Consider the following 56,333-nt stretch of genomic DNA (forward strand, 5'->3'; position numbering starts at 1 on the left):
GAGATGTGTATAAGAGACAGCGACAAGGTCGTCCTCGGCTCTCACACCGACCGCGCGGCGGAGACGCTCCGCGCGGTGTTCGACCCTCTCGTCGAACAGGCCACCGACGCCGCCGTCGTCGAGACGGGCATCCGCGAGGCCGAGATGATAAAGTACGCGAACAACGCGTTCCTCGCGGCGAAGATATCGCTCGTGAACGACCTCGCGAACATCTGCAAGGAGTACGGCGTGGACTCCTCGGAGGTGCTGGAGGCCATCGGCCTCGACTCCCGCATCGGTTCGGAGTTCCTCGGCGCGGGCGTCGGGTGGGGTGGCAGTTGCTTCCCGAAGGACGTGGCCGCCATCGTCGCCGCCGCGCGCGACGTGGGCTACGAACCGGCGATGCTCGAGGCCGCCGTCGCGGTGAACGACCGCCAACCCGTCCGGATGCTCGACATCCTCCGCGACCACGTCGACCCCGACGGCGCGCGCGTCGCCGTCCTGGGCCTCGCGTTCAAACCCGGCACCGACGACGTGCGCAACTCCCGCGCGATTCCGCTCATCGACGCCCTCCTTGACGCCGGCGCGGACGTGGTCGGCTACGACCCCGTCGCCACCGAAAACTTCCGCGAGCACTTCCCGGACATCGACTACGCCGACTCCGCGGCCGCCGCTCTCGACGGCGCGGACGCCGCCCTCGTCGTCACCGACTGGGACGAGTTCGCCGCCATGTACGACGAGTTCGACGCGATGAACAAGCCAATAGTGGTCGACGGCCGCAACATCGTCACCCGCCGCGACGACATAGTCTACGAGTCACTCGTCTGAGGCCGAAACGCCGGAAGGCGCTCGCACTTCTCTCTCGCTCTCTCACCGTTTCGTCCTCGCATTTCCCCCATCCGTCGCCCGGTTCTCGTCGTCCCCGTCGCCGTCGCTACCCGGCGAGGCGACTCTCCGGCGAGACGTAGCAAAGATACGAGAGCGAATGCGAAAGACGAGAGACGGGAGAACCGAGCCGCCGGACTAACCTACGCCGACGGCTCCGCCGCGAACGTCAAGTCCGGAGTGACGAGCGGCGAGGCGTCCACCGAACCGGACGGCGTCGACGTGCCGGCGGCGTCAGACGACGTACCGCCCGACTCGGCCGACGTGCCGGAGGTGCCCGACGCCGACGCGTTGCTCGATGCGCCCGAGGAGTTGTTCGACGTCTGCGTCTGAAGCTGTTGTGCGTTCCGCTCCAGTTCGACCGTGAGCGTGTCGTTCTCGGCGCCGTTCACCTGTCCCTCCGGCACCGAGAGGTTCGCGCTCTGTCGCACGATGTAACCGCTCTCGTTGACGCTCGCGCCGGTCGACACCGTGTACGGGCCGGCCGCGCGGACGCTGACGTTCGTGTACCCCCGCTCGGGACCGTACTCGTCGTAGCCTGTCGTCGAGTACGGCAGCGTCATCGTGAACTCGCCGTTGTTGTTCGTCTGGGCCTTCTGCGTGTAGGTGAACGTGCTGTTCGACCCCGGCATCCGCATCCGCACGCTCGCGGTGACGGTGCTGTTGGCGGGCGCACCGCTTCCCTGCACCGTCGCGCCGGGAACGCGCTCGAACGTCTTCACCCACGAGTTGTCGCTCGGGAGGACCGCCTGCAGGTCGCTGATCTGCCGGACGGTGAACCCGGCGGCCCGCGCGTCGCCGACGGCCAACTGGATGTAGCTGTTCGAGGACAGCGCGGAGGTCTGACTCGCCTGCACGAGGCGGTAGTGCTGGAGCGCCGGCACGTCCTCCTCGGGGTAGCCGCCGATGCCGCCGACCTGAGCGGTCCCGTCCCGTTCGACGAACTGGCGGGCCGCGCTCATGTTGTTGAACTGGCGGATGACCGAGGCGTTGCCGCGCGGGTTCCTATCGATCGTCTGGTTGTTCTGCAGCGTCTGCGGTTCCCAGTCGACGACGACCGGTGCGGCCGACTGCGAACTCCCGTGGTAGTAGTACAGTCGGGTCATCAGGCTGTCGTAGTAGCGCTGGTCGCGGACCAGGAAGTTCTGTCCGGCGTACGATCCATCGCTGTTGAAGCGGTAGACGCGCGTCGTGAAGAAGTCGTCCTGCGAGACGTTCTTCTCGGCGTCGTAGAAGACGGTGGGGGCGCTGAACTTCGACCCGGGTGAGACCATCTTCCAGTCGACCATCACGTAGCGGGTCTGCTCGCCCTCGGTGCTCTGGGAGGCGAGGACGTCCTGCGCCTGACTCTCGTTGGGGGCGAGAAGGAAGTTCGCCGCCTCCGTCGCTCCCTGCTGGAACGGGTTGGCGTTCGGAATGCGCTCGCCCTCGACGGTGATCCAGTGACCGTAGTCCCACCACGACATCACGCCGTACGCGCCTTCGGGATACTTGAAGTCCTCGGTGTACTCGTACGTACCGTACTGGTCCAGTTGGTCGGCGTTACCCGCGCCGCCGAAGTCGCCCTCGGCGGGCGTCGACTGGTTCATCCACTCGAGAGACTCCTCCCAGATGAGCACTTCTCCGGGGGACGTGGAGGCGCCAACCTGCCATGCGGTGCTGGTCGTCGCGCTGCTTCCGGACGCCGTGCTCACCGATATCGGGACGACGAGGGCGGGCGTGAGGATGAGCAGAATCGCCGCGACGACGGCGATGACCTGGTAGCCCGAGACGTCGTTCACGCGCTTGACCGATTGGAGGCCGAGGTAGCTCGACCCGACGAGTTCGCCGATGAGGTAGGCGTTGGCGACGGCGACGGCGACGGCGAGATAGTAGTTGAAGCGCACCTGCGTGAACGCCGCCGCGGTGATGAACGCCAGCCAGACGAGGACGAACAGCCGCTCGGGTTCGTAGCGCGCCTGCAGGACGGCGCCGACGATGAGCGCCGAGACGATAACGAGACCGACGAGTGCCGGATCGACGCCGATAGCGTCGCCGACGAGACCGGTTATCGCCGGGACGAGGAGGATGACACCGATGGCCGCGAGCGCGCCGATTGCGTATCCGATCTTACGCGAACCGCCGTCGCGGATGAGCGGCTTGGCCGTCAGCCAGACGACCGCCGCGACCCCGGTGAAGAAGGTGAAGCCGTACTCGAGGATGATGGCGTTCGCGCCCGTCACCGACCCGGAGAGGAACGGTTGCGCCTCGCCGATGGTCCGCGTCGACGCACCGGCGCTGAATCCGACGGTTCGGAGCAGGTTGTGAGTGATGCTCCCAAATACGTCAGGTAGGATGACCGCGAATAGTCCGACGGCGACGAGGATGAGACCGCCGACGGCCGCCGGGTACAGCGACTCGTCGATATCCTTCGATTCCCAGACACGGGCGAGCGCCGCGAGGACGACGGCGCCGGCGCCGACACCGAGAGAGAGGAGGGGCTGAAGGAGCGTAAAGCCCGTCACGCCGAAGCCGGGTTCCTCGATGAGCGCGAACATCATCGCGCTCGTCACGAGCATCGAGACGGCGGCGACGTAGGCGACCGGTTCGGGAGAGTCTCCGCGTACGTGGTCGTGCACCATCTGCAGAACGAAGTAGACGCCGACGATGCCGACGAGGAGAATTCCCGGCGGCCACACCCACATGTAGACCCCGGTGGCGAATCCGGCGAGGGCCGCCCAGAGGGTCGGTCGGCGGAGCGCTTGCCCGTCTCGTTGTGCGACGAGTTCCCAGACGGGTTTCTCACGCGCCGCGACCGTGAGCGCGATCATGATCGCGAAGACGGCGAACGCCATGAACAGCGGTTCCGCGACGTTGTGATCGGCGAAGCCGACGAGGCCGCGACGGAGGAACGTCCCCGGGAGGAGCATGAGCACGACAGCGCCGAACAGGCCGCCGATGCGACCGCCGAGGCGTCTGCCGATGAGGTACGTCGGAATCACGGTGAGGGCGCCAAACACGGCGGGGGCGACCAACAGGGTCTTCCCGACGAGCATCTGAGAGGGGTCGCCGAGACCGAGTATCAGGGCGGCGGTGGCGATCAGTTGGTCGTACAGCGTACCAAACTGACCGGCGAGCGTTCCGTACGGGAACCCGGTCCACGGGTCGAACGGCATCGTGAACGGCCAGTTCCTGACCGTGTAGTTCACTTGGCGGAGGTGGTACCACGCGTCGTTTCCGGAGAAGAACACTTCGCCGTCGACGATAAACCGGTCGTAGCTGCGGAGTCGTATCCACAGCATGACGGCGAAGATGCCGGCGAGGACGGCTTTAGGGTAGTGAGTACGGAGGGAATCCGCTGCGGAGGGCGAACTCTCTCGTTGCGAATCGCTCATCGTCTCCACCGACTGGGAATATATTGATAAGCCTTGTGATGCACGTTCTGGGGGGTCTAACCCGCTAACGCGGGCATTGAAGGACAACGTTTATCAGATATCCGAAGATAGCCTCCCTAGATGAAGATTTCCGTAGTCGTCTGTACCTACTCGATGGAGCGATACCCCTCTTTCAGCGAGTGCGTCGAGAGCGTCCTCGCGCAGACGTACGACGACTTGGAGATCGTTCTCGTCGTCGACGGCAACGAGGAAGTCTTCTCGCGGGTCGAGGCGGACTTCGGAGGTCTCGACGACGTCATCCTCCACTGCAACGACGAGAACCGCGGCATCTCGTACAGTCGAACGAAGGGAGCGAAACTCGCGTCTGGCGATGTCGTCGCCATGATCGACGACGACGCCACCGCCGAACCCGATTGGATAGAGAAGATCGTCGCGACGTACGAGGCGAACCCCGAGGCCGTCGCAGTTGGCGGGAACGTCATCCCCGATTGGGTGGCCGAGAAGCCCGACTTCTTCCCCTCGGAGTTTTACTGGCTCGTCGGCTGCGACGAACGCGGGTTCGGCAACCACCTCGACGAGGTGCGCAACACCTACGGCTCGAACATCTCGTTCGATCGCGACGCGTTCTTGGAAGCCGGCGGCTACGACGAGAACACCGGTCGTAAAGGTGACCGGCACATCCAAGCACACGAGGCGCCGGTCTGCGTCCGCATCTACGAGAACACCGGTAAGCGAGTCATCTACAACAAGCGCGCCCGCGTCCACCACAAACTGTTCGAGTACCGGACCGACTTCCGATGGCTCGTCTTCCGGTCGTTCTGGCAGGGCTACTCCAAGCGCGTCATGGACCTCATCCTGCCGCAGGCCTCCGAAGGAAAGAACGAGTACCTGAAGGACCTTCTGACCGCCTACGTCCCCGACCGCCTGTACGAACTCGCAAAGCGGCCTTCAGCGGCGAAGGTCCAACAATTGATCGCGATATTCGTGTTTACCGCGGCTGTCGGGTTCGGATATCTGTACGGAGTGTTGACACCGAATCTCGTTGAACAGGCGAACTCCTGAGCGGACTCTCCCTATTGAATCACCGCGTGTGTCCGCGGATATATCGGACGTATTCGCGATAGTAACCGAGTGCGCGGACCCCCGTCATCGTCACTGAGAGGAGGCTGAACAGGAGTCGTTTCGCTGTCGAGAGCGACCGTCCATCAGCGTGGTCTGGGGATTTCACACCGCTCGGTCGGGGTGGGAGTCCCGGTCGACCGAACCGGGTCGGGTAGAACTCCTGTCGCTGACAGAGGCCGCGTCCGACTCGAAGCTCCTTTTTCAGAAGCGACGCAAACGAGTCTCGAACGGGGTGGTATAGCGTTGCGTCGGCCGCGAATGCCTGTCTGTATCCCGCTTCGGCGACGCGAACACCGAACTCTGAATCCCCTCCGGAGACCAACCGGGCGTCGAAATCGCCGACGTCCTCGAACACCGCTCGCTGGACGAGGAGACAACACGTCGGCGCATAGTGCTGCTGTCGGATGTATCGCTCTATCGGGAACGCTGTCTCGGAGTCGAATTCCGCGGCGAGCGTTCGTGGACCGTCGATGACGAGTTCGACGTCGCACCCGACATACGACGCGTCTTCGGTCACTTCGACCGCTCTCGATAGCCAGTCTTCGTCCATATACATATCGGCGTCGACGAACGCAAGGATATCTCCGGAGGATGCCGCGATTCCGGCGTTTCGGGCAGCATACGATCCCCGTACTTCGTCCTCGACAACGAGTTCGATAACGTCGCGTTCGGCCGTGAACCGACGAATGACGTCTCTGGTACCGTCGGTTGAACCGTTATCCACGGCGATGACCTCCGTTAGCTCTCGGGGGTACGTCTGCGCGGTGAGCGCCGATAGTGTGTCCCTGATTCCCTCGGGGTCGTTGTAGACTGGGATGACGACGGAAACGCGGGGACGGTCAGCAGTCTGCATCGACTCGCACATCGAACGGAGAAACTAAATGCGACCCGGATTCGCAGTCTACTCCTCCTCGGCTTCCGCCTGCAACCGCTCTTCGGCCTCGTCGCGGTCCTCCGGATAGCCGATGTCCATCCGCCAGCCGTCGATGCCGATGGCGTCGATGGTCCGACCCGACCGGATGAGCAGGTCGACCGCCTCGCTGATCTCGTACTCGCCGCGGTTCGAGGGTTGGACGAGGTGGCAGGCGTGGAAAATCTCGGGCGTGAACGTGTAGAAGCCGGTCATCACGAGGTTCGACTCGGGTTCGTCGGGCTTCTCGACGACTTCGATTATCTCCCCGTAGTCGTTCGTGACGCAGACGCCGTAGCGGGAGGCCTCCTCCCACGGCACCTCCTCGACGAGGAACGCCGCGTCCGCGCGGTCCTCGCGCTGTCGTTTGACGACGTCCTGCAGGTTCGCGTTGAAGATGTTGTCGCCGAGCATCAGCATGAAGTCCTCGTCCACGTGGTCCTCGACGGTCAGAAGGGCGTGCGCGAGCCCTTTCTGCTCTCGTTGGTGCGCGTAGGTGATGGGGACGCCCCGGTACTCGTCGTCGTAATGGCTGATGATGACCTCCTTCTTGTAGCCGACGACGACGACGAGTTTCTCGGCGCCGAGGTCGACGAGTTGGTCGAAGCAGTGGGTGAGGATGGGTTTGCCGTCGACTTCCACCATCCCCTTGGGCTTGTCTTCGGTGAGCGGTCGGAGTCTAGTTCCTTTGCCGGCGGCGAGGACGACTGCTTGCATGGATTAGGATTCAGGTGGACCTTGTAAATATGTTTGTGAGGTCCTCATCGCTAGCCTCTGTGGACCATGTACGTCAGTCCACCCAGTACTGGGCTGCCCGCGGCCTCTCGAATCGCCTATGTCCACAGTCAATCTAATAACGATGGCCGAGGAAGAACCAGATGCAGTACATGTTGTCTGATATTTACCACGCCTATCGCTCGGTCCGGTCGGAACTCGCACGCCGCTTTTACACCAAGTTCGTGAAGATACAAGTGCGGTCATACGGAAGCAGTTTACGAGTGAATGGGCCAACGAATCTGAACCGGTCTACTACTCTCGGCGACGACGTTCACTTCAACGGACTCGAAATCAACGGCGAAGGCGAAGTGGAAATCGGAGACCACTTTCACTCTGGACGCGACTGTATCATTCACACCCAACGGCACAACTACCACGGTGAAGAACTCCCCTACGACGACGAGATGATTCACGAACCGGTGGTCGTGGGGGACAACGTCTGGCTCGGTCATCGAGTTATCGTTCTCCCGGGAGTAACAATAGAGGAGGGCGCAATCGTCCAAGCAGGAAGTGTCGTCGTCGAAGATGTCCCGAAGTGCGCTATCGTCGGCGGCCATCCGGCGACACAGTTCGCGAGTCGGGACGAAGACCACTACGACCGTCTCCGAAGCGAACAACTAGACCGTAAACGTTAGAAGTACCCCAACTGCCGAAGATGTTCTCTCGTCTCCTGATCGGTCTCTGCGGCGAGTCCCGAGTCGTCTACGATCGGTTTCTTCGTTACGAACGATGCGGCTTTGTCCCGTAGGTGTCGTTTTCTGTCCTCGTCTATGCTCTCTGCGTGGTCTCCCGTATCTCCCTCCCTGACCGCTTCGAGTCGGTAAAACTCCTCGTACTCCGGGCCTCGGTCAATCGTCTCCTCGGTCGGTCGGTCGGGGAAGTTGTCTGAGTAAGTGAATATCCCCTTTATTCCCTCTTTTTCGACGGATACGTTGTACCAGTCGGGGTCTATCCGTTCGGTGATTCGAGTGCGGTCGGGGATGTCCTCTTGCCATGGGATGCCCGGACAGTACGGCGGCGGTGATTCACCGACTGCACGAGCGATTGTCGGTAATATATCCAGTTCGTCCGTCTCCGTCGGCACGCTCCAATCGGAACCCTCTGGAGGTTTCACCAACACGGCCGGCCGGATGTTCTCGTCGTACAGGGACGTATGGCTGTAAACTCCCCGCTCACCGAACTCTTCCCCATGGTCTCCAGTGATAATTATCAACGCGTCGTCGTACAGACCATGGGTTTCTAACCGGTCGAACAGACGCACCAACTGTGACCCGATGTAGTCAACTGACTGGCCGTAGTACCGCTTAATTTCATCGAGTACCTGCGGGTCCATTGGGTCGTCAAGGGACCGAACGAGTTTCAGGTAGTCCGAGTTATCCGGACGGAGGTCTGTAAACCGCTGGACCACGTCGTAATCTACTGAATCGCCATCGTACAAGCTTCGTGGTGGGTAGTACGGGTAATGTGCGTCGAAGAGGTGAGCGAAGTAGAATACGTTTGGATTCCCAACGTCAACGTCCAACCATTCGATCAGTTGGTCGACGGTTGCACGCGTGTCCGTCTCTCTGGTGTTCCAGCGGTCGTGAGCCATCTTGTGGAGTTTGAATCGGTCGAACCCACGACCGAAGCCGAACTCCGGAAGGATACGGGTGTGGCTCACGATGGCCGAAGATTTGTAGCCACGACGCGAGAGCAACTTCGGAATCGACTCCAGTTCCGGGTGGATCGGGTGACTCGGGTCACCCGGTTCGCGGGCACCGACGTATCTGTGGTCTCCCGGATGAACACCGGTGAACATCGATCCGTGAGACGGAGCGGTCCACCGTCCTTGAGTTCTCGGTTCTTTTGGACGGTAGAAGTCTCCACTATACGACTTGAAGACTGAGGTTAATTTCTCTGCGGCGTCCCACCGTAACGCATCGACAGAGAGTAGGACTATCGGTGGTTTCTCTGATTCGTCTCGGAGACGAGGTGCCTGAAGTCGGGGTTTCTGTTGCTTGTACTGGTCATTCTCGGTGACGAGGTTGAGGAGTCGCGTACCCAGTGAACTCTGCGTGCTTTTCTCTGTCTCTAACGTTAGCGTACCCTCAACCACCGCCTCGTCGAACGTGAACCTAACAGGAAGATGTTCACGCTCGGGTGGCCCGCTATCTTCTTTCGTTGCTGTCCGACGAACCACCGTTCCATCATTCGTGACGAATTCTCCCACAACCCTGAACTCTTCACCACTCCCTGCGCCAACTACGTAAAAATCGATTCGTTTGGTCGGTATTTCGCGGGAAAATTCTATTTCATCAGATTTCGAGACAGTAAAGTACCACTCCCCGCTTTGGATGATTGCGACTTCATTGGGAGCTTGAATGTACTCCGGGGACTCGAATGAGTCCACAAATTTGGTTATCTGAGGTGCCTTGCTTTTCTGGAGGAGAAAGTCGATGGGTTCAGAGAGATTTCCATGCCGAACGTGCTGGATACCCGTTTTTATACGTTCTCTGTCGATCATTATGAGTGAGTCACCTGTACGAAGCAGTGTCTATTAGCATTCGTGGATTCGAGACGACTTGTAAATACGACACTAATCTGCGAGAAGAATGTAACAGAAAATATCAATGACGACTTATCATCAGTGTAGTCGGACTAGTCGGCTTACTGTGTTGATGAAGACGACGCCAAGAGGTAGCGAAGCCTACTTAGTGAATATCAAGCTAACCGCTACTTCCTCTGATACCGTTTGAAACGCCCAAACCGACGGTAACCCAGTAGGACGTACGGTCTCTTTTAGCCTCGTCAATAAATATAGCGGGGTCTGTGAGACTCTGGGTGCGCGGTAGACAATCTATAGATGTAAGTGCCCTCACGATTGAGTCAGGACGACGAAAGATCAAAATCTTACCTTGTGACTATCTGCAATGTTAACAACTATCATATGCCGATTTTCGACTCTTCGTATCAATGTCTAATACAACGGATACATCCGATGTAAGCTTGAGCGGTGAGACGCTCTCCGGAACTACTGCGCAGGTAATCAAAACGATAGTCGGATTCTTCGGAACCATTGTCTTTGCACGGGTTCTGGGACCGACCGGATACGGCGCATTTTTTCTGTTGCTTTCGTTGGCAACTATCGCAAATCGCCCGCTAGCTGGATGGTCAGAAGCCGTAAAAAAGCGCTTCTCTGAGGAAATCACCGAACAGAACCGCGCCGATTTGTTCGGTTCAGTGTTCCTCGTCTCCCTCTCCGTTTCATTGGTTGTGGTTGGTCTGACGGCACTTCTTTCAGAACCTCTCATCGAGTATGCTGGTGTCGACGATGCTCCGCTGTTATTCGTTCTCCTCTTTGCAATTACTGGAACTTATTCGATGATCGTCCAGACCACTCAGGGGAGAGGGTTAGTTAGTGTTACAATCTGGACGAAGACCCTAAACGAGATTATTGCTGTGCCGATACAGATCCTTCTCGTCCTTTCCGGGTTCGGGATGGCAGGGATGGTGTACGGTTACGTTACTGCTCTCGTCGTAGTCTCTCCAATTCTGTTCTACTATATCGCAGTCGTCCCGTCGATGCCGTCCAGAGACACTCTTTCTAGTCTTTGGTCGTATGCCGCCTACAGCATCCCTAATGCGTTTCTCGGCAAAATATACTCACGCTTCGACATTCTTCTTCTCGGTGCGTTGCTTACGCCTGCGGCCGCAGGATACTACGAGGCGGCACTTCGGGTGTCGGCTCCGGCTGTTTTCGTAAGTACGGTCATCGGTTCGGCCTTGCATCCTAGAGTAAGTCACCTACTGAGTCAGGGAAGTGACCCCGGTGAAGATATCCAAAACACACTCGGATATACGAGCATTTTCGCATTTCCACTGTTCTTCGGCTCTCTCTCGGTTGCAGGTCCCCTAATTACGACCATTTACGGTGCGGACTTCGCCCCGGCAGCGAGTCTTCTCGTCGGCCTCGCAGTCTTCCAACTCTTCTACTCTCAGACGACAGTTCTGATTAACGTCGCTAGCGGATGGGATCGTCCGGATGTCGTCACTCGCCTATCGGTTGTCGCACTAACTACCAACATCATTCTTGGGGTACTCCTTACCAGGGAGTTTGGCCCGATCGGAGTCGTTGTTTCGACGATCCTCGCAGAGTCGTTTCGATATCTCGGTCTCATCAGATTCGTCTCTACCAAAATTCAACTATCGGCGTTGTTTCCTCGCCCGATGTTTGAGCAACTCGGTGCTTCGGTTGTCATGTTCGTTGTCGTTACCGGGCTCGTTCAGGCTATCTCTCTTAGTTCGACGATACAATTAGTTCTCGTAATCGCAGTTGGCGCTGTAATCTATTTTGCGCTCCTGTTTCTGATAAGCAAACAACATCGAATCACGGCTATCTCTAGCCTCGAAGCGACGTTCGATGACAGATTCCAATTGAAGTAAGTGACCTTCTATTGGTTGTCTTTCGAAGTATAATAAAGAGAGACTATCTAATCGAGGACACGACGCTCACATTCGAGTCGAGCGTCTTGGCTATCATCGAATAGCAGATTGTTGAAAACGGGACGTATTAATACTCACTGGTGTAATACCGGAAGCACATGAAATATCCAAGCAGAGATCGTGAGACTGGCGATTCATTGCTAGTTCTTGCACTTGACGGCACAGACTTACGTTTAGCCGAACAGTGGGAATGCGACAATCTTCTTTTGGACCGACATGGCCAGATAGACACGTTTGCTTATTCACGCGACCAACCGTGGACTCCGGAGGTTTGGACGGCGGTTGCGGCAGGAGAACATCCACGTGACACCCAGACAGTAGAACCGGAGTGGAATCATCCCGTTTTGCGGTTCGCATCGAACATAACGCGTAACCTACCACTTAGTGTTCGAAGTCGTCTCGGAGACCTTGTCGAGGCCGCCTCGGTAGAGTCACGTGAGGAAATGAATTTCCCAACCATATCTGGTGAACATGCATTCACTAATGCGGAGGTGAAGGGTTGGCCAGGTGTTACACCTGCGAACAATCTCCTACAAACTTGGGACCTATACCGAGAATTGACCAGTGGCACCTGCTCGAAATCAGAGCACCACGCACCGATAGTTGCTAATCACTACGAGGAAATCGGGTGGCTCCGTGGTCATGCGTGTACAGGAACGCCACTCGCAGCGTGTCATCTTCACCTCTTAGACACGATGGGCCACATCTACGCCGACCGGCCCGAGTCATTGAAACAGTACTACCTCCTTGCTGACGAACAAGTCGGATCACTCCGCGACGAAACTGACCGAATGATTATTCTCTCAGACCATGGAATGAAGACAGGACTGTTCGACGACGATCGTCTCGGATCGCATTCTTGGCGAGCGATGGTCTCTGCGACTGAAGACGTCGAAGGTACACTGCCAACAAGTGTCTTCGATGTTCGCGAGTGGATCGAATCTCAGGACACAACCGTCTCGGATCGGAATGAACTCTCGCCAGACACAGACCGAGAGCAGCTAGAGGCACTGGGATACATTTGAACGGACAACGGTTTCTCGAGTCTACCGTGTTCTCTGCCGGAGGAGGCTACTCTTCAACTATCAAACCCGACATGTCGACTACTGTCTGTTGTTCCTCTGAGAGACCACCGCTACAGAGAGCGACAGATCCTTCTAGGACGAATTAGTATATCTGCTTTCTACTTCGACAAGGGTTCTTCTCTAGACTACTATAAGTTGAAATGAAATGACACTGACCCTCGTTCGTCGATCTCGTTGAATCCCGTCTCTGTGAGTTTTCTTTCGTACGTGGTGTCTCTACCCACGGAACCCTGAAATCTACCCAGGAGAACGCGGCACTTCTCTTCGAGGAGTGGAGACTCTTTCTCAGATAAATTGAGATTCTCCCCTCGATATCCACGAACATGGAGATTGTCCTGCAAGCGGAAACGAACGAACGCGTTGATCAATGAACAGAGTCCTTCCGTGTCCTTCTGTCGACACCGTTCCGTGCATCTTCGATGAGTGGTATCTTCTGACCCCACAATCTCAATCCCGTAAATAGTTTGTGAAACCTGGAAAGTAAAATGCGACACCAGAAAGTTCATCGTCTGTATCGTGAGTTATTACGACGTGGTGATCGTATCAGTCATACCCGCTCGAGGGGGAAGTAAGGGAATCGAATACAAAAACATTATTCCGTTTCTCGGTAATCCCCTCCTTTCGTATACAGTAACTCAGTCCGTCACGTCTGACTCCATCGACCACACATTCGTCTCGACAGATGACGAGAATATTGCCTCTGTAGGACGGGAGTACGGAGCGGAAATAATTGAGCGTCCCGACGAGTTGGCGGGTGACGAGGCAACGACGGAGAGTGCCCTACTTCACGCTGTCGAGACAATGCAGGAACGAGATATCAACCCGGACATAGTCGTTCTCTTACAGTGCACCTCCCCGCTGCGTCGAAGTGGTGATATAACTCGGACCGTCGAACTCCTCACCGAAGAAGGGTATGATTCGGCTCTCAGCGTCTGCGAGGATCACAAGTTCTACTGGGAGACGGGGAACAACGGTGCAGAGCCTGTAAATTACGACCCGGCGAATCGAAAACGACGACAGGATCTCGAGCAGCGATATCAAGAAAACGGATCTATCTATGCCGTACGAACGGGCGTTTTCGAAACGCATGAATGTCGTCTCGGGGGGCAGATCGGACTCAACACTATGCCAAAATCGTTGAGCTTCGAGATTGATGATAAGGACGACTTGCGAATCGTCGAGTCAATCGGACGAAATGTTGAATTTCACACCGGAGAGTTAGATGTGGACTACGACTCAGAAACGACGACTGAGGTCGACGTATGAATCGGCTATAGGTACGCTCCGAGCCGTTCTGCTGCCTTCTTGAAGCCCTCTCCACGACGTTCGTGACCGCGCCAAATCTCCGTGATAACGGGACCATCATAGTCCTCGAATACGGGAGCCAATCGCTCGAAATCGATTTCGCCCTCGTCGATCTGCAGTCCCTCACCGTCAACACCTGCTGCATCTGCCACGTGGAGATACTCAATGTACGGACGGAGCTTTTTTGCGTGCTCTACGAGGTCAACGTCAGCATAGTTACACCAGAGTTTCGCATGCGAGGTGTCGTAGCAGATTTTCTGGCCCGTCTCTTCGCAGTACTCCGCAATCTCATCAGCTCGCATGAAATTGTTGTGGTACTGCTGACCTCCATATATCCACGGAAGTGGTGGCATGTTTTCCACAAGGCACTCGACGCCCTCGTCGTCAAGTTCGTTCATACTTTTTTTCAACGCTTCGTTCATTGCTGGGACAGATTCGAGTTCCATGTGGTTAGAGGTGATTCCGCCAGGATGGATCACTATCTGCGGTTCGTGGTCCGTCTCAAAGTGGGGGGATACAGTTTCTCGGACTAAGTCGATTACATCCTGAATTATCTCTACCCCCTCTCGGCGGACTGTCTCGTTGGTTGAACTGAGATCTACCAGATCGTGTCCTTTCTGTTCGGGCGCATGGACTCCGAGTCGCTTGTCGAAGGTGCGGCCGTTGAGTACCTCGTCGATATCCGCGCTAATATCCGCACCATTGACACGGAACTCGTATACGTCCGGATTACCCCAGTCGTGTTCGATAATATCCGAGAATCGAACGACTACTCCCCAGTTATACAAGTCCGTGTCAAACTCTCTAGATTCGGGTTCACGAATGTCCTCCCAAGTAAGCGTCGTATCATTCCGGATATCACGAGATGCGGTGTTCCCTATGACGTCGTAGAGAAACTGAGGTGAGATCCCCTTCGCTGGACTCTTTGCCGTGAGGTCGTCTCGGGCTATCTCTGTTCCAGCTTGGATATCCCGTTCGGCGACAAGGCTCTTGCCGAGTGCAACTCGGTTGTTGTACTCTCCGCGGGTCAGATACCGAGTCGGCGAGCCGTAGCTCTCTTCGATGTTCCTGATATCGCGGATTAATTTCTTCAGTCCAGTTGGTTCAAGGCTCGCTGCATGGTCTGGACCCTCCATCGTTCGATCCATAGTGAAGTGGCGTTCGATTATCGTCGCTCCCTTCGCGGCTGCCGCAGCCGAAACTGCGATTCCGCGTTCGTGCCCAGAGTATCCGACGGGGACGTCGTACTCTTCACTCAACCGCTCCATGAACGAGAGATTCAGATTATGGAACGGTGCTGGATACGTGCTTCGGCAATGCAGAAGACCGAATTCGGCACCGTTCTCTTCGAGGAACATCACTGTCCGTTCTATCTCCTCCTCGCTCGCCATACCGGTCGATACGACTATCGGTTTCCCGGTTTTGATCACCTTTTCGAGGAGAACGAAGTTGGTCATATCCGGCGAGCCGATTTTGTAGAACGGAATGTCGATAGATTCGAGGAAGTCGACGCTCTCTGCGTCCCACGGGGAACAGAGAAACTCAATATCCATGTCCTCACAGTACTCTGCGAGTGAGCGGAATTCTTCGTCACGTAGGGCGATGTCTTTGAGATTAGAGAGTGTGTATTCAACGCCCATCTCTGCGACTGACGGGTCGTTGTACACATCACCTACGTACGTCCGATCGAGTTTTCGCTTTTGGAACTTGACTGCGTCCACTTCTGCGTCTGCTGCGACGTCGATGAGTTTCTTTGCTAGTTGTACGCTCCCGTTGTGATTGATTCCAGCTTCTGCAATGATGTACGTCGGCTCGTCATCGCCGATGACTCGTCCCGGAATCGAAATTTTACTCATCACCGTTGGCTCCTCTATGAAACATTAAAAACCCATTGTACAAACAGAACTCTGAACGGCGTTATCCGTGGCTCTCGGTGTCACGATGGTCGCGGTCAAGGTTCGACTGAATCTCAGCTAGCGCTTGGCCTACGTTGTGAATCGCGTCGGAACGAAAGTATCGTTCGGTATCGAATGAGATCGGGGTGTCAGTCTCTTTCTCGATGTCGGACGGACGATCGAGTATCTGGATGTGAGGTTCCGAGAGAAGCCCGCGCATGTACTCTATTCCAGGAAGGTCGACGAGGAACGTCTGAAGACCGAACATCAGTCCTTCGTATACTGCTGTCGAGTAGACACCGACCTGCGTCGAAGCCTCCGCAAAGAGTTGATACAGCGATGGTTCTTCTTGATCTATCACAGTGATGTCCGAACCGACGAGCCACGGGTACTCGTCTTCCCAACGGTCGTACTCTCCAGGGTGGAGTTTGTACACCACCTCTCGTTTGGAACCGAGATATTCGCTCGTCTCGACTGCAAACTTCGAGAGTTGTTCCCCGATCGAGCCTTGTGAGACGAACACTACCGAGTCTGTCGAATCGATGCCGTCGTAGGTGTCTGCTTGCATCTCGAGGTACGGATACCCGACGTGGAAGATACGCTCCTCGTCAATCGGAAGTTCAACTTGTTCCGTCCAGAACGGCCCAAACGAGAGGAAGTAGTCTGGGAACGTTTGTCTCGCTCGCTTTCCTCTCGAAGAGTACCCCATATGGTATTTATTGATAGTTCCGTGTTGCAGTTCCACTGTCGGGATGTCGTACTCGTGACAGGCCTCAACGAACGATTCTTTTCCGTAGCTAACCACCAGGATAGCTATATCGGGATTTACATTCTGGAGAAGTCTTTTATACAGAGGGAGAGTGGCCTCCCGGTCTGCAAGAGCATCTTGAACCCCCCCTACTACGTCGACTGAGACCCCAAAGTGTCGTTCGATGTCTGACTCGACCGATCTGAGGGTCTCAACCTCGGACTGACCAAGGTCATAGGGATTGAGGGTTTTCCATATCGTCCCGGAGTAGTTGATGACGTCGACGAACCGGCGGTTCTGTGTCTTTGCCGGTGAAGCGTGGTCGAGTTGATAGTCGTACTCTATATATTCGTAGTCAAGATCGATCGAATCGAGTATCGGGTCGCAGTAGAGATCCCACCACAGTCCGTCGTTTCTCAGCTTTCGGCGTGGGTGTCCATAAAATAGAACATCTCGCTCATCAGCAAAAAATGGGCTTTTGTACACTACATTTCGACCCCAGAGATACAATCCTCGGAGACGTTCGGAAAGAGTCACTCCTTTTTCGGTGTGAGCACTGCCCAGCAGTTCGAGTGCTTCAAGTATTTCTCTGTGAATCCCAAAACGAACGTACTCCCAGAAGCAGACACCGTCGATACGACGATTCAGCAGATCCCACTTGCTTTCAATAGAGAGGAATGTCTCACTCACACTCTCGTAGGTCCATTCCATGGTTCTATCGACCGCCGGACGAGTCAAAAAGTGATTGTTTGAGGACGGATCCTACGACTGCCGCGGCTAGGGCAATCTCACACTTTCAACGTTGCGGAGTCTTATTCTCGTCACACGTAGAGGTGCATACTTTTAGGTAGCTTTTGTACAGTTGCCTCGGTAAAACTGATGGGATACCTGATACTGGCTCACGAGCGTTTCGATCTTTTGATCGCTGCTCGAACTCCGTTTCCCTTGGATAGTTGATGTGAGGAGGTTCAGAGGTGCGACAGAAACGAATCCTTCATTACGATGCTAAGACAGACGCGAACGATGCCCTCACTCGACTCCGTCTGCGTCCTCGTCCCCACCTACAACGAGGTCGAAACCATCGGCGACGTCGTAGCCGAATTCAGAGAAGAGGGCTTCGACAACGTCCTCGTCATCGACGGCGGCTCGGAGGACGGCACCCCCGACATCGCCGGAGAACACGGCGCGCGGGTCGTCATGCAGTCGGGGTCGGGGAAGGGACAGGCCATCCGCGAGGCCGTGGAGTACCACGTCGACGCCGAGTACGTCCTGATGCTCGACGGCGACGCGACGTACCGCGCCGCCGACGCCGAGAAGATGCTGGCGCCGTTGGACGAGGGGTACGAACACGTCATCGGCGACCGATTCGCCGACATGAAGAACGGTGCGATGACGCGGTTCAATCGGTTAGGAAACCGCGCCGTCAACGGCGGATTCGCCACCATCCACGGACACGACTTCCGGGACATCCTCTCCGGCTATCGGGCGTTCACGCGGTCCTCGTTCGGTCGAATGACGCTGACCGCCGACGGGTTCGGCGTCGAGACGGAGATGGCCGTCGAGTGCGTCAAGCGGAACATCCGGACGACGGTGGTGCCGGTCACCTACCTGCCGCGACCCAACGGGTCGGACACGAACCTCAGACCCGTCCGAGACGGGGGGATCATCTTCCTCGAACTGTACCGGCGGGCGAAGACGAACAACCCCCTGTTCTACTTCGGGAGCGTCGGCGGCGTCTCGACGGCCACGGGGTTTCTCATCGCCGCGTACGTCGCCGTCGAGTGGGTGACCGTCCGCATCTCCCACGAGGTGCTCGCCATCGTCGCCGCGTTCGCCGTCATCGTCGGCGTGCAACTGCTGATGTTCGGCGTCCTCTCCGACCTCATCCTGACGTTACACAGAGATACGCTCCGGAAGATAGACGAAGAGTCCGACTGATTCGCGTCGGTCCCGCCGCTCTGCGGGGGGCGCGACACGGCGGGGAGGACGGCTCAGAAGGGGAGGAGCGCGCGGAGTTGCCCGAGGATGTTGTTCGACGACGAGCGCCGGTACTCCTCGAAGACGGGGTGGAGTTGGTCGAGCAGTTCCGCCTTGCTGGCGAACCGGGATTGCGGCACCGACTCGAGCGCTTCGCTGAGACGAACCGTCCCGCCGGCGGCGTTGTAGGGGACGGCGACGTCGTCAAGTCGGCGGACGAGTTCGTCGTCCGTCACCGGGTACGACACGTCCGCCTTCGAGAGATCTTCGGCGAGTGCGGCGATGCCGAACTCCAGCGTGTCCGGTTCGTCCCCGCCCTGCGGTGGTGGTCGTGCGGCCATCACCCCTCGGTAGTACGTCGCACGTTGAAAAACCCCCGACTGCGGACGCCGCGGCGTCCGCACCTGTTATCCTTCCGGAGTCCCTCGGACGGGACGACGATGACGGAGTACACCACCGTGTCGATTCCGAAAGACCTCGCCGAACGCGTCGAAACCACCATCGAGGGCACGAGTTTCTCCAGCACGAGCGACCTCGTCCGGTTCCTCCTGCGGAGCATCGTCATCCAGCACCAACGCGAGGGCAAACTCACCGAGGCGCAGTTCGAGGACATCGCCGAGCAACTGGCCGACCTGGGGTATCTCGACCGCTGAGTCGGGTTTCGTTCAGTTCCTCGCCCTCGCTCGGTTCCGTCCGGTACCCGGTCGTTCTCGCCGCGTTCTACCTCGGAACGCTCTCTATCACTCGCTCGCCAGCGACTCGCTCGGCGGGTCGGCGTCGACGATTTCGAGGGAGAGTCGCTTGTGCGAGCGGTCGAACGCCGCCACCGACGACGGCTCCCACGGCGGGACGGCGACGATGACGGCCGCCGCGAAGTCGTCCTCGCGCGTCGGTTCGGCCGGCCCCTGGGGGTGCGAGACGAACCGGGCGCGCCCGCGGCCCGCGGGCGTCCCGAGGTCGACGCCGAACACCGCGCGGACCGACCCGCCGGTCTCCGGCAGGTAAAAGTGCGTCAGAACGGGCGTCTCCGGGTCGAGGTCGACCTCCGCCTCGAACTCCTCGGCGGGCGTCGACGCCAAGACGACGGTGACCCGTTCGGGTTCGGCCTCGGCCGCCATCTCGAGCAGCGCGTCGCGCAACCCGCGCGTGATGTGGACCACGGAGCGTCTACGGCGCCGGATTGTAAAAAGTGACCGAGAGTGGGTCCCGGAGGCGGTTCGGCGCTCGCGCCGGTCAGGACAACATCTCCCTGATCGCTTTGCCGTACACGTTCGGGATGTTCTTCCGCGCCCCGGACAGCGCCGCTCGGAGGGCGGTGCCGGCGTCGTTCAGCACGCCCTCGCCGTGGCCGACGAGGACGCGCTCGGGGTCGTAGCGGCGGAGGGGACGGCGCGGCGGCAGCGGTCGGAGCATCGGGTGGACGCCGAGGCGTTCGTCGGGCGCGCGGAAGTACGGCGCCGTCCCGACGGCCTCGGGGACGAGCAGGGTGCCCGACTCCTCGTGGTGGAACCCGACCTCCTGCCACGGCGGGAGCGAGGAGTCCTTCACCGTGAACGCGTCGAAGCCGGAGTCGCCCAGTCGGCGACCGAACCGTTCCACCGGCGCGTTTATCTCGTCCGCGACGCCGGTCATCCAGTCGGCGACGTATACGGGCGCGTCGTGGCGGTTCGCCACCCGCGCGGCGTCGCGCTTGTGGCGGTCCAGACCCACGACGACGCCCGACACTTCGCCGTACTCCGCGAACAGGTCGTCGAGGTCCGGGGCGTCGACCGGGTCGAACACCCAGACGCCGTCGTCGTCGCCGACGAGTGCGTGACTGGCGCGTTGCATCTGCTCGTTCGGGTACGCGAGCCAACCGACTCCCCCGTCCCACCGGTCTATCGTTCGGTACTCGGCCGTCCCGCGTCCCTTCATCGGCATGGTCGAAACGTCGAACGGCGCCCGGATAAATCCAGTCGCCGACGAGGCGCTCCGGGCCGGACGGTTTTGTCCCCTCCCTCCGTAGGAGGGCCATGCTCACTCGCCTCTGTCGCCTCGGGTTGGAGGTCAAGTACCTCGACGCGGCACGGGAGTTCTACGAGACGCGACTCGGTCTCGTCCCCGTCGAGGAGTCCGACGCGGCCGTCGCTTACGGCGTCGGAGAGACGACAGTCGTTCTCCGGCGGCCGGTGGAGGCCCCCCGCGGCGGCGTCCACACGCATTACGCCTTCTCCACCGCGCGGGACGACTACGAGGACTGGCTGTCGTCGCTGTCGGACCTCGACCCCGCCGAGTTCTCCTTCGGCGCGTCCCGGTCGCTGTACGTCTACGACCCCGACGGCAACTGCGTCGAGATAGGCGGTATCGACGGGGACGCTCCGACGGGCGGGATGGCGAACGAAGCGGACCCCGACCCCCAGTCGGCCGACCGTCCGCTGACCGGCGTCTTCGAGGTGGTACTGGAGGTGACGGACCTCGGCCGCGCCGAGGCGCAGTTCCGCGCCCTCGGGTTCGAGGTGGTCGACAGGGGGGAGAAACGACCGCGGGTGCGACTCGGGGGAGCGGTCGACCTGGAACTGTGGGAACCGCAGTTGGGTATCGCCGACGCCCGCGGCGGCCTGCACGTCGACCTCGCGTTCGAGACGGCCGACCCGGAGGCGGCCGTCGAGGCCGGGGGACCGTGGGCCGACGGCCCGGAAGCGGTCGAGGGAGGACTCCGCGTCCGCGACGCGGACGGACACGTCCTGACGTTCCTCGCGGACTGCTGACCCGGAACCATTCGCGTCGCCCGCGGCGCGCCCGCGTTCAGGCGGAGAGCCGGTTCGTGTCGATGTCGACGCCCGGGGGCGTCACGACGAGGAACTTCCGGAAGTGCATCATCTGTCCGTCCATATCCTTTATCTCGCGGGCGAACCCGGTCGCCAGTTCGTTCAGGTCGCCTTCGACGGCGAGGAACAGGGCGTTTCCGTCCTCGACGGCTTGGATCCACACCTCGGGGTCCGTCTCCCCGTCGAGGACGCCCAGTATCACGTCGCCGGTCAACTCCTCCTCGTCGAGGTGTTCCTCCGCCGAGGAGAGATCGAGGTTGAAGTCGCTCATACCCGCTCACAACGCGGAGGGAGACGAAAAGGGTTCGGTGCGCGTCCGCCGTCGGTCGGTCCCGGTCGGACGGTCGAAGTCGGTCAGGCGACGGACGGTCGAACGGGGGGTGCTCGGACGCCGTCCGGTCCGGGACCGCTCGACAGATGCTGACGCGGTGCCGTCCGCTCCGACTCGCGCTTTGACTCGGACTCGCGCCCCGACTCCGACTCACCTCTCGCCCGTGACTGCGCCGCCCCGAACGGTTCACGTTCGTCCAATCGACGGCGCGCGCGAGCCGCCGAAACTATTCATTCTGAATTTGGCGGCCGAAACTAACTTTCGCGGGGGGTGAGTGGCCGAATCTGCTCCCTCGTCGATATAAGGGGATATGTACACCTTCCATCCTACTGAACCCGTTTACGTCGTGCGGTTTCGCCGTTCGGGCGGCGATGCGTCGGGGGAACGCGTGCCGTTCGTGACAGGGTCACAGGGAAACGGTTTTATACTCTTCCGGGTCTTCCTCGTGATACGATGTCTCAACGACACACGGAGGACACTTCGTCGGGCTCCCCGGCGGGTCGAGTTCTTCCAGGGCACGTTAGCCCACATTACTGAATCAGAGATAGACGGTGTACGGATTTTCGACACGACGCTGCGCGACGGCGAGCAGTCGCCACGCACCTCGTTCAGTTACGAGGAGAAGCGCGATATCGCGGCGACGCTGGACGAGATGGGGACGCACGTCATCGAGGCGGGCTTCCCGGTCAACTCGGACGCGGAGTTCGAGGCCGTCAGCGACATCGCCGCCGCCACGGACACGGACGTCTGTGGGTTGGCACGCGTCGTCGACAAGGACGTGGAGGCCGCCCTCGACGCGGGGGTGGAGTTGGTCCACGTCTTCGTCAGCACCAGCGACGTACAGCTGGCCGATTCGATGCACGCCTCCAAGGAGGAGGCCGTCGACCGCGCGGTGGAGTGCGTCGAACGAGTGAAAGAGGCGGGCGTCGAGGTCATGTTCTCGCCGATGGACGCCACCCGGACGGACGTGGGCTTCCTCGGAGAGATACTGTCGGCCGTCGACGACGCCGGCGTCGACTGGGTGAACATCCCGGACACGTGCGGCGTCGCGACGCCGACGCGCTTTGCGAGCCTCATCCGCGAGGTGCGAGAGCACACCGACGCGCACATCGACGTGCACGCCCACGACGACTTCGGACTGGCCACCGCGAACGCCATGGCGGGCTTCGAGGCGGGCGCCGCGCAGGCGCAGGTGTCGGTCAACGGCATCGGCGAACGCGCCGGCAACGCCGCCTACGAGGAAGTCGTCATGTCCGCGGAGTCGCTGTACGACGTTGACACAGGAATCGACACGAAGCGCATCACCGAACTCTCCCGTCTCGTCGAGGAGGCCAGCGACATCGCGACGCCGGCGAACAAGCCGGTGGTCGGGCGCAACGCCTTCAGCCACGAGAGCGGTATCCACGCCGCGGGCGTCATCGAGAACTCCGACACGTTCGAGCCGGGCGTGATGACCCCCGAGATGGTCGGCGCCCAACGCGAGTTCGTCCTCGGCAAGCACACCGGCGCTCACTCCGTCCGCAAGCGACTGGAGGAGGCCGGGTTCGTGCCGGACGACGACGAGGTCCGCGCGGTGACCCGCAAGGTCAAGGACTTCGGCGCGGAGAAAGAGCGCATCACCGACGACGTGCTCACCCGCTTCGCCGGCGAAATTGGCGTCGACCACGAGGACGACGAGAACGAGGAGGTCCGGGCCTGATGCCCCGCGCCCCGTTCGCTCACGACGGTGAGCCGCGGGTGCGCACCCCGCGGCGTCGTAGCCGCAATCGTTGCGCGCCGCGAAACGTTCATTACGTTCCGAGGAAATCGACCGAACAGGATGCGACGACAGACGCGCGAGCGGCCGCCCGCCTCCCCGGACGCGGAGTCGGGACGCCGCGCGGACGACGTGGTCGCGATTCGGTCGCTCGGTATCGTAGGGGCCGCCTAGCCCCTCATACCCCTCTCCTCACGACTATCGACGCTTCGCCCGGCGGACGCCCGCCGAGAGATTCCACCACCCAGACGCCGAGCACCCACACGATGGAGTTCAACGACCGTACACGCGACCGACGACCGCATCGACCGATGACCAGACCACACGGAGGTGAGCGATGAGCGAACCCGTGCCGCCGACGAGCGAAGACGACGAGGCCGACGGTGCGGCCGAGGAGTCGACCGAAACCGGGACCGGCCCGACGCCGGTGACGACGGGCGCCTCCTCGGTCATCCGCGCCCTGGAGAACGCCGGCGTCGAAGCCGCTTTCGGCGTGCAGGGCGGGGCCATCATGCCCATCTACGACGCCCTGTACGACTCGGACATCCGGCACGTCACGATGGCGCACGAGCAGGGCGCCGCCCACGCCGCGGATGCGTTCGGCGTCGTCCGGAACGAACCGGGCGTCTGCCTCGCCACCTCGGGGCCGGGGGCGACGAACCTCGTCACGGGCATCGCCGACGCCAACATGGACTCCGACGGCGTCCTCGCGCTGACCGGACAGGTGCCCTCGGGGATGGTCGGTTCCGACGCGTTCCAGGAGACGGACACCATCGGCGTCACGACGCCCATCACGAAGCACAACTACTTCGCGGACGACTCCGACTCCGTCGGCGACACCGTCGGCGAGGCGTTCGCCCTCGCCCGCGAGGGCCGCCCCGGTCCGACGCTCGTCGACCTGCCGAAGGACGTGACGCTGGGCGAGACGGACCGAGAACCCGGCCCGGCGAAGACGCCGAAGACGACGACGCCGAAGACGGTGCCCGACGACGACGCCGTCGCCGCGGCGGCCCGCGCCGTCGAGGACGCCGAGCGACCGCTCCTGCTCCTCGGCGGCGGGGTCATCAAGGCCGACGCCGCCGAGGAGGCCCGCGCGTTCGCTCGAAACCACGGTATCCCGGTGGTCACGACGATGCCCGGCATCGGCTCGTTCCCCGAGGATGACGACCTCTGTCTCTCGTGGGCGGGGATGCACGGCACCGGCTACGCCAACATGGCCGTCACGCACACGGACGTGCTGATAGCGGTCGGGACGCGGTTCGACGACCGCCTGACCGGCGGTATCGACTCGTTCGCCCCCGAGGCCGAAGTCGTCCACATCGACATCGACCCCGCGGAGATATCGAAGAACATCCACGCCGACTACCCGGTCATCGGCGACGCGGGGACGGCGCTCGACGCGCTTTCGAGCGAAGTCGCCGCCGACCCCGACACCGAGGAGTGGCGCGAGCAGTGTCTGACGTGGAAGGAGGAGTATCCGATGGACTACGCGACGCCCGAAGACGAACCACTGAAGCCGCAGTTCGTCGTCGAGTGTCTCGACGAGGCCACCTCCGACCGCGCCGTCGTCACCTCCGGCGTCGGCCAACACCAGATGTGGGCCGCGCAGTACTGGACGTTCACCGAACCGCGGACGTGGGTGTCCTCGCACGGCCTCGGCACGATGGGCTACGGGCTCCCCTCGGCCATCGGCGCCCGCCTCGCCGCCGAGGACGACCAGGAGGTCGTCTGCGTCGACGGCGATGGCTCGTTCCTGATGACGATTCAGGAACTGTCCGTCGCGGTCCGCGAGGAGTTGGACATCACCGTCGCGGTGCTGAACAACGAGTACATCGGCATGGTGCGCCAGTGGCAGGACGCCTTCTTCGAGGGGCGACACATGGCCGCGGAGTACAACTGGTGTCCGGAGTTCGACAAACTGGCCGAAGCGTTCGGCGCGCGCGGGTGGCGCGTCGACGACTACGACGAAGTCGCAGACGCCGTCGAGGAGGCCCTCGCGTACGACGGGCCTTCGGTCGTCGACTTCCACATCGACCCGCGGGAGAACGTCTACCCCATGGTCGCCTCGGGCGGCGCGAACGGCAAGTTCGCCCTGACGGAGGATCAGCTATGAGTTCGGACGACTCACCGTCGACAGACGCGGACGAGGAGATTCCGAAACACGGCCTGCAGGGGCCACACCCCGACGAACGGCCGCATCCGACGGGACGGCGCAACTCGCAGGGTATCCGCATCGACCCGGCGGTCGAGGCGGAACACCACCCGCGGCGGGCCGTCATCTCCGCGCTGGTCGAGGACGAACCCGGCGTGCTCTCGCGCGTCTCGGGACTCGTCTCCCGGCGGCAGTTCAACATCGAGAGCCTGACGGTCGGTCCGACCACCGTCGACGGCCACTCGCGGCTCACGATGGTCGTCGAGGAACCCGACCCCGGCATCGACCAGATAGAAAAACAGCTCGCGAAGCTCAAGCCCGTCATCGCCGTCGGCGAACTCGACGATGACATGGTCCGGACCGAGTTGGTCCTCCTAAAGGTGGAGGGCGACGAACCGGACAAGGTCCACGCCGTCACGGATATGTACGAGGGCAAGACGCTCGACGCCGGCCCGCGGACCATCACGGTCCAACTGACCGGCGACGAACAGAAGATAGACGACGCCGTCGACGCGTTCCGGCAGTTCGGCATCATCGAGATAGCTCGGACGGGCCAGACCGCGCTGGCGCGCGGCGACCAGGCGACAGTGCCCGGAGAGGAACCCGGAACCTCCGGCGAACCGACGACACCAGCTAACTACGATGACTGACGACGAACTCAACACCGACGTATACTACGACGACGACGCGGACCGCTCGAAGATAGACGACAAGACGGTAGCCGTCATCGGCTACGGCAGTCAGGGCCACGCCCACGCGCAGAACCTCGCCGACAGCGGGGTTGACGTGGTCGTCGGCCTGCGCGAGAGTTCCTCCTCGCGCGCCGCCGCAGAGGACGACGGCCTCCGCGTGGAGACGCCCGCAGACGCCGCCTCGGAGGGAGACATCGTCTCCATCCTCGTCCCCGACACCGTCCAACCGGCGGTGTTCGAGGACATCCGCGACGAACTCGACGAGGGCGACACGCTCCAGTTCGCCCACGGGTTCAACATCCACTACAACCAGATTCGCCCGCCCGAGCACGTCGACGTGACGATGGTCGCGCCGAAGTCACCGGGCCACCTCGTCCGCCGTAACTACGAGGACGACCAGGGCACGCCGGGCCTCATCGCCATCTACCAGGACGAAACCGGCGACGCGAAGGCGGAGGCGTTGGCGTACTCGCACGCCATCGGCTGCACCCGAGCCGGTGTCATCGAGACGACGTTCCAGGAGGAAGTCGAGACGGACCTGTTCGGCGAACAGGTCGTCCTCTGCGGGGGCGTCACCTCGCTGGTGAAGCAGGGCTACGAGACGCTCGTCGACGCGGGCTACTCCCCGGAGATGGCCTACTTCGAGTGTCTGAACGAACTGAAGCTCATCGTCGACCTGATGTACGAGGGCGGACTCGGCGAGATGTGGAACTCCGTCTCCGACACCGCCGAGTACGGCGGCCTGACGCGCGGTGACCGCGTGGTCGACGAGCACGCCCGCGAGAACATGGAGGAGATTCTCGAAGAGGTCCAGGACGGCACGTTCGCCCGCGAGTGGATCGCGGAGAACCAGGCGGGTCGGCCCTCCTACACGCAACTGAAGGACCGCGAGGAGAACCACCACGTCGAACAGGTCGGCGCTCCCCTGCGGGACCTGTTCGCGTGGGCCGACGACGAGGAAGAAGAGGAGGCCGCCGAGGCGCCGGCGGACGACTGAGCGGGAGACGCGACCGAGGAGACACCATGACAGACACAGACGAGAACGAAGACACGATGGCGACCGTCAGCCACACCCACCCGCACACGGACGAGACGTTCGGCGGCGTCTACCGACGCGGCCCGGCCGTCGCGGACGGGGGCGAGGTGGAGGCGCGCGCGGAGAACGAGATGGACATGGACACCGTCGACCACACCCCGCGCGAGGGCGACGGCGCCGAGGGGGTATGGACCCGCGGGTCCGGTGATGTAGATGAGTGAGGGAACGCTGTACGACAAGGTGTGGGACGAGCACGCGGTGACGACGCTGCCGACGGGACAGACGCAACTGTTCGTCGGTCTGCACCTCATCCACGAGGTAACGAGTCCGCAGGCGTTCGGGATGCTGCGCGAACGCGACATGGAGGTCGCGTTCCCCGACCGGACGCACGCGACGGTCGACCACATCGTCCCGACGGCGGACCAGTCGCGGCCGTACGCCGACGACGCCGCCGAAGAGATGATGAGCGAGTTGGAGGAGAACGTCCGCGCGGCGGGCATCGACTTCTCCGACCCGACGACGGGCGATCAGGGTATCGTCCACGTCATCGGGCCCGAGCAGGGACTCACCCAACCCGGCATGACCATCGTCTGCGGCGACAGCCACACCTCGACGCACGGCGCGTTCGGCGCCCTCGCGTTCGGTATCGGCACCTCGCAGATCCGCGACGTGCTCGCGACCGGCTGTATCGCGATGGAGAAACAGAAGGTCCGAAAGATAGAGGTCACGGGCGAACTCGGCGACGGCGTCGAGGCGAAGGACGTCATCCTGGAGATAATCCGCAGACTCGGCACCGACGGCGGCGTCGGCTACGTTTACGAGTACGCGGGCGAGGCCATCGAGAGCCTCGGGATGGAGGGTCGGATGTCCATCTGCAACATGTCCATCGAGGGCGGCGCCCGTGCTGGCTACGTCAACCCCGACGAGACCACCTACGAGTGGTTAGCCGAGACGGACGCCTTCCGCGACGACCCCGAGAAGTTCGAGCGGCTGAAGCCGTACTGGGAGTCCGTCCGCTCCGACGAGGACGCCGAGTACGACGACGTGGTCACCATCGACGGCAACGAACTCGAACCCGTCGTCACGTGGGGAACCACCCCCGGACAGGGCGTCGGCATCACCCAACCCATCCCGGCGCCGGAGGACCTCCCGGAGGACAAACGGGACACCGCGCGCCGCGCGCAGGAGCACATGCGCGTGACGCCCGGCGAGACGATGCAGGGCTACCCCATCGACGTCGCGTTCCTCGGGTCGTGCACGAACGCGCGCCTCGCGGACCTGCGCCGTGCGGCCCGCCTCGTGAAGGGCCGGAAGGTGCACGAGGACGTCCGCGCGATGGTCGTCCCCGGCAGTCAGCGCGTCCAGCGGGCCGCCGAGGAGGAGGGGCTGAAGGATATCTTCGAGGAAGCCGGCTTCGAGTGGCGTAACGCCGGCTGTTCGATGTGCCTCGGGATGAACGAGGACCAACTGCAGGGCGACGAGGCCTGCGCGTCCTCGTCGAACCGCAACTTCGTCGGCCGGCAGGGCTCGAAGGACGGCCGCACCGTCCTGATGAACCCGCGGATGGTCGTCGCCGCGGCCATCAACGGCGAAGTGACTGACGTGCGCGAGATGAAGGAGGTGAACGTCGCATGACCGCGAGTACGGACGAAATTCCGGAGGTCGACTACGTCTCCGGGACGGGTATCCCCATCCGCGGCAACGACATCGACACCGACCAGATCATCCCGGCGCGGTTCATGAAGGTGGTCACGTTCGACGGCCTCGGACAGTTCGCCTTCTTCGACCTGCGATTCGACGACGACGACGAACCGAAAGAGCACCCGATGAACGAGGACCGCTTCAAGGAGTCCTCGGTGATGGTCGTCAACGCCAACTTCGGCTGCGGGTCCTCGCGCGAGCACGCCCCGCAGGCGCTCATGCGCTGGGGCATCGACGCCATCGTCGGCGAGTCGTTCGCCGAAATCTTCGCGGGCAACTGCCTCGCCCTGGGCATCCCGACAGTCACCGCCGACCACGAGACCATCTCCGAACTGCAGGAGTGGGTCGAGGAGAACCCCCACGGCGAGATAGACGTGGACGTGGAGGCGGAGACGGTCACCTACGGCGGGACGACGGTCGACGTGACCGTCGACGACGCTCAGCGGAAGGCCCTCGTCGACGGCGTCTGGGACACCACGGCGCTGATGAAGTCGAACGCGGGCGCCGTCCGAGAGAAGGCCGACTCCCTGCCGTACATCGCCAGCGATGACTGAGGAGATAGTCGTCGTCGAGGGCGACGGCATCGGGAAGGAAGTCGTCCCCGCGGCCGTGTCGGTTCTCGACGCGGTCGGCGACTTCGAGTTCGTCCGCCACGACGCGGGCGACGCGGTGAAAGAGGAGACGGGCGAGGCCCTGCCGCGGGAGACGTACGACGCCGTCGCCGAGGCGGACGCGACGCTGTTCGGCGCGGCGGGCGAGACGGCCGCGGACGTCATCCTCCCCCTCCGCACGGCGGTGGAGTCGTTCGTGAACGTGCGTCCGGCGAAGGCCTACCCCGGCGTGGAGGCGCTTCGACCGGACACCGATATCGTCTTCCTCCGAGAGAACACCGAGGGGGTCTACTCGGGGCACGAGGACCGCCTCTCCGAGGACCTCTCGACGCTGACGCGCGTCGTCACCACCTCGGCCTCGGAGCGACTCGCGGAGTTCGCCTGCGACTACGCGCCCGAGGGGTTCCACGTCGCGCACAAGGCGAACGTGATGCGCGAGACGGACGGGCGGTTCCGCGACGCCGTCACCGGCGTCGCCGACGAACGCGGCGTCGACACCGAAGAGGTGCTGATGGACGCGTTCGCCACGCACGTCTGTTTGGACCCGGGACAGTTCGACGTGGTCGTCTGCCCGAACCTCGCGGGCGACGTGTTGTCGGACCTCGCCGCCGGCCTCGTCGGCGGCCTCGGTCTGCTCCCGTCGGCGAACATCGGGTCCGACAACGCCCTCTTCGAACCCGTTCACGGGACGGCGCCGGACATCGCGGGCGAGGGCGTCGCCAACCCGTCGGCGACGATTCTCTCGGCGGCGATGCTGTTGGACCACCTCGGCTACGACGAGGAGGGGACGGCCGTCCGCGAGGCCGTTGAGTCGACGCTGGCGGACGGGCCGCGCACGCCCGACCTCGGCGGCGACGCGTCGACCGAGGACGTGACCGAAGCGATCATCGGCAAACTCGACTGAACGCGGCCCCGACGGCCGCGGTTTCTCCGTTATCCGACGGTGCGCAGCGTCGCGTCCGGCGACCGTCTGTGCGTTCGTACCCGAATGCGCCGGAAAACGTGCAGGCCCGAACGATTCTCGAACACAAACAATTAACAACGGACAGGCGCTACGTTCGGATACGACTGACGCCCATGTTACCCGCAGAGCGAAAAAGACGAATCGTGGAACTCGTCTCGGCAGACGACGGACGGTCCGTCGAGGGCTTGGCCGAGGAACTCGGCTACTCGAAGGCCACCATCCGTCGTGACCTCCGGGAACTGGAGGACCGCGGACTCGTCGAACGATCACACGGCGGCGCGGTGCCGGTCACCACCGTCGGGAAGGAGCAGACGTACGGGCAGAAGGAAGTGCAGAACCTCGACGGCAAACGGGCCATCGCCGCCCGCGCCGTCGAGGAGATAACCGACGGACAGGTCGTCTTCTTCGACGCCGGTACGACCACGATGGAGGTGGCGAAACAGGCGCCGAAGGACGGGTCGATGCTGGCCGTCACGAACTCCCCTCGCCTCGCCGTCGAACTCGGCAAGGAGGACAACGACGTGAAACTCACCGGCGGGACGCTCCGCAGTCGGACGCGGGCGCTCGTCGGACCGACCGCGGAGTCGTTCATGGAACGGACGAACTTCGACCTCCTGTTCCTCGGGACGAACGCCATCGACCCGGACGGGGGACTGACGACGCCGAACGAGGACGAGGCGCGGATGAAACAGCTGATGGCCGAGAAGGCGACGCGCGTCGTCCTCGTCGCCGACACCACGAAGGTGGGCAAGCGCTCGTTCGTGAAGTTCGCCGACGTGAGCGACGTGGACGTGTTCGTCACCGACGACCAACTCCCCGCCCGGGAGCGACGGGCGTTCGAGAACGAGGGCGTCACCGTCGTGGAGGTGTCGGAGTGAGCGACGACGTGCTCACGGTCACGATGAACCCCGCCGTCGACCACACGGTGACGGTGGAGGAACCGCTCCGGACCGGCGCCGTCGCGCGGACGGACGACGCGAAGTTCGACGCCGGCGGGAAGGGAATCAACGTCTCGAAGTACCTCACGGCGTTAGACGTGGACGCGCCCGCGACGGGCTTTCTCGGCGGACCGTTCGGCCGGATGATACGCGACCGACTGGACGCGGACGGGGTCCCGAACGACTTCGTCGGTATCGGTGACCGAACGCGACTGAACACGACCGTTCTCGGTCCCGAAGGCGAGTACAAAATAAACCACAACGGACCGACCGTCGATGAGGGAGAAGTGTCGGACCTCGTCGACCGCGTCCGCGAACGCGACCCGGACCGACTCGTCGTCGCCGGAAGCCTCCCGAAAGGCGTCACTACCGACGCCGTGGACGAACTCGCCGCGGCGGGCGACTGGGAGACGGCGGTCGACACGGGCGGTACGTCGCTGACCGAACTCGACGCCGCCTACCTCGTCTGCAAGCCGAACCGCGAGGAACTCGCCGTCGCCACCGAGATGCCCGTCGAGACGACGGCCGACTGCGCCGCCGCGGCGCAGTCGCTCCGAGCGCGCGGTTTCCGTTTCGTCGTCGCTTCGCTCGGTCCGGACGGCGCCCTCTTGGCCGCGGAGTCGGGAACCTACCACGCGCCCGCGGTCTCGGTCGACGTCGTCGACACCGTCGGCGCGGGCGACGCGTTGCTCTCGGGGTTCCTCGCCGCCCTCGCGCGCGGTGAGGACGAACGGACGGCGCTGAAGACGGGCATCATCGTCGCTTCCCGCGTCGTCGGCGCCTCGGGGACGAGCGTTCCCGACTTCGACGCCGTCTTCGACGAACGGGGGGACGTGACCGTCTCTGTGGTCAGTCCCTAATGTTCGTTGTCGCGGGTTACGTGTCGGGAACGAACAGAGACGATCAAATCCGAAAGGGTTTTTGAAGACATTTAGTAACTATCGTTAGGGAGCAAACATGGCAAACACAGAGTCAGCGGAGAAGGCGTACCGTGCTCACTTGACGAAGGTCAAGGAGGACGTGATGACCGGCGTATCGTACATGATACCGTTCGTGACCATCGGCGGTATCTTCCTGGCGCTCGGGTACGCGGTGGCGAGTTTCTCGGGCACCGGCGTCCAACAGGTGTTCGACGCGACGGGGACTCCGGGATGGTTCCTCGCGCAGATAGGCGTGGCGGGTCTCACCATCATGGTGCCCATCCTCGGGGCGTACATCGCGTACGCCATCGCGGACCGACCGGGGCTCGCACCGGGCTTTCTCCTGTCGTACATCATCCAGGATGGGGCCCTCCTGCAGGCAGCCGGTGACGTCATCGGCCTCCAAGGCGGTCAGGCCGGGGCCGGCTACCTCGGCGCGCTCGTGGCGGGTCTCATCGCGGGGTACGTCGCGCGCTGGGTGAAGAACTGGAGCGTTCCGGGCTTCGTCCAGCCGATGATGCCGGTGCTCATCGTGCCGGTGGTGACGATGGCGATTCTCTCGCCCGTCATGATCTTCGTGCTGGGCGTTCCGGTCGCCATCGCGAACGGCGCGCTGACCGCGGCGCTGGGGGGGCTGCAGGGCGGGCAGTCCGTCGTCGTCGGCGCCGTCCTCGGCGGGATGATGGCCGTCGACATGGGCGGTCCGGTGAACAAGGTGTCGTACGTGTTCGCGACCGGTCTCATCGCCGAGGGCATCACCGCCCCGATGGCCGCGGTCATGATCGGCGGGATGGTCCCGCCCATCGGCCTCGCCATCTCGAACTTCATCGCGCCACACAAGTACGCCGCGGAGATGTACGAGAACGCAAAGTCGGGTATCATCCTCGGCCTCTCGTTCATCACGGAGGGGGCCATCCCCTACGCCTCCGCGGACCCCATCCGCGTCGTCCCGTCGGCCATCGTCGGGAGCGCGGTCGGCGGCGCGATAGCGATGATGATGAACGTCACGATGCCCGCCCCGCACGGCGGCATCTTCGTCGTCCCCCTGTCGAACAAGCCGCTGATGTTCCTCGCGGCGCTGCTCATCGGGTCGCTGGCGACGGCCGTCATCGCGACGGTCGTCAAGCCCGACTTCGACGAACGCGTCGGTAACACCGAGGGCGAGACGACGACCGCGACCTCGGACTGACCACCCCGCACGACCCACAACGCAACTACCTTACTCCCTCCGTTCCCATATTCGCACGAAAATGCTCGAAGATGACATCGACCGGCTGATGCCGACGGCGCACATCTCGCTAAACGAACCGCCCGCCGAGAAGAAACTCGCCATCGAGTTCCTCTTGGACCTCATCGTGGAGAACGGCCGCGTGACCGAGCGAGAGACCGTGCTCGCGGACCTCCGGGAGCGAGAGAAGGAGGCGACGACGGGCGTCGGCATGGGAATCGGCATCCCCCACGCCAAGACGAAGGCAGTCGAGGCTCCCTCCGTCGCGTTCGCGCGCTCCTCGGAAGGCATCGACTTCGACGCGATGGACGACAAGCCCGCGAACCTGCTGTTCATGATTCTCGTCCCCGAGGAGGGCGGCGAGGAGCACCTGCAGATTCTCAGTTCGCTCTCGCGCGCCCTCATGCACGAGGACGTCCGGGAGAAGCTGCTGGAGGCCGAGGACGCGGAGACGGTACAAGAGACGGTTCGGGAGGCGGTGAACTGATGCCCGAACGCGTCGTCACCGTCGTCCCCGAGGACGGCCTGCACGCCCGCCCCGCCTCCGTCTTCGTCGAGACGGCCAACGAGTACGACTCGGAGGTCAAAGTCGGCCCCGAGGACGGCGACCTGGTGAACGCCGCGAGCATGCTGTCTGTCACCGGTCTCGGCGTCTCCGGCGGCGAGAAGGTGCGCATCTCCGCCGAGGGCGACGACGCCGAGGAGGCGCTCGACGCCCTCGAAGAGGTGCTCTCGACACCGGAGGACGAACTGTAGTCGATGACAGAACGACGATTCGAGGGCATCGGCGTCACGCCCCTCTCGGGGGTCGGCACCGTCGTCTGGTACGCACCCGACGCGGAACTGGACGACCCGCCGGAACCCGACGAGGTGGACGCCGATGCGGAGACGGCGCGGTTCGAGGAGGCGCGCGAGTCGGCGCGCGAGGAACTGAAGGCCGAGCGAGAGCGGACCGCCGAACGCGTCGGCGAGGACGAGGCGGCGGTGTTCGATGCGCACGTCCAGTTCCTCGACGACCCGCAGATCACCGACGGTGTGAGCGAGCAGATTTCGGACGGACTGCCCGCCGAGCACGCCGTCCAGCGGACGTTCGACCGCTTCGTCGAGCAGTTCGAGGGCATGGAGGGCCGGATGGCCGAACGCGCCGACGACCTGCGCGACGTACGCGATAGACTCGTCCGCGTCCTCTCCGGCGGCGAGCGCGTGAACCTCGCCGAACTGGCGGAGGGCAGCGTCGTCTTCGCCGAGCGACTGACGCCGAGCGACACGGCGCAGTTGGACCCCGAACGCGTCGCCGGGTTCGTCACCGTCACCGGCGGTCGAACGTCGCACGCGGCCATCTTCGCGCGGTCGCTCGCGCTCCCGGCCGTCGTCGGCGTCGGCGAGGAACTGAACGAGGTTGAGGACGGCGCGGAGGTCGTCGTCGACGGCACCGACGGCGAGGTCATCGTCGACCCCGCCGAGGAGACGAAACAGGCCGCGGCCGACGAGGAGGAGGTCGAGATTCGCTCGGAACCAGTCTCCACCGCCGACGGCGTCGAGATAGAGGTGGCGGGCAACGTCGGCACGGCGGCCGACCTCGGCCCCGCCGCCGACCGCGGCGCCGACGGCATCGGCCTCTTTCGGACGGAGTTCCTCTTTCTCGACCGGCAGTCGCCGCCGGACGAGGAGGAGCAGTACGAGACGTACCTCGAGGCGCTCGAAGCGTTCCCCGACGGGCGCGTCGTCGTCCGAACGCTCGACGTGGGCGGCGACAAGCCCATCGACTACCTCGACCTGCCGGACGAGGAGAACCCGTTCCTCGGCGAACGCGGCATCCGACGGTCGCTCGGCCCCGACGCCGACCTGTTCGAGACGCAACTCCGCGCGCTGCTCCGCGCGGCGGGGAGCGACTCCGGCGGCAACCTCGCCGTGATGCTCCCCCTCGTCTCCACCGTCGAGGAGGTCCGCGACGCCCGCGAGACGCTCGACTCGGTCGCCGAGGACCTCGAATCGGAGGGCGCGGAGTACGCCGTCCCCGAGTTCGGCGTGATGGTCGAGACGCCCGCCGCGGCGTTCATGGCCCCGGACTTGGCCTCCGAGGTGGAGTTCTTCAGCATCGGGACGAACGACCTCGCACAGTACGTCATGGCCGCCGAACGGGGCAACGAACACGTCGCCGAACTCGGCGACTACACCCAGCCCGCGGTGCTCCGCGCCGTCCGCGCGACGGTCGAGGCCGCAGAGGGGACGGACGTCTGGGTCGGCATGTGCGGCGAGATGGCCGGCGACCCCGACCTGACCGAACTCCTCCTCGGCCTCGGCCTCGACGAACTCAGCATGAGCGCCGTGACCGTCCCGCAGGTGAAGCAGGCCGTGACCGAGACGGACACCGAAGACGCCCGAAAACTGGCCGAGAAGGCGCTCTCGGCCGGCACGAAGGCTGAAGTACGACGAGTGCTAACAGAGAACACACAATCATGAAGCTAGTCGCAGTCACCGCGTGCCCGACGGGCATCGCGCACAGTCAGATGGCCGCAGAGAATCTTGAACAGACGGCGGAGCGCCTGGGCCACGACATCAAAGTCGAGGTGCAGGGCGCGATGGGCGCGCAGAACGAACTCACCGCCGACGACATCGCCGAGGCGGACGTCGTCATCATCGCCGCCGACACGGCGGTCACCCGGGACCGCTTCGAGGGGAAGAACCTCGTGAAGGGGACGGTCAAAGACGGCGTCAACGACGCCGAGGGTCTCATCGAGAAGGCCGAGGACCTCGTCGAAACCGAGGGCGCCGAACAGATCGACCTCTCCGCCGGCGAGTCGGCGTCGGGTTCGACGGCGACGGAGTCCGACACCGCGGAGGCAACGACGGAGTCGCCGACGGCCGGCGCCGACGCGCAGGGACAACAGCGCCGCGGCGGCGACCGAGAGAAGGGCCTCTTCCAGCGACTGAAGCGACTGTTCTCCTGAGACCCGCGCCGTTTCCGACCCGCGTTTTTCGCAGGGACGAACTCACTTCTGCACGAGTAACCGCCTCTCCCGACAAAATTCGATCAGAAACGTACACACCGCGGCCACTGTTCTCGCGATGAAAGAACCGATTAACGCGGATTCGAGTAGCTATCTCGCACGTTCCGCAATCCGCGGATGGGGAGCCGAAACCGAACAGGAACGAAAGCGCTCCGCATACGTTATAGTCCCCGCACGTGAACGCCGAAACAGGTGACCAACAGTGCCTTTCTACGGCGGTAGCGAACTCGAGAAGGTGTACGACGACGCGCTGGACGAGGGATTCGGTCTCATCGCCTCGAACATCGCCGAACCGAACATCATGATGGGATTGATAGAGGGGGCCGCCCGGGAGGACTCGGACCTCCTGATGCAGTTGTCGGGCGGCGCCGCGACCTTCGCCGGGCACGAGGACGACGTCTCGGGCCTGAAGGCGATGGGCAACTACATCGAGAACATCGCCGACCAGTACGACATCGGCGTGTTCCTCAACATGGACCACCAGTCGGACATGGAGTTCATCGAGGCGCAGATGGACCTCGAAATTCCCTCCTCCATCATGATCGACGCCTCGCACGAACCGTTCGAGGAGAACGTCGCCACGAGCAAGGAAGTCGTCGAGATGAAAGAGGAGAAGGGCGCCGACGTGCTCATCGAGGCCGAACTCGGCCAGATAAAGGGCGTCGAGGACGAGGTGGAGTCCGAGGAGGCGTTCTACACCGACCCCGAGCAGGCCGTCGAGTTCGTCGACCGGACGGGCTGTGACCTCCTCGCTATCTCCGTCGGCACACAACACGGCGTGGCGAAGGGCAAGGACCTCGAACTCCGCCCCGACCTGGCGGGCGACATCCGAGAGGCGCTCCGCGACCACGGCCTCGACACGCCGCTCGTCCTGCACGGTTCCTCGGGCGTTCAGCCCGACCAACTGCAGGCGATGCTCCAGCACGGCATCTGCAAGGTGAACAAGGACACGCGCTACCAGTACGAGTACACGCGGACCGCGTTCGACCACTACCGCGAGGACCCCGAGGCCATCGTCCCGCCGGAGGACGTCGACGACGACCGGGACACCTTTTTCAACGAGACGGAGTGGTCGCCGAACAAGGACGTCTTCGACCCCCGCGTCGTCGGTCGGAAGATACGCGACCGCATCGCCGACGTGCACGCGGACCTGACGCACGTCTCCGGCAGCGCTGGCAACAGTCGGTACCTCTAACCGTCCGAACCGCCTTCGAGAACTCTTCTTTCGCCCGACGGGGGCGCCCGGGCGTTTAAGTCGTTCCGTGTTCATTCGCCGTATATGCCTCAGATCCACCTCGACGAGGAGACGGTCGAGCGACTCGACTCCCTGCGCGTCGAAGACGAGGACTACGACGAGATAGTCACCGAACTCATTAACATCTACGAGGCGCAGGAGATGACGCTGTTCCACGGCGGCGACGAGATCTGATTTCCCGGTTCTCCGCTTCTCGATTCGGAGCCTCTCTCTTTACTCCTGATAGGCGAGTCTGACCTGTTTCCACTTCCCCTTCGACTCCAGGTGTCGCTGTAGTTCATCGGCGTACTCCTGGACGAGTCGCTCGGCCGCCTCTTGTCGCTCGGCGTCGGCACCGCCGCCGCCGAAGCCGAGTGCGCCCTTGATGGAGTCGAACAGACCGCCGGAGGAGGCCGTCCCCGAGTCGCTCGGTGCGCCGCCCATCTGAGCCATCTGCGAACGGACGTTCTTCAGTTCGGGCATGATCTGCGGGAGTTTCTCCGTGTCGGCGACGATGCGGGCGCGTTCGGGGTCGTCGGCGTGCTCGATTTCGAACTCCGTCGCCGTCATGATGAGTCCCCACTCCTGACTGGAAAACTCCGAGGCGGCGATGCGTTCGTTGAACTCCCGGTCGACCGTCATCCGGTCCCCGACGATGCTGTCGGTCCAGTTAGCCATGGATTGGCGTATGTATAGGAGGCGTTTCAGCGTTTCCCCCCGCAGGAATCGCCGTACGGACACTCTTTTTGCCCCCGTAGCTCCCGGTAGTCGTATGGAACAGTACGACCTCCTCTACCGGCTGTACGAGGACTCGGAGGCGGAGACGCTCAGGGAGTTGCAGAACTTCGTCGACCTGTTCCCGCCGGTCGATTCGCGCATCGCCCTGGACTACTGGCAGGACGCCAGCGACGAACTCGAAGCGCGGAAAGACGAGATTCGTTCCTCGTTCGCCGCGGGGAAGACGTACGCAGAGATAGCTGCGCGGGCGACGCGCGACCAGACGTTCACCGCGCTCGATTTGCACTCGAAGTACGGCCGCGCGGTGAACGCCTTGGTTCTCGACGTCGACGAGACGCTCCGCTCGGCGGGGCGAACGGACAACGAGATTCCGCGCGACACGCTACACCTCCTGACGGAGTTCCACGAGGCGGGCGTCCCCATCGTCATCTGCACCGGGCAGACGCTAGAGAACGTGAAGGGATTCACCATCCAAGGGCTCGGCAACGAACTCGTCCATTCCGGAACCGTGAGCATCGTCTACGAGGCGGGGACCGGCGTGTTCACACCGGGGCACGGGTCGACGACCAAGCAGTTGCTGTACGAGGAGTTAGACGAAGCGGTCCGCGAGGTGTTCTCGGAGGTTCGCTCCCGCGTCCTCCCGCAGGCGCCCGACGACCTGCGCGAGTCGGTCCACCTGCAGGGCAACGAGTTCAACATCACCCTCAAGCCGAACTTCGACATCGGGAGCGACCCCGCCGCCGAGGTCATCGACCGAGGACTCGTCTACCTCGTCGACCTCCTCGGGGGAGCGGTCGCCGCCGCCGTCGAGGGCGTCGACGTCGACGACGGGGAGGAGTGGTCTCGGGCGTACTACGCCGCCGCCGACCCCGAAGTCGCGGACGTCCTCGCCGCCGAGGGCGCCGCACCCGAAAGCGAGGCCGACGACGTGCCCGACGAGGTTTCGGCCCTGTTCGACCGCATCGACGTGGCGTACTACCACGCCGACGCCGCTGAAATCGGCTCGTTGGAACTGAACAAGCCGAACGGCGTCCGCGCCGCCCTCGACGTCTTGGACGTGACGGACCCGTTCGTGCTCGTAATGGGCGACAGCAAGTCTGACCTGCGCGTGATGGAGTGGGCCGACGAGGCCGACGCCGGCATCGCCGCCGCGCCCGAACACGCCTCCGAGGACGTGTTAGCGCACGTCCGCGACACGGACGAACTGGTGTACGACCGCGGCGACGCGGCGTCGATGCTCCGAATCGCGTACGTCCTCAACCTCCTCGACGAGCGCTGACGCAGCCCTTTCGACTCCTCGACCCGAGCGCCTCCGAAACACGTCACGAACCACTTTTGCCGCGGGGAGTCGAACCCTCGAATCGGACGTTCCGGCGGCGGACGCCCCGGAGTGCAAAGGTTTACAACTTATCGAGTAAACGACAAACCATGAAGGACTACTCACAGCTACACGACCCGAATGCGGAGTACACGATGCGAGAGCTCTCGGCCGACACGATGCAGGTCACGGCCGAGCGCGGGGGCGGCCGCGATGTGAAGATAACGGACGTACAGACGACGATGATAGACGGGAACTTCCCGTGGACGCTCGTCCGCATCTACACCGACGCCGGTATCGTCGGCACCGGCGAAGCCTACTGGGGCGCGGGCGTTCCGGAACTCATCCAGCGGATGCGACCGTTCCTCATCGGCGAGAACCCCCTCGACATCGACCGCCTGTTCGAACATCTCATCCAGAAGATGTCCGGCGAAGGCTCCGTCGAGGGCATCACCGTCACGGCCATCTCCGGCATCGACGTGGCGCTGCACGACCTCGCGGGCAAGATTCTCGAAGTCCCCGCCTACCAACTGCTCGGCGGGAAGTACCGCGACAAGGTGCGCGTCTACTGCGACTGCCACACCGCCGACGAGGCGGACCCGCAGGCCTGCGCGGACGAGGCCGAACGCGTCGTCGACGAACTCGGCTACGACGCGCTGAAGTTCGACCTCGACGTGCCCTCCGGACTGGAGAAGGACCGCGCGAACCGCCATCTCCGACCCGGAGAGATCCGACACAAAGTCGACATCGTCGAGGCCGTCACGGAACGCGTGAAGGACCGCGCGGACGTCGCCTTCGACTGCCACTGGACGTTCTCGGGCGGGTCGGCAAAGCGCCTCGCGAAGGCGCTCGAAGAGTACGACATCTGGTGGCTCGAAGACCCCGTGCCGCCGGAGAACCTCGACGTGCAGGAGGAGGTCACGAAGTCCACGACGACGCCCATCACCGTCGGGGAGAACCGCTACCGCGTCACCGAGGAGCGTCGCCTCATCGAGAACCAGGCCGTCGACATCATCGCGCCCGACCTGCCGAAGGTCGGCGGCATGCGCGAGACGCGGAAGATAGCGGACGTGGCGAACCAGTACTACGTCCCCGTGGCGATGCACAACGTCTCCTCGCCCGTCGCGACGATGGCCTCCGCGCACGTCGGCACCTCCATCCCGAACGCGCTGGCCGTCGAGTACCACTCCTACGAACTCGGCTGGTGGGAGGACCTCGTCGAGGAGACGGTCATCGAGGACGGCTACATCGAGATTCCCGAGAAGCCGGGCCTCGGCGTGACGCTCGACATGGACACCGTCGAGGAGCACATGGTCGACGGCGAAGAGTTGTTCGACGAAGCGTAAGCCGGACTGCCGGCTCGAACGTCTTTTTTGCGGACAGGCGGCGCAGTTCGCTCCCGAGGCGGATGCGCCGCACAACCGCGTTCCGCCCCGGGTCGCCGTCACGTCACGTGGAGTCTGGCCCCGTCCCGGTATCTAAACCCTCGTCTGCCGGGACGCCGAGGTTTATCGAACGTCGAGCCCATCGGTACCGTATGTCATACGAGGTCGACTACGAACTGTCCGACGACGACGAGAACGTTCACCACGTCTGGGACAACAGTCTGGACCCGCTCGTGACGGTCGAACCGGGCGAGGTGGTCCGCTTCGAGTGCCGCGACGCATTGGACGGCCAGGTCGGACCCGACTCCGGGGTGGAGGACTTGGCGAACGCGACGTTCGACCCGGTCCATCCGCTGACCGGCCCCGTCGCCGTCGAGGGGGCGGAACCGGGCGACGTGCTCGCCATCGAACTCCTCGATTTCGAACACAAGGGTTGGGGGTTCACCGGGTTCATGCCCGGCGAGATGGGCCTCGGTCTCCTGCCCGAGGAGTTCGAGGAGGCGGGTCTGCACATCTGGGAGTTGGAGGAGGACGTGGCTCACTTCGTGAATGGGATTGAGATTCCCCTCGACATGTTCCCGGGCATCATCGGCGTCGCACCGGGTAAGGACGGCGAACACGACACCCTGCCACCGTACGACACCGGCGGCAACATGGACGTCAAACACATGACGAAGGGGTCGACGGTGTACCTCCCCGTCGAAGTCGAGGGCGGACTGTTCTCGACGGCGGACTGCCACGCCGCGCAGGGCGACGGTGAGGTGTGCGTGACGGGTATCGAAGCGCCGATGTACGTTACGGCGCGCTTCGACGTCCTGAAGGACAAGTCCATCGAGCAACCGCAACTGAAGACGACGGGGCCGTTCACGCCCACCGGGTCCGACGAACCGATGCACGCGACGACGGGCATCGCCGACGACCTGATGGAAGCGACGAAGAAGGCCGTCCGGCACATGATAGACCACCTCGAAACCGAACGAGACCTGACGCGCGGCGAGGCGTACATCCTCTGTTCGGCGGCCGTCGACCTGAAGATAAGCGAAGTCGTCGACGCGCCGAACTGGACGGTCACCGCCTACGTGCCCGACAGCATCTTCCCCTGAGTCCGTCGCGAGAGTCAGTCGCCACCGAACGCGTCCCGGAGGCGGTCCGCGATGGACCGCCCGACGGTCCGCGGGTCCGCCTCTTTCAGTTCGAGTTCGTCGCCGACGCTCACCGTCCCTGCTTCGACGACGTTCGCGCAGATGCCGCCGCGCTTTTGCTTGAGGGCGCGCGCGACGCCCTCCTCGCCGGCGACCTGTTCGACGTGCGCGCAGGGCGGGCGGGGGCGCGTCCCCCGGAACGTCGCCCCGCCAACGCGGAACGTCGTCTTCAGCAGGTCGTGGAGTTCCTCGCCGCCGACGCCGCGGACGACGATGTTCCGTCGGTGCCGGCCGTCGGTCAGGTCGATGCCCGTCTCGTCGAGAATCTCCGCCAACGCCTCCCGGGCGACGAACGTCACCTCGCAGACGTCGTACGGCGAGTAGTACCCCGTCCCGAGCAGGTAGCGGTCGCCGCGCAGGCCGCCCTCGACGGCCTCTACGGACTCGCGGGACTCCATCGGCGCGCCGTCCTCCGGACTCGTCCACAGTTGCTCGACGCGGCCGGAAATCTCGTCCATTAGCACACCGACCTCGGGTCGAAGCCCAGTCCCCGAAGGGCGTCCGCGTAGTCGTCGTACGCCAACTGAATCGTGTAGCCGGCGACCATCTCGGCGGCCTCCCAATCGTCGTCGGTCCCGCACAGCGATTCGAGAAGCGAGAGACCGTCGGTCAGCGTCTCCGTCGTCTCCGCCTTCAGTTCGCGGAGGACGTCCGCCGTCCGCTCGTCCGCCTCGTTGACGAAGAAGCCGACGAGTTGGTTGTACGTCCGGTGGCTGACGAGGGGCCGACCGACCATCCCGCCGGCGACGCGTTCGACGGCCGACTCGCGGCCGCGGAGGTAGCCGTGCATCGGTCCGGGTTCCCCGTCCGGTTCCCACGCACCGTCGAGTTCGTCGGCCACGCGCCGGAGGTGGCCGTCCTCCTGGTCGGCGACGGCGGCGAACGCCGTCCGGGCCGCCTCCACGTCCTCGTCGTCGGCCCACCCGCGAAACGTCTCCCGGGCGGCGTGTTCGCTCGCCGCCGCCACCTCGAGGACGCGTTCGCGCGTCAACTCGGCGTCCGTCAACGCGACGAGCAGTTGCTGGGAGCCGAGTCGGTCCAACTCCGTCCGCTTTTCGACCTCCACGGCCGACCGAAAGCTCTCGCCGTCCATACGCTACTCACGGGGGGTGCGACCCTGAATGTTGGCCCGCGCCGCTATCGTCTCCGGGCGCGCCGAGGACGTCCGCGGCATCGCCGTCGAATCGGTCCGGGATACGGAGTCGGTCGCCGAGTCGGCGCCGAAGCCGACCGGAACGCGCGGCCGTCCGCCGCCGTCGAGACCGACGACGGGTGAGGAGTGACGGCTCTCGTCCGCCGACGACGGGGCGGGCCCGGACCGTCGGCCGGGGAGAATCGAACCGGCAAACTGACCGCTTGAGCGGCAACTATATTCCACGGGAGACTCGTATCCAGACTGATGACTCCTGAGAGACTGTACGAACGACTCGACCGGGGTGGGTCGGTCTCTCTACTCGACGTTCGGAATCGAGACGAACACGACGCGTGGCACGTCGACGGCGGCGAGACGACCCTCGTCCCGTACTCGAAGTTCATGGCGGCCGAGGCGCGCGGCGACGTCGCCGAAACCGCCCGAGAGGCCGGCCTCGACCCCGAGGACCAGATCGTCGTCGTCTGCGGTCGCGGCGAGGCCAGCGCGTACGTCGCCGAACTCCTCCGGGACGAGGGCTTCGACGCGGAGAACCTCGAGGACGGCATGCGCGGGTGGGCGCGCGTCTACGTCTCGGTCGTCGTCCCGGCCGACGTCGACGCGGTGATACACCAGTACCGTCGCCCCGCCAGCGGGTGTCTCGCCTACTTCGTCGTCTCGGACGGCGAGGCCGCGGTGATAGACCCCCTCAGGCAGTTCACGGAGCGGTACGTTACCGACGCCCGCGAGTACGGCGCCGACCTCGCGTACGCCCTCGACACGCACGTCCACGCCGACCACGTCAGCGGCGTCCGGAGACTCGCCGACGAGACGGACGCCACCGCTGTCCACCCCGAGGGTGCGCGCGACAGAGGTCTCGACGCCGGCGACGCGACCGAGTTCGTCGTCGACGGCGACGAGATTCGCGTCGGGAACGCGACGCTCACCGCCGTCCACGCTCCCGGTCACACCAGCGAGATGACCGCCTACCGCCTCGGCAACGTGCTGTTCTCGGGCGATAGCCTGTTCGTCGAGAGCGTCGCCCGCCCGGATTTGGAGGTGGGCGACGAGGGCGCGACCGACGCCGCGCGGCAGTTGTACGGGACGCTCCAGTCGGTGTTCGGCGCGTTTCGCGACGACACCCGTATCGCTCCGGCGCACTACGGTACCGCCGCCGAACGGCGGAGCGACGGCACCTACTCCGCGTACCTCGGCGACCTCCGGGACGGCCTCCCGCTTCTCATGTTCTCGGAGGAGCAGTTCGTGGAGACGGTCCTCTCCGATATGCCGCCGCGGCCGGCGAACTACGAGGAGATAATCGCCACGAACCTCGGTCGGAGCGACGTGGCCGACGCGGAGGCCTTCGAGTTGGAACTCGGACCGAACAACTGCGCGGTCTCGAAGGCGGACTGAGTTGCCGATTCGATCCCGTTCGAACCGATTTGACCCGAACGGCGGCGCGCTCAGTCGTCGTCCGCGGCGGGCGCGGCGGCCGAGGCGTCGTTCTCGATGCTCGGCGGGTAGACGCCGCGTTCCAGTTTGAGGTCGCTCTGCGGGCGCGCCATGCACGTCAGCGCGTAGTCCTCTCGCTCCTCGTCGGTGAGGCCGCGGGCGGCGGGTTGAACCACGTCGCCTTCGAGAATCTCTGCGGAGCAGGCCAGACACATCCCGACCCGGCAGGAGTACTCCTGCGCGATTCCTTCCTCGATACAGGCCTTGAGGATGGTCTGCTTGTCGGAGACCTGAATCGACTCGTCCGTCCCGACGAACTCGACGGTGTACTCGGTCATGAGACCCGATTTGCGGGACCGCGGCAAAACTCTTTATGGAGCGATTCGGTCGGTGACACGAGGCCGGGATTCGGAGGGAACGCGACTGAGGGCTCTCGTCCCCCCGCTCCCTTCGCTCGCCGGTCGGGTCGCCCCCGAGCGGTCAGGTCATTCCCTGCTCGGCGGCGCCCTCGCGTATCTTCTTCGCCCGCTTCCGCACGCGGTTGACGTACCGCTGCACTTTCTCGGGTTTCTCGCCGTAGTAGGAGGCGACCCACTCGACGTCGACGAGCGGCTGCGTGAGGAAGTAGGCGACGAGCGTGTCGCGCCCGGCTTGGATTATCTCCGGCGGAACGCCCCGCTCTCCCGTCCCCGCCTCCTGAAATCCGTTGACGTCGAAGTAGACGTCGGCGTACAGCGTCGCCGTGTCGGCGTCGTCGAACTCGATTCCCTCGTGGTGCGGCGCCTCGAACCGGTAGACCGTTCCGTCGGTCCCGGCCGTCCGTTCGACGATGCGGACACCGAGGATGTAGTCGCGATGGACGGATTCGGCCGGGCCGGTCGTCCGCTCGTCGTCGGCTGTGTCGTCAGTTTGTGACATGTTCGATAGTAGTGAACTGAAAGATGGTTAGTGGTCGCGGCGGGTCCCGCCTCGCGTCGCCGGCTTCTCGGTTCCGGCGCGAGTCAGTTTTCGCCGTCGTCCTCTCCGCCCGTTTCGTTTTCTCCGCTCTCTCCGTTCTCTTCGCCTTCCTCGTTTTCTTCGCCCTTTCCGCCCGTTTCGTTTTCTTCGCCCTTTCCGTTCTCTTCGCCCTCCTCGTTCTCCTCGACGGCCTCTTCGGCCGTGTCGCCGACGCTCTCCGGTTCGTAGACGTAGAGTCCGTCGTTTGGGTACGAGCGGGCCGGGCCGCCGAAGCCGTCCTCACAGCAGAGCACGCGGCCGTCGCGCATCGCGTAGACGTTGTCGACGTTGCGGAGGGCGTCGTCGGCGACACTCGCCGGGTCCGTGAAGTCCGGACCGACGATGACGGGTTTGAGCGTCGAGACGTTGTAGTCGTCTTCGAGTTCGGCGCGGTAGACGACCCCGCCGTCGACGCGGTCCATCTGGACGTCGCCCTCGTCGTCCGCCAGGGCGTCGTTGAACTCGGAGATGCCGAAGTAGACGTAGTCACCCGGGCCGGCGTCGTCGACGCTGTCGACGCCCTCGGCCTTGTTGAACTCGATGGAGGCGCCGATCTCCTTTGCGGCCGCGCGGGTTTCGAGGAACGGGACGCGCCGGAGTTCGTCGTCGACGCCGTCGGGGCCGTGCTCCTCGTACTGGCGGGCCCACTCGACGATGTCCTCGTTCGAGACGTAGTTTTGGTTCCCGTTGCGGATGACTTCGAGGTCCGCCTCGCGAAGCGCCGCCGCCGGGTCGTCAGCCCAGTTGGTCTCGGCGTGAGCCTCGAAGTAGTCGACCTGCGTGACGTCGTCGTACTCGGCGACCCACGATTCGACCTCGGCGTTCGTCGCGTGACCGAGTTCGAGCCACTCGACCTCCAGGTTGACGTACGCCGGGGACTTCCGCTCGCCGCCCTCCGAGGCGTTCGCCGCGTCGTTCGTTATCTTCGGCGCGTACAGGGTGCCGGTGACGTCCATCGGGTCGTCGTACTCCGGGATGGGGTCGTCGGCGACGAACTTGTAGATACCCTTGCTGTCGCCGTCCGAACAGCCGTAGACGGTCTTCTGGTCGCCCTGCACGTCGGGGGACTCCCAGGCGGCCCGACCCATCACGTAGTACTTCACGGCTTCGGGCTCCTCGGCCGCCGGTTCGCGGAAGTCGACGAAGTAGCCGTACCGGTACGGGTTCGGGTAGACGTCGTCGATGGGCGACGTCCGGAGGTTCCGGTCGTCGACCTGGTCGCTCTGATCGGAGCCGAGGTAGTACGCGAGGAACTCCACGCCGGTCAGCGCCCAACTACCCTGCGGGCTGAAGTCCTCTTCGAGGTGGTCGTACTGCGCGTACGTCGATATCGCGTCGGATATCTCGCCGGGGTTCGGGCGGTTCCAGAAGTGCGCGGCACCGACGAGTCCCGCGCCGGACTCGGCCTCCACGATGTCGCCGACCGTGTCCGTCATGTTGACGCGGGGGTGCGCGTAGTTCTCCTCGGCGGATATCATCGTCCCCCACGGGCTGAGGTCGCCGTAGCAGTTGATGCGGGTCCCGCCGTGGGCGCGCAGCGACTCGGTGTTCGACAGGTTCATCGCGTTCTCCATGTCGGCGCTCCACTCGCCGTCCTCGTCCTGACTGATGGGGACGCGCGAGACGTCTCCGGGGCTGTTCTCCCAGTTCGTGAACAGATAGCCCTCCGTCTCCTCCTCGTTCGTCGGGACGAACTGGTTGCAGTCGGGGTTGCTCCCGGCGAGTCCGTACTGCGTCCCCGCGAAATACGGCCGTTCCTCGCGCTCGGGGTCGGCCGGGTCCGAGCGCATGATGTCCGTCCCGTCCGGCGTCTGCGTCACGCCGAGCAGTTCCTCGCCGTCGTTTATCGGTTCGCGCCCGTAGAAGAGTATCTCGTAGTCGCCGGCCTCCGACCGGACGTCACGCTGTTCCTCCTCCGTCTCGGGGATTCCGACCTCCTCGAAGTCGTCGTTGCTCCCGTCGAACGTGAAGTTGAACCCGCTGAAGTAGCCCACCGCCGCCCGCCCGAACGGTTCGGGGTTCTCCTCGGAGGGGTGCTGGAGACTGTACAGCAACCCTCCGTCGCGGAAGACGAACGGCCCCGTCACTTCCGCTCCGAACGCCGTCGTCGAGAACCGCTTGAGGCTCCCTTCGACGCTGGGTGCACCCGGCGTGTCGGACTCCTCAACCTCGTCTGCAGTCGCTACCCCTGCCACACTTGCCCCGAGTGTGGCGGCCGCGGACGTCGCCATCAGCTTCCGTCGAGTAAAGTCTACCATGCGGATTGACAGATAACACGGCCGGTTAAATAAATTTGTAATGGTTATACATACATCTAGGCTGTGTAATGAATCACAACGAGACCAATATAGCCGTACGTGACACAATTTAACGCTGTACGGGACTATTCAAAAATGAATACAGTATTTCGGGAACGTCGCCGTCTGACCCGCCGCGGCGCTCACTCCTCCTCGTCGGCCCGGACGGTCAGAACCGGCACGTCGGACCGTCGAACCACCTTCTCCGTGACGCTGCCGAGGAGGTAGCGGTCCAGGCCGCTCCGACCGTGCGTCCCCATCACGATGAGGTCGCAGTCGTTCGCCTTCGCGTAGTCGAGGATGGTCTCGTAGGCCGACCCCGACTCCACGCTCGTCGTCGTCTCCACGCCGGCGCGCTCGGCCGTCTGGACGACGTGTTCGACGGCCTCTTTCCCCTCCGTCTCCAGCGACTCGACGACGATGTCCGTGCCCGCTTCCAGGGAGGCGTACGTCCCGGAGTCGACGACGTAGAGGGCGTGGATGGTCGCTCCGTACTGCTTGGCCAGGTCGACGGCGTTCTCTACGGCTCGCTCCGTCGCGTGGCTCCCGTCGGTCGGCACGAGGATTCGGTCGTACATCGTCCGTAGTACGGCCACCTACGGTTAGAAACTGTCCGCCGAACGACGTTCACTCCACGCTGGCGTCGGCGTCTCCGCTAACGGTGTCCCCGTCGGCGGCGTCCGGCGACTCGCCGCGGAACGCCAGAATCGCGTCTTCGCACGCGCGGAGGCCGTCTATTCGCTCTCGCTCTGCGAGCGACACCGTCTCCACGACGGTCCAACCGTCGCCGTCGTCGTCGAAGACGACCCCTTTCACCCACGACCCGGTGGCGAGGATGACGGCGCTGGCGTCGCCCTCCTCCTCGATGGGGCTGGCGAGTTCGAAGACCTCGGAGCGGTTGAGGTCCAGCAGTTCCTTGGCCGACAGCGGTCGCGGCGGCAGCGACTCCACGAGTGCCATGTCCGTCCGTCCCCCGCGGCGGTGCTTGTGCCTTCCGAACCGGCGGGACCGCCGGGCGGGGCGCGAGTCGGACCAAAAAGCTTCTACGCGCTACCGCGGGAGTCTCCCCTATGTCTCTCGGAGACGCGCCGGACGACGCCGCGGGCCGTCGCCGCGGCGTCCGACTCGACGGGGTCGCAGCCGCCGTCGCGGTCCTCGCCGCCCTCGGACTCCTCGCGCGCCTCGTCGACCTCGGCGCGCGCCCGTTCCACTGGGACGAGGCCCGCGTCGGCTACTGGTCGCTCCGCTATCTGGAGGTGGGGTCGTTCGAGTACCGCCCCGTCGCGGGCGGTCCGCTCCTCTATCACCTCGACCGACTCGTCTTCGCCCTCGTCGGCGCGACGGACGCGACGGCCCGCCTGCCCGTCGCCGTCCTCGGCGCGGCGCTCCCGCTCTGTGCGCTCCTGTTCCGCGACCGACTCGACGACGCCGACACGCTGCTGTTCGCCGCGCTCCTCGGATTCAGTCCGCTGTTTGTCTACTACTCGCGCTTCCTCCGCGGCGACGTCCCCCTCGCGCTGTTCGCACTGGCGTTCGTCGGGTTCGCCGTGCGCGCGTACGACCGCCGGAGTCGACGCGACGCCTACCTCGGGTCGGTCGCCCTCGCCCTCGCGTTTGCCTCGTCGGGGTTCGTCGCCGCCTATGTCCTGTGTTGGCTGGCCGCCGCCGTCCTCCTCCTCGACCAACCGAGCGCCGTCGTCGACGCCGGGTCGTCGACGCGTCGGCAACTCGCCGCCCTCCGCTCGCGCGTGGCCAGCCGAACCGGCGCCGCGGCGCGCGCGTTCCTCCTCTTCCTCGGGACGACGGTGCTCTGTTTCGCCCCCAGGGCGGGGCCGCACGTCGACGTCGGCCTCTGGAAGCCGACGACGTGGCACCTCGTGCTGTACGAGTCCACGGTCGGCGCGCTCTGGTCGTTCCTCGGCGTCCGCGTGCTCAACCGCTGGCCGTACTCGACGCACTCGCTGTTCCCGTACGTCGAGGCGTTCGCCGACACCCTCGTCGTCGCGGCGCTCCCGGTGCTCGTCGCCGCCGTCGCCGCCCTCCTCTGGAACCGCTACGCCGGCGCGGCGCGCCGCCCCCTCCTGGACGGATTCGCCTACTGGAGCGCGGCCGCGTTCGCCCTCCTGCCCGTCGTGACCGAGGTGTCGGCGCCGTGGGTCGCCGTCCACGTCCTCCTCCCAGCGTCGCTCCTCGCCGCCGTCGGGGGGGCGGCACTCGCGAGGCGCGCCGTCGCTCTCGGCAGGGGGGCCGACCGCGACGCGGCCAGCGTCGCCGCCGTCTGCCTCGTCCTCCTCGCCGTCCTCGCGCAGACGGGCGCGGTGACCGCCGCGGGCGTGTACGGCCCCTCCGACCGCTCGAACGACCTCGCGCAGTTCGCCCAACCGAGCGACGACCTGACCCCTCTCGCGGAGAACGCGACGGCCGTCGCCGACGGCGACCCCTCCACCCCCGAGGTGCTGTACGTCGGCGAGGAGTACTACACCGCGTGGGACCCCGGCAACGAGTACCCGCCGACCGTCGACTCGTGGGGCAACCGCCTTCCGCTTCCATGGTACTTCGAGCGCGCCGGCGCAGACGAGGTGAGCACGGAGAACGCGACGACGCTGGCGCAGCGAGAGTCCGTCCCGCCCATCGTCGTCACGGAACCGGAACTCGCGAACGCTGTCGGCGACACCCTCGGCGGCGGCTACGAGCGGTCGACGTACCGACTGGGTCTGTGGGACCGCGAGACGGTCGTGTTCGTCCGGCGGTAGTCGAGAGACGCGGGCACGACGGAGTCACCGCTGGCCGTCGCGGCGTCACCGAAAAACGAGAACGTTCGTGTGTCCGCTCGACCCGGGTTACCGGAAGCCCATCGCTTCGATCTGTTCTTGGTACCGGTTCCGGATGGTGACCTCGGTCACCTGCGCCACGTCGGCGACTTCGCGCTGGGTCTTCTTCTCGTTGCAGAGCAGGGAAGCGGCGTAGATGGCGGCCGCGGCGAACCCCGTCGGCGACTTCCCCGAGAGCAGGCCCTGCTCGGCGGAGACGTCGATTATCTCGGTCGCCTTCGCCTGTACCTCTTCAGAGAGGCCGAGGGCGGAGGCGAAGCGCGGAACGAACTGCTTGGGGTCGACGGGCTTCAGTTCGAGACCGAGTTCCTGGGAGATGTAGCGGTACGTCCGTCCGATTTCCTTCTGCGGGACGCGGGAGACTTCGGCGACTTCGTCGAGCGAGCGCGGGATGCCCTCCTGCCGGCAGGCGGCGTAGAGAGCGGAGGTGGCGACGCCCTCGATGGAGCGTCCCCGGATCAGGTCCTCGTTCAGCGCGCGGCGGTAGATGACCGAAGCGACCTCTCGTACGGAGCGGGGAACACCCAGCGCGGAGGCCATGCGGTCGATTTCCGAGAGCGCGAACTGGAGGTTTCGCTCGCCCGCGTCCTTCGTTCGGATGCGCTCCTGCCACTTGCGGAGGCGGTGCATCTGCGAGCGCTTCTCGGAGGAGAGCGACCGCCCGTAGGCGTCCTTGTCCTTCCAGTCGATGGTCGTCGTCAGGCCGCGGTCGTGCATCGTCTCCGTGATGGGCGCCCCGACGCGGGACTTCGACTGGCGCTCGGAGTGGTTGAACGCTCGCCACTCCGGGCCGCGGTCGATCTGACGCTCGTCGAGAACCAAGCCGCAGTCGTCGCACACCAGCTCCCCCTGGTCGGCATCCGTGATCACGTTCGTGGACTCACACTCCGGGCACGCGATGCGCTCGTCGGAACTCTTCTCCGCTTCCTGCTCCTGTTGACGCTGGCGGCTCGGACGTTCCATTATAAGGTTTGTGGTGAAGCGCGTATTTAAATCTTCGTATAAGGATGCCGATATACTAACACAGACTAGCAACTAGTATCTATCGGTTCGGCGGCCGTTCGTCGCCGGACGCGGCGTTCCGACGGCGGTGACGGACGCCGGTTCCGTTATCCCGGCGTCGGCCCAACGGGTTCGCATGCGACCGCGCCTCCTCGCGTTCATCGCCGTCGTCCTCGTCCTCGGCGGGTGTCTCGGCGTCGGGCCGTCGGCCCCGGAACCGACGGGAACGGTGCAAACGCCGAAAACGCCGGATGCGACGCCGTCCTCGACGTTCGAGGGGGCGACCCCCGCCGAACCGGGCGTCCGCGTCACCGTCACGGAGGTAGTCGACGGCGACACCGTGAAAATCAGGTACGCCAACGGCTCGCGGGACACGGTCCGTCTCTTGGGCGTCGACACGCCCGAGGTGTACGGGTCGAACACGCCCGGCGAGTACGAGGGCGTCCCCGACACCGGGGCGGGGGCGGCCTGCCTCGACGCCGCCGGAGAGAACGCCTCGGCGTACGCGAAGGCGCGCCTCTCGGGCGAACGCGTGCGCCTCGTTTTCGACGACACCGCGGACAGACGCGGCTACTACGACCGTCTCCTCGCGTACGTCTACGTCGACGGCGACTCGTTCAACTACGCGCTGGTCGAATCCGGCCGCGCGCGACTGTACGAGAGCACCTTTACCGAACGTGAACGCTACCGCGCCGCCGAGGCGGACGCCCGGTCGGCCCGCCGCGGCCTCTGGTCGTGCGTCGACCCCTCGACCCCCGACGCCTCGCCGGGGAGCGTGACCGACGCCGAGATAGCGGTCGCCGAGATTCACGCCGACGCGGCCGGGAACGACAACGAGAACCCGAACGACGAGTACGTCGTCTTCCGGAACGAGGGCGAGGAGGCGGTCGACCTCTCGGGGTGGTCCGTCGTGGACGCCGCGGGGAACGACTACACCTTCCCCTCGGGGACGAGACTCGAACCCGGCGCGGAACTCACGCTCAGAACCGGAACCGGGGACGACGGCGGGGGGACGGTGTACTGGGGGCGCGGGTCGGCGGTGTGGAACAACGGCGGCGACACGATACGACTGCGGGACGACGACGGCGCCGTGGTGCTCGAACGTCCGTACTGAGTCGGAAAACGGAGTCGGAACGCCGACCGTAGTCGGGGGGAGAACTGTAAAGGGGAATGGGGGGCGGAGCGTGCGACCCCGTGCGAACGTATCGAACGAGGCGGCTTCAGTCCTGGGGGCCGTTTCTCCCGACCCCGAATCCCGCCGCCGCCCTGCGATATGCTCGAGATAATATTACTATCGGACATTTAATAAACCTTTTGTATGATTAGCGGGTATGTAGCGACAACATGAGCACGACGCCCGCACAGCAGTCGTCCGTGGTGCAAGACATCGACGCGGCCGCCGTCCCCGACGTGACGCCGGTATCGCTCCCGGCGTCCTCGCTGGATTCGACCGCCCCCGACTACCTGCGCGACCTGAAGGCCGAACTTGCCGCCGACGGCTACCACCCGGCCGTGCTGTCCGTCGAAGCGAGTTTTGAGGAGGACTGTCCGTACGCAACGCAGACCGTCGCCGACGACCTGCGGGCGTACGTCCGCGCCGCCTCCTTCCTCGGCGTCGGTCGCCTCGAACTCACCGTCGCGGAGGCCGCCGACGAGGACGCCGTCCGCTCGGCGCTCCGCGCCCTCGGCGAACGCGCCCGTCGCGAGGGGGTCGCGCTCTCGGTGTCCGGCGCCGTCTCCGCCTGATGGCGACGAAGGCCGCCCTGGAGACGCAACTCTCCGTCGTCGCCGGCTTCGAGAACCCGCGGGTCGAACTCGAACAGTACCCGACGCCGCCGGGACTCGCCGCCCACGTCGTCCACGTCGCGGACCTCAACGGCGACGTTGAGGGCAAGACAGTGGTGGACCTCGGGACGGGCACCGGGATGCTCGCCCTCGGCGCCGCCCTCCGCGGCCCCGCCCGCGTCGTCGGCGTCGACGTGGACGCCGAAGCTCTCGACACCGCCCGCGAGAACCGCGTCCGCGTCGGCACGACGACGCCCATCCACTGGGTCCGCGGCGACGCCACGCGGGCGTCCCTGTGCGTCGACGAACCCGCGACGGTGCTGATGAATCCCCCGTTCGGCGCCCAACGCGGCCGCGAGCACGTCGACCGGGCGTTTCTGGAGACGGCGTCGAGGCTCGCGGACGTGTCCTACTCGGTTCACAACGACGGGTCGCAGGAGTTCGTCGAGGCGTTCGCAGCCGACGAGGGCGGCGAGGTGACGCACGCCTTCCGCGCCACGTTCAGCCTCGACAAGCAGTTCGACTTCCACGACGCGGAGACGACGGACATCGACACCGAGGTGTACCGCATCGAGTGGCGCTGACTACTTGTACGTCTCTCGCTCGGCTATCTGCAACCGCGTCCCCTCGTACTCGACGAACAGTCGCTTCTTCTCTCTGGTGAACGTCAGACCGTCGAGCGTCACCGACTGGTTCGTTCGGGGGAGGCGCGCGGCCAGCGTCTCGTTGTCCCGCGCGACGCGCAGGTAGTACCCCTGCGGGGCGGCCGCGACGCTGATGTTCCGCCCCCCGACGACCGGTCCGGCCCGCGCGGGGTCGGCGGTGTAGACGACGCGCGCGCTCCCGTCGTGGCTCAGCAGGACGCGGTAGGTTGTGTTGCCGCCGGCGGTCACCCAGCCGTCGCGGACGGCGTACACCGTCTCGCGCCACCCGACGCCGCCGACGACGACGGCGGCCCGGCCGGCGAACGCCAACCGCCCCTTCGTCACCGCCGTCGTCCAGATGCCGCGCTCCTCGCTCCTGACGACGACGCCGGAGGTGTTCACCGCCGTCGTCTCGCCGAACGCGCTCACGTCGACGGCGGCGGTCATCCCGTTCGTCACGCTCTCGGCGTACGTCACCTCGTAGTCGCGGACGACCACCTCCTCGCCCGGCAGTTCGCCGTCGCCGGCGGTGTAGAGGTTGGCGACGACGGCCGGTCCGGTGATCGCGGCCGTGACGAGGAGGAGGCAGGCGACGCCCGCCTGCCAGCGGCGGTGCGTGAACGCCCCGTCGAAGGCGTCTTCGAGAACGAGGCGGTTCGACCCGACGACGATGTAGGTGACGACGACGGCCATCACCGCGACGAGGCCGACGCCCGCCGCCCGGTAGAGCACGTAGGTGTCGCCGCCGCGGTACCAGTACACCGCCCACAGCGACTGCTGCACGCCGAAGATGACCGTCGCGGTCCACAGCCTGAGCGCCGACGTCCGCGCGTCCCTCGACCGCCCCCGAACGACGGCCGCTCCGAGGAGGACGCCGACGAAGAGACCGAACGCGTGCCCCTGAATCGCGATGTCCGCCCACCACGGGGTGATGTAGGCGGGACGACCGCCGGCGGTGAGTTGCGGCGTCTGCACCGCCGCGTAGACGGTGCGAACCACGCTCCCGGCCGCGAGGGCGACGACGGTGGTGAACGGGTAGTTGACGAGCGCGAACCCGGCGAACGCGAAGACGACGCCCGAGAAGCCGATGATGGGACCGATGGCGAACGCGGCGGTCAAGAGGCCGACGAGGAGGACGACGGCGGGGAAGACGACGAACGCGCGGACGTACGGGTTCGTCCGCCACGACCCGAACGACGTCGCCCCCCGGTGGCGGGGGAAGTGCCCCCACGCGTACTCGGCGATGGGGGCGAACGCCGCCGCCCCGACGAGGTTGCCGAGCAGGTGTCCGGCCCCGCTGTGCGCGAACGCGGCGGTGAGCACGCCGAGCGGGTAGAAGTACGACCACGCCCGGAACGGAAGGGTGAGCGGGTTGTACCAGTTGGAGAGACCGCCCTGTACGAACAGGTAGACGGCGAGGACGCCGAGGAGGGTGACGAGGGTGCCCCACGGCACCCCGAGGACGAATCTGCGCCGGAGCGCCTCGCCCCACCGCCCCGACGGTCGGTCCGCCGCGACGATGGCGACGGCCGCGAGCACGAACGCGACGACGACCCCCGCGCGCTGAACAATGAGCCACCCCGAAACGTCCATCACTCCGGTAATTCGTCGGCGCGGTTAAGAACTTCTCGCAG

Annotated in this window: 55 protein-coding genes; 35 read left to right on the top strand and 20 right to left on the bottom strand. The window is 64.2% G+C overall.

All coding sequences use genetic code 11. From position 1 onward, the window contains the following. On the top strand, positions 1-807 hold an 807-nt coding region (locus C474_RS19145; protein ID WP_008389781.1), incomplete at its 5' end, for a nucleotide sugar dehydrogenase. A 200-nt stretch (positions 808-1,007) separates the two neighbouring features. On the opposite strand, the gene C474_RS19150 is transcribed toward C474_RS19145, so the two are convergent. Next, positions 1,008-4,238, bottom strand: coding sequence for an oligosaccharyl transferase, archaeosortase A system-associated (locus C474_RS19150; RefSeq protein WP_083862087.1), 3,231 nt, complete (start codon positions 4,236-4,238; stop codon positions 1,008-1,010). Between the two features lie 120 nt (positions 4,239-4,358). On the opposite strand from C474_RS19150, the gene aglG reads away from it, so the two are divergent. Then, a complete protein-coding gene (gene aglG, locus C474_RS19155) occupies positions 4,359-5,300 on the top strand; it encodes a glucosyl-dolichyl phosphate glucuronosyltransferase (protein ID WP_008389783.1) in 942 nt (313 codons plus the stop codon). Between the two features lie 19 nt (positions 5,301-5,319). Here aglG and C474_RS19160 read toward each other — a convergent pair whose 3' ends face one another. Both C474_RS19160 and aglF read right to left on the bottom strand, forming a co-directional pair. Further along, positions 5,320-6,213 carry a glycosyltransferase gene (locus tag C474_RS19160; RefSeq protein ID WP_008389784.1) on the bottom strand — a complete coding sequence of 298 codons (894 nt, stop codon included), beginning with the start codon at positions 6,211-6,213 and terminating at the stop codon, positions 5,320-5,322. Positions 6,214-6,261: 48 nt separating this feature from the next. Further along, positions 6,262-6,987 (bottom strand): UTP--glucose-1-phosphate uridylyltransferase AglF, encoded by a 726-nt coding sequence (gene aglF, locus C474_RS19165; protein ID WP_008389785.1) that lies wholly within the window; start codon positions 6,985-6,987, stop codon positions 6,262-6,264. A 161-nt stretch (positions 6,988-7,148) separates the two neighbouring features. On the opposite strand from aglF, the gene C474_RS21805 reads away from it, so the two are divergent. Beyond that, entirely contained in the window at positions 7,149-7,682 is a 534-nt protein-coding gene (locus C474_RS21805) for an acyltransferase (protein WP_204366111.1), read from the top strand. Here C474_RS21805 and C474_RS21810 read toward each other — a convergent pair. Then, positions 7,679-9,550, bottom strand: coding sequence for a sulfatase-like hydrolase/transferase (locus C474_RS21810; RefSeq protein ID WP_083862088.1), 1,872 nt, complete (start codon positions 9,548-9,550; stop codon positions 7,679-7,681). The genes C474_RS21805 and C474_RS21810 overlap by 4 nt on opposite strands. Before the next feature lie 482 nt (positions 9,551-10,032). Between C474_RS21810 and C474_RS19180 the strand changes: the two genes are divergently transcribed. The 3 genes from C474_RS19180 (at position 10,033) to C474_RS21815 (ending at position 13,880) form a co-directional block, all read left to right on the top strand. Then, positions 10,033-11,469, top strand: coding sequence for an oligosaccharide flippase family protein (locus tag C474_RS19180; protein WP_204366112.1), 1,437 nt, complete (start codon positions 10,033-10,035; stop codon positions 11,467-11,469). Positions 11,470-11,972: 503 nt separating this feature from the next. Continuing rightward, entirely contained in the window at positions 11,973-12,554 is a 582-nt protein-coding gene (locus tag C474_RS23395; RefSeq protein ID WP_275039822.1) for an alkaline phosphatase family protein, read from the top strand. 576 nt (positions 12,555-13,130) lie between these two features. Then, the gene (locus tag C474_RS21815) at positions 13,131-13,880 is read left to right on the top strand and encodes an acylneuraminate cytidylyltransferase family protein (RefSeq protein ID WP_160166850.1); all 750 of its coding nucleotides are present in this window, start codon (positions 13,131-13,133) and stop codon (positions 13,878-13,880) included. 5 nt (positions 13,881-13,885) lie between these two features. Here the strand turns inward: C474_RS21815 and C474_RS19195 are convergent, their stop codons facing one another. After that, positions 13,886-15,775, bottom strand: coding sequence for an N-acetylneuraminate synthase family protein (locus C474_RS19195; RefSeq protein WP_049917196.1), 1,890 nt, complete (start codon positions 15,773-15,775; stop codon positions 13,886-13,888). Positions 15,776-15,836: 61 nt separating this feature from the next. Then, positions 15,837-17,273, bottom strand: coding sequence for a hypothetical protein (locus C474_RS19200; protein WP_049917197.1), 1,437 nt, complete (start codon positions 17,271-17,273; stop codon positions 15,837-15,839). Between the two features lie 312 nt (positions 17,274-17,585). On the opposite strand from C474_RS19200, the gene aglJ reads away from it, so the two are divergent. Further along, positions 17,586-18,500, top strand: a complete 915-nt coding sequence (gene aglJ, locus C474_RS19205; RefSeq protein WP_008389794.1) for an S-layer glycoprotein N-glycosyltransferase AglJ — start codon at positions 17,586-17,588, stop codon at positions 18,498-18,500. A 53-nt stretch (positions 18,501-18,553) separates the two neighbouring features. On the opposite strand, the gene C474_RS19210 is transcribed toward aglJ, so the two are convergent. Beyond that, positions 18,554-18,880 (bottom strand): DUF5789 family protein, encoded by a 327-nt coding sequence (locus C474_RS19210; RefSeq protein WP_008389795.1) that lies wholly within the window; start codon positions 18,878-18,880, stop codon positions 18,554-18,556. Positions 18,881-18,979: 99 nt separating this feature from the next. Here C474_RS19210 and C474_RS19215 point away from each other — a divergent pair, with 99 nt between their 5' ends. Beyond that, positions 18,980-19,192 carry a ribbon-helix-helix domain-containing protein gene (locus C474_RS19215; RefSeq protein WP_008389796.1) on the top strand — a complete coding sequence of 71 codons (213 nt, stop codon included), beginning with the start codon at positions 18,980-18,982 and terminating at the stop codon, positions 19,190-19,192. Between the two features lie 87 nt (positions 19,193-19,279). Here the strand turns inward: C474_RS19215 and C474_RS19220 are convergent, their stop codons facing one another. Together C474_RS19220 and C474_RS19225 are read right to left on the bottom strand one after the other, a co-directional pair. Next, positions 19,280-19,699, bottom strand: coding sequence for a hypothetical protein (locus C474_RS19220; RefSeq protein ID WP_008389797.1), 420 nt, complete (start codon positions 19,697-19,699; stop codon positions 19,280-19,282). A 73-nt stretch (positions 19,700-19,772) separates the two neighbouring features. Next, on the bottom strand, positions 19,773-20,459 hold the full coding sequence (locus tag C474_RS19225; RefSeq protein ID WP_008389798.1) for a DUF4336 domain-containing protein: 687 nt from the start codon (positions 20,457-20,459) through the stop codon (positions 19,773-19,775). A gap of 92 nt (positions 20,460-20,551) precedes the next feature. On the opposite strand from C474_RS19225, the gene C474_RS19230 reads away from it, so the two are divergent. Continuing rightward, positions 20,552-21,286 carry a VOC family protein gene (locus C474_RS19230; RefSeq protein ID WP_008389799.1) on the top strand — a complete coding sequence of 245 codons (735 nt, stop codon included), beginning with the start codon at positions 20,552-20,554 and terminating at the stop codon, positions 21,284-21,286. A gap of 37 nt (positions 21,287-21,323) precedes the next feature. Here the strand turns inward: C474_RS19230 and C474_RS19235 are convergent, their stop codons facing one another. Beyond that, positions 21,324-21,617, bottom strand: coding sequence for a DUF5779 family protein (locus C474_RS19235; protein ID WP_008389800.1), 294 nt, complete (start codon positions 21,615-21,617; stop codon positions 21,324-21,326). 370 nt (positions 21,618-21,987) lie between these two features. Here C474_RS19235 and C474_RS19240 point away from each other — a divergent pair, with 370 nt between their 5' ends. The 17 genes from C474_RS19240 to C474_RS22750 all read left to right on the top strand — a co-directional run bounded on the left by C474_RS19240 (position 21,988) and on the right by C474_RS22750 (position 38,115). Then, a complete protein-coding gene (locus C474_RS19240) occupies positions 21,988-23,376 on the top strand; it encodes a LeuA family protein (protein ID WP_008389801.1) in 1,389 nt (462 codons plus the stop codon). A gap of 394 nt (positions 23,377-23,770) precedes the next feature. Then, on the top strand, positions 23,771-25,546 hold the full coding sequence (gene ilvB / locus C474_RS19245) for a biosynthetic-type acetolactate synthase large subunit (protein WP_008389802.1): 1,776 nt from the start codon (positions 23,771-23,773) through the stop codon (positions 25,544-25,546). Then, positions 25,543-26,235 carry an acetolactate synthase small subunit gene (ilvN, locus tag C474_RS19250; RefSeq protein ID WP_008389803.1) on the top strand — a complete coding sequence of 231 codons (693 nt, stop codon included), beginning with the start codon at positions 25,543-25,545 and terminating at the stop codon, positions 26,233-26,235. Before ilvB ends, ilvN begins: the two co-directional genes overlap by 4 nt. Beyond that, positions 26,228-27,274, top strand: a complete 1,047-nt coding sequence (ilvC, locus tag C474_RS19255; protein ID WP_008389804.1) for a ketol-acid reductoisomerase — start codon at positions 26,228-26,230, stop codon at positions 27,272-27,274. The genes ilvN and ilvC overlap by 8 nt, the downstream gene beginning before the upstream one ends. Positions 27,275-27,300: 26 nt before the next feature. Next, positions 27,301-27,534, top strand: coding sequence for a hypothetical protein (locus C474_RS19260; protein WP_008389806.1), 234 nt, complete (start codon positions 27,301-27,303; stop codon positions 27,532-27,534). Continuing rightward, complete coding sequence (gene leuC, locus C474_RS19265) at positions 27,527-28,948, top strand: 3-isopropylmalate dehydratase large subunit (RefSeq protein WP_008389807.1); 1,422 nt, start codon at positions 27,527-27,529, stop codon at positions 28,946-28,948. The genes C474_RS19260 and leuC overlap by 8 nt, the downstream gene beginning before the upstream one ends. Beyond that, positions 28,945-29,568 carry a 3-isopropylmalate dehydratase small subunit gene (gene leuD, locus C474_RS19270; protein ID WP_008389809.1) on the top strand — a complete coding sequence of 208 codons (624 nt, stop codon included), beginning with the start codon at positions 28,945-28,947 and terminating at the stop codon, positions 29,566-29,568. Before leuC ends, leuD begins: the two co-directional genes overlap by 4 nt. Further along, a complete protein-coding gene (gene leuB, locus C474_RS19275; protein ID WP_008389811.1) occupies positions 29,561-30,529 on the top strand; it encodes a 3-isopropylmalate dehydrogenase in 969 nt (322 codons plus the stop codon). Before leuD ends, leuB begins: the two co-directional genes overlap by 8 nt. Before the next feature lie 173 nt (positions 30,530-30,702). After that, the gene (gene glpR, locus C474_RS19280) at positions 30,703-31,467 is read left to right on the top strand and encodes an HTH-type transcriptional regulator GlpR (RefSeq protein ID WP_049917198.1); all 765 of its coding nucleotides are present in this window, start codon (positions 30,703-30,705) and stop codon (positions 31,465-31,467) included. Further along, on the top strand, positions 31,464-32,387 hold the full coding sequence (gene pfkB, locus C474_RS19285) for a 1-phosphofructokinase (protein WP_008389816.1): 924 nt from the start codon (positions 31,464-31,466) through the stop codon (positions 32,385-32,387). The genes glpR and pfkB overlap by 4 nt, the downstream gene beginning before the upstream one ends. Before the next feature lie 97 nt (positions 32,388-32,484). After that, on the top strand, positions 32,485-33,636 hold the full coding sequence (locus tag C474_RS19290) for a PTS fructose transporter subunit IIC (protein ID WP_049917199.1): 1,152 nt from the start codon (positions 32,485-32,487) through the stop codon (positions 33,634-33,636). A 61-nt stretch (positions 33,637-33,697) separates the two neighbouring features. Then, positions 33,698-34,162 carry a PTS sugar transporter subunit IIA gene (locus C474_RS19295; RefSeq protein WP_008389819.1) on the top strand — a complete coding sequence of 155 codons (465 nt, stop codon included), beginning with the start codon at positions 33,698-33,700 and terminating at the stop codon, positions 34,160-34,162. Continuing rightward, on the top strand, positions 34,162-34,431 hold the full coding sequence (gene ptsH1 / locus C474_RS19300) for a phosphocarrier protein HPr (protein WP_008389822.1): 270 nt from the start codon (positions 34,162-34,164) through the stop codon (positions 34,429-34,431). The genes C474_RS19295 and ptsH1 overlap by 1 nt, the downstream gene beginning before the upstream one ends. Before the next feature lie 3 nt (positions 34,432-34,434). Continuing rightward, positions 34,435-36,138, top strand: a complete 1,704-nt coding sequence (ptsP, locus tag C474_RS19305; protein WP_008389824.1) for a phosphoenolpyruvate--protein phosphotransferase — start codon at positions 34,435-34,437, stop codon at positions 36,136-36,138. Beyond that, positions 36,135-36,626, top strand: a complete 492-nt coding sequence (locus tag C474_RS19310) for a PTS fructose transporter subunit IIB (protein ID WP_049917200.1) — start codon at positions 36,135-36,137, stop codon at positions 36,624-36,626. The genes ptsP and C474_RS19310 overlap by 4 nt, the downstream gene beginning before the upstream one ends. Before the next feature lie 262 nt (positions 36,627-36,888). Beyond that, on the top strand, positions 36,889-37,881 hold the full coding sequence (gene fba, locus C474_RS19315; RefSeq protein ID WP_008389826.1) for a class II fructose-bisphosphate aldolase: 993 nt from the start codon (positions 36,889-36,891) through the stop codon (positions 37,879-37,881). An 84-nt stretch (positions 37,882-37,965) separates the two neighbouring features. Next, on the top strand, positions 37,966-38,115 hold the full coding sequence (locus tag C474_RS22750) for a DUF7557 family protein (protein ID WP_008389827.1): 150 nt from the start codon (positions 37,966-37,968) through the stop codon (positions 38,113-38,115). Between the two features lie 39 nt (positions 38,116-38,154). Here C474_RS22750 and C474_RS19320 read toward each other — a convergent pair whose 3' ends face one another. Beyond that, complete coding sequence (locus C474_RS19320) at positions 38,155-38,598, bottom strand: DUF5799 family protein (protein WP_008389828.1); 444 nt, start codon at positions 38,596-38,598, stop codon at positions 38,155-38,157. Between the two features lie 94 nt (positions 38,599-38,692). Between C474_RS19320 and C474_RS19325 the strand changes: the two genes are divergently transcribed. From C474_RS19325 to C474_RS19335, 3 genes are all read left to right on the top strand, one after another. Continuing rightward, on the top strand, positions 38,693-39,937 hold the full coding sequence (locus C474_RS19325) for an HAD family hydrolase (RefSeq protein ID WP_008389829.1): 1,245 nt from the start codon (positions 38,693-38,695) through the stop codon (positions 39,935-39,937). Positions 39,938-40,086: 149 nt separating this feature from the next. Then, the gene (locus C474_RS19330; RefSeq protein WP_008389830.1) at positions 40,087-41,322 is read left to right on the top strand and encodes a mandelate racemase/muconate lactonizing enzyme family protein; all 1,236 of its coding nucleotides are present in this window, start codon (positions 40,087-40,089) and stop codon (positions 41,320-41,322) included. A 191-nt stretch (positions 41,323-41,513) separates the two neighbouring features. Continuing rightward, positions 41,514-42,464 (top strand): acetamidase/formamidase family protein, encoded by a 951-nt coding sequence (locus tag C474_RS19335; RefSeq protein WP_008389831.1) that lies wholly within the window; start codon positions 41,514-41,516, stop codon positions 42,462-42,464. Positions 42,465-42,478: 14 nt separating this feature from the next. Here the strand turns inward: C474_RS19335 and C474_RS19340 are convergent, their stop codons facing one another. Continuing rightward, the gene (locus C474_RS19340; RefSeq protein WP_008389832.1) at positions 42,479-43,021 is read right to left on the bottom strand and encodes an MOSC domain-containing protein; all 543 of its coding nucleotides are present in this window, start codon (positions 43,019-43,021) and stop codon (positions 42,479-42,481) included. Next, on the bottom strand, positions 43,021-43,656 hold the full coding sequence (locus tag C474_RS19345; RefSeq protein WP_008389833.1) for a hypothetical protein: 636 nt from the start codon (positions 43,654-43,656) through the stop codon (positions 43,021-43,023). The genes C474_RS19340 and C474_RS19345 overlap by 1 nt, the downstream gene beginning before the upstream one ends. Positions 43,657-43,684: 28 nt before the next feature. Here C474_RS19345 and C474_RS22440 point away from each other — a divergent pair, with 28 nt between their 5' ends. Both C474_RS22440 and C474_RS19350 read left to right on the top strand, forming a co-directional pair. Next, entirely contained in the window at positions 43,685-43,846 is a 162-nt protein-coding gene (locus tag C474_RS22440; RefSeq protein WP_160166851.1) for a hypothetical protein, read from the top strand. A 116-nt stretch (positions 43,847-43,962) separates the two neighbouring features. Beyond that, positions 43,963-45,105, top strand: a complete 1,143-nt coding sequence (locus C474_RS19350; RefSeq protein ID WP_008389834.1) for an MBL fold metallo-hydrolase — start codon at positions 43,963-43,965, stop codon at positions 45,103-45,105. A gap of 50 nt (positions 45,106-45,155) precedes the next feature. Here C474_RS19350 and C474_RS19355 read toward each other — a convergent pair whose 3' ends face one another. The 5 genes from C474_RS19355 to C474_RS19375 all read right to left on the bottom strand — a co-directional run bounded on the left by C474_RS19355 (position 45,156) and on the right by C474_RS19375 (position 49,397). Continuing rightward, positions 45,156-45,482 carry a 2Fe-2S iron-sulfur cluster-binding protein gene (locus C474_RS19355; RefSeq protein ID WP_008389835.1) on the bottom strand — a complete coding sequence of 109 codons (327 nt, stop codon included), beginning with the start codon at positions 45,480-45,482 and terminating at the stop codon, positions 45,156-45,158. A gap of 142 nt (positions 45,483-45,624) precedes the next feature. Continuing rightward, positions 45,625-46,062 (bottom strand): hypothetical protein, encoded by a 438-nt coding sequence (locus C474_RS19360; protein WP_008389837.1) that lies wholly within the window; start codon positions 46,060-46,062, stop codon positions 45,625-45,627. 83 nt (positions 46,063-46,145) lie between these two features. Next, positions 46,146-48,398, bottom strand: coding sequence for an alkaline phosphatase PhoX (locus tag C474_RS19365; protein ID WP_193363664.1), 2,253 nt, complete (start codon positions 48,396-48,398; stop codon positions 46,146-46,148). Positions 48,399-48,580: 182 nt separating this feature from the next. Next, positions 48,581-49,015: a universal stress protein gene (locus C474_RS19370; RefSeq protein ID WP_008389841.1), complete on the bottom strand. Its 435-nt coding sequence runs from the start codon at positions 49,013-49,015 to the stop codon at positions 48,581-48,583. Positions 49,016-49,064: 49 nt separating this feature from the next. Then, positions 49,065-49,397, bottom strand: coding sequence for a hypothetical protein (locus tag C474_RS19375; RefSeq protein WP_008389842.1), 333 nt, complete (start codon positions 49,395-49,397; stop codon positions 49,065-49,067). A gap of 110 nt (positions 49,398-49,507) precedes the next feature. Between C474_RS19375 and C474_RS19380 the strand changes: the two genes are divergently transcribed. Then, positions 49,508-51,190 (top strand): flippase activity-associated protein Agl23, encoded by a 1,683-nt coding sequence (locus tag C474_RS19380; protein ID WP_008389844.1) that lies wholly within the window; start codon positions 49,508-49,510, stop codon positions 51,188-51,190. 87 nt (positions 51,191-51,277) lie between these two features. Here C474_RS19380 and C474_RS19385 read toward each other — a convergent pair whose 3' ends face one another. After that, positions 51,278-52,231: a transcription initiation factor IIB gene (locus C474_RS19385; RefSeq protein ID WP_008389846.1), complete on the bottom strand. Its 954-nt coding sequence runs from the start codon at positions 52,229-52,231 to the stop codon at positions 51,278-51,280. A 175-nt stretch (positions 52,232-52,406) separates the two neighbouring features. Between C474_RS19385 and C474_RS19390 the strand changes: the two genes are divergently transcribed. The 3 genes from C474_RS19390 to C474_RS19400 all read left to right on the top strand — a co-directional run bounded on the left by C474_RS19390 (position 52,407) and on the right by C474_RS19400 (position 54,639). Continuing rightward, a complete protein-coding gene (locus C474_RS19390) occupies positions 52,407-53,384 on the top strand; it encodes a lamin tail domain-containing protein (RefSeq protein WP_008389848.1) in 978 nt (325 codons plus the stop codon). Positions 53,385-53,614: 230 nt separating this feature from the next. Then, positions 53,615-54,016 carry a hypothetical protein gene (locus tag C474_RS19395; protein ID WP_049917201.1) on the top strand — a complete coding sequence of 134 codons (402 nt, stop codon included), beginning with the start codon at positions 53,615-53,617 and terminating at the stop codon, positions 54,014-54,016. After that, on the top strand, positions 54,016-54,639 hold the full coding sequence (locus tag C474_RS19400) for an METTL5 family protein (protein WP_008389852.1): 624 nt from the start codon (positions 54,016-54,018) through the stop codon (positions 54,637-54,639). Before C474_RS19395 ends, C474_RS19400 begins: the two co-directional genes overlap by 1 nt. On the opposite strand, the gene C474_RS19405 is transcribed toward C474_RS19400, so the two are convergent. Then, a complete protein-coding gene (locus C474_RS19405; RefSeq protein WP_008389853.1) occupies positions 54,640-56,292 on the bottom strand; it encodes a rhomboid family intramembrane serine protease in 1,653 nt (550 codons plus the stop codon). Positions 56,293-56,333 lie beyond the last annotated feature (41 nt).

The organism is Halogeometricum pallidum JCM 14848, assembly GCF_000337095.1.
GTDB classification, from domain to species: Archaea; Halobacteriota; Halobacteria; order Halobacteriales; family Haloferacaceae; genus Halogeometricum; species Halogeometricum pallidum.

What these genes read in the sequence shown, in the direction of transcription:
- C474_RS21805 (WP_204366111.1), top strand. Translation starts at nt 7,149, where the DNA reads ATGCAGTACATGTTGTCTGATATTTACCACGCCTATCGCTCGGTCCGG.
- C474_RS19210 (WP_008389795.1), bottom strand. Translation starts at nt 18,880, where the DNA reads ATGGCCGCACGACCACCACCGCAGGGCGGGGACGAACCGGACACGCTG.
- ptsH1 (WP_008389822.1), top strand. Translation starts at nt 34,162, where the DNA reads ATGCCCGAACGCGTCGTCACCGTCGTCCCCGAGGACGGCCTGCACGCC.
- C474_RS22750 (WP_008389827.1), top strand. Translation starts at nt 37,966, where the DNA reads ATGCCTCAGATCCACCTCGACGAGGAGACGGTCGAGCGACTCGACTCC.
- C474_RS19260 (WP_008389806.1), top strand. Translation starts at nt 27,301, where the DNA reads ATGACAGACACAGACGAGAACGAAGACACGATGGCGACCGTCAGCCAC.
- C474_RS19350 (WP_008389834.1), top strand. Translation starts at nt 43,963, where the DNA reads ATGACTCCTGAGAGACTGTACGAACGACTCGACCGGGGTGGGTCGGTC.
- C474_RS19160 (WP_008389784.1), bottom strand. Translation starts at nt 6,213, where the DNA reads ATGCAGACTGCTGACCGTCCCCGCGTTTCCGTCGTCATCCCAGTCTAC.
- C474_RS19325 (WP_008389829.1), top strand. Translation starts at nt 38,693, where the DNA reads ATGGAACAGTACGACCTCCTCTACCGGCTGTACGAGGACTCGGAGGCG.
- leuD (WP_008389809.1), top strand. Translation starts at nt 28,945, where the DNA reads ATGACCGCGAGTACGGACGAAATTCCGGAGGTCGACTACGTCTCCGGG.
- C474_RS19385 (WP_008389846.1), bottom strand. Translation starts at nt 52,231, where the DNA reads ATGGAACGTCCGAGCCGCCAGCGTCAACAGGAGCAGGAAGCGGAGAAG.
- C474_RS19240 (WP_008389801.1), top strand. Translation starts at nt 21,988, where the DNA reads ATGTACACCTTCCATCCTACTGAACCCGTTTACGTCGTGCGGTTTCGC.
- C474_RS19295 (WP_008389819.1), top strand. Translation starts at nt 33,698, where the DNA reads ATGCTCGAAGATGACATCGACCGGCTGATGCCGACGGCGCACATCTCG.
- C474_RS22440 (WP_160166851.1), top strand. Translation starts at nt 43,685, where the DNA reads ATGTTGGCCCGCGCCGCTATCGTCTCCGGGCGCGCCGAGGACGTCCGC.
- C474_RS19335 (WP_008389831.1), top strand. Translation starts at nt 41,514, where the DNA reads ATGTCATACGAGGTCGACTACGAACTGTCCGACGACGACGAGAACGTT.
- C474_RS19195 (WP_049917196.1), bottom strand. Translation starts at nt 15,775, where the DNA reads ATGAGTAAAATTTCGATTCCGGGACGAGTCATCGGCGATGACGAGCCG.
- ilvC (WP_008389804.1), top strand. Translation starts at nt 26,228, where the DNA reads ATGACTGACGACGAACTCAACACCGACGTATACTACGACGACGACGCG.
- C474_RS19390 (WP_008389848.1), top strand. Translation starts at nt 52,407, where the DNA reads ATGCGACCGCGCCTCCTCGCGTTCATCGCCGTCGTCCTCGTCCTCGGC.
- C474_RS19150 (WP_083862087.1), bottom strand. Translation starts at nt 4,238, where the DNA reads ATGAGCGATTCGCAACGAGAGAGTTCGCCCTCCGCAGCGGATTCCCTC.
- C474_RS19340 (WP_008389832.1), bottom strand. Translation starts at nt 43,021, where the DNA reads ATGGACGAGATTTCCGGCCGCGTCGAGCAACTGTGGACGAGTCCGGAG.
- C474_RS19375 (WP_008389842.1), bottom strand. Translation starts at nt 49,397, where the DNA reads ATGGCACTCGTGGAGTCGCTGCCGCCGCGACCGCTGTCGGCCAAGGAA.
- ilvN (WP_008389803.1), top strand. Translation starts at nt 25,543, where the DNA reads ATGAGTTCGGACGACTCACCGTCGACAGACGCGGACGAGGAGATTCCG.
- C474_RS19370 (WP_008389841.1), bottom strand. Translation starts at nt 49,015, where the DNA reads ATGTACGACCGAATCCTCGTGCCGACCGACGGGAGCCACGCGACGGAG.
- C474_RS19395 (WP_049917201.1), top strand. Translation starts at nt 53,615, where the DNA reads ATGAGCACGACGCCCGCACAGCAGTCGTCCGTGGTGCAAGACATCGAC.
- C474_RS19405 (WP_008389853.1), bottom strand. Translation starts at nt 56,292, where the DNA reads ATGGACGTTTCGGGGTGGCTCATTGTTCAGCGCGCGGGGGTCGTCGTC.
- C474_RS19290 (WP_049917199.1), top strand. Translation starts at nt 32,485, where the DNA reads ATGGCAAACACAGAGTCAGCGGAGAAGGCGTACCGTGCTCACTTGACG.
- ptsP (WP_008389824.1), top strand. Translation starts at nt 34,435, where the DNA reads ATGACAGAACGACGATTCGAGGGCATCGGCGTCACGCCCCTCTCGGGG.
- C474_RS21810 (WP_083862088.1), bottom strand. Translation starts at nt 9,550, where the DNA reads ATGATCGACAGAGAACGTATAAAAACGGGTATCCAGCACGTTCGGCAT.
- aglG (WP_008389783.1), top strand. Translation starts at nt 4,359, where the DNA reads ATGAAGATTTCCGTAGTCGTCTGTACCTACTCGATGGAGCGATACCCC.
- C474_RS19345 (WP_008389833.1), bottom strand. Translation starts at nt 43,656, where the DNA reads ATGGACGGCGAGAGCTTTCGGTCGGCCGTGGAGGTCGAAAAGCGGACG.
- ilvB (WP_008389802.1), top strand. Translation starts at nt 23,771, where the DNA reads ATGAGCGAACCCGTGCCGCCGACGAGCGAAGACGACGAGGCCGACGGT.
- C474_RS19200 (WP_049917197.1), bottom strand. Translation starts at nt 17,273, where the DNA reads ATGGAATGGACCTACGAGAGTGTGAGTGAGACATTCCTCTCTATTGAA.
- C474_RS19360 (WP_008389837.1), bottom strand. Translation starts at nt 46,062, where the DNA reads ATGTCACAAACTGACGACACAGCCGACGACGAGCGGACGACCGGCCCG.
- aglF (WP_008389785.1), bottom strand. Translation starts at nt 6,987, where the DNA reads ATGCAAGCAGTCGTCCTCGCCGCCGGCAAAGGAACTAGACTCCGACCG.
- C474_RS19320 (WP_008389828.1), bottom strand. Translation starts at nt 38,598, where the DNA reads ATGGCTAACTGGACCGACAGCATCGTCGGGGACCGGATGACGGTCGAC.
- C474_RS19235 (WP_008389800.1), bottom strand. Translation starts at nt 21,617, where the DNA reads ATGAGCGACTTCAACCTCGATCTCTCCTCGGCGGAGGAACACCTCGAC.
- leuB (WP_008389811.1), top strand. Translation starts at nt 29,561, where the DNA reads ATGACTGAGGAGATAGTCGTCGTCGAGGGCGACGGCATCGGGAAGGAA.
- C474_RS19230 (WP_008389799.1), top strand. Translation starts at nt 20,552, where the DNA reads ATGCTCACTCGCCTCTGTCGCCTCGGGTTGGAGGTCAAGTACCTCGAC.
- C474_RS19330 (WP_008389830.1), top strand. Translation starts at nt 40,087, where the DNA reads ATGAAGGACTACTCACAGCTACACGACCCGAATGCGGAGTACACGATG.
- aglJ (WP_008389794.1), top strand. Translation starts at nt 17,586, where the DNA reads ATGCCCTCACTCGACTCCGTCTGCGTCCTCGTCCCCACCTACAACGAG.
- C474_RS19310 (WP_049917200.1), top strand. Translation starts at nt 36,135, where the DNA reads ATGAAGCTAGTCGCAGTCACCGCGTGCCCGACGGGCATCGCGCACAGT.
- C474_RS19215 (WP_008389796.1), top strand. Translation starts at nt 18,980, where the DNA reads ATGACGGAGTACACCACCGTGTCGATTCCGAAAGACCTCGCCGAACGC.
- C474_RS19380 (WP_008389844.1), top strand. Translation starts at nt 49,508, where the DNA reads ATGTCTCTCGGAGACGCGCCGGACGACGCCGCGGGCCGTCGCCGCGGC.
- C474_RS19400 (WP_008389852.1), top strand. Translation starts at nt 54,016, where the DNA reads ATGGCGACGAAGGCCGCCCTGGAGACGCAACTCTCCGTCGTCGCCGGC.
- C474_RS19355 (WP_008389835.1), bottom strand. Translation starts at nt 45,482, where the DNA reads ATGACCGAGTACACCGTCGAGTTCGTCGGGACGGACGAGTCGATTCAG.
- C474_RS19225 (WP_008389798.1), bottom strand. Translation starts at nt 20,459, where the DNA reads ATGCCGATGAAGGGACGCGGGACGGCCGAGTACCGAACGATAGACCGG.
- leuC (WP_008389807.1), top strand. Translation starts at nt 27,527, where the DNA reads ATGAGTGAGGGAACGCTGTACGACAAGGTGTGGGACGAGCACGCGGTG.
- C474_RS23395 (WP_275039822.1), top strand. Translation starts at nt 11,973, where the DNA reads ATGAATTTCCCAACCATATCTGGTGAACATGCATTCACTAATGCGGAG.
- C474_RS19365 (WP_193363664.1), bottom strand. Translation starts at nt 48,398, where the DNA reads ATGGTAGACTTTACTCGACGGAAGCTGATGGCGACGTCCGCGGCCGCC.
- glpR (WP_049917198.1), top strand. Translation starts at nt 30,703, where the DNA reads ATGTTACCCGCAGAGCGAAAAAGACGAATCGTGGAACTCGTCTCGGCA.